Below are 57671 nucleotides of genomic sequence, written 5' to 3'. Positions count from 1 at the left end.
GACGGCGACGCCCCCGACAACGGCGACGCGTTCTGGTCGGCGATCGAGGGCCCGGACGCCCCGCGGCTGCCCGACACCCGCTTCGCCGTGCTGGCCTTCGGCGACTCGAGCTACGACGACTTCTGCGGCCACGGCCGCCGCCTCGACGCGCGCCTGGCCGAGCTCGGCGCGACCCGGATGACCGACCGGGCCGACTGCGAGCCGGGCGACTCCGCACCCGTGCAGACCTGGACCGGGAACGTCCTGTCCGGGCTCGGGAGCGACACCCCGGGGCCCGCCCGCTCCCCCGCCACCACGAGCGTCCCCGACGTCCCCCGGGCCCGCACGGCCGAGGACGGCTACGGCCGCCACAATCCGCTGCCCACCCGGCTGACGACCAACCGGACGCTGAACCGGGAGGGCTCCGGCAAGGACGTCCGCCAGTTCGCGTTCTCCCTCGACGACCCGGAGTTCCGCTACGAGGCCGGCGACGCGCTCGGCGTCTGGCCGCGCAACGGCGAGGGCGCGGTCGACGAGTGGCTGGGCGCGACCGGGCTGGACCCGGAGGCAGTCGTGACCCTCGACGGACCGGGCGAGGTGTCGCTGCGCGAGGCGGCGCGCGAGCACCTGGAGATCCTGCGGATCACCCCGGACCTGCTGCGCTTCGTCAAGGAACGGGCCGGCAGCCACGAGCTGGACACGCTGCTGCGTCCCGGGAACACGATCAACCTGCAGCGCTGGCTGTGGGGACGGCAGTCGATGGACCTGCTCACCGAGTTCGGCGTCCGGGCCGGTCTCGACGAGTGGCTCGGCGTGCTCAAGCCGCTGGCGCCGCGGCTGTACTCGATCTCCTCGAGCCCGAAGGTGACGCCGGACGAGGTGCACCTGACCGTGTCCACGGTCCGCTACGAGCACCGGGGCAAGGCCCGCACCGGCGTCTGCTCGACGTTCCTCGCCGACCGCGGCGACGACGTCGACATCCCGGTGTTCGTGCAGCGCTCGGCGCACTTCCGGCCGCCGTCCGGGTCGTCCACACCCATGATCATGATCGGCCCGGGGACCGGCATCGCCCCGTTCCGCGCGTTCTTGCAGGAACGACGAGAACTCGGCCACACCGGCGCGAACTGGCTGTTCTTCGGAGAGCGCAACGCCGCGAGCGACTTCTACTACCGCGAGGAGCTCGAGGCCATGCACGGCCACGGGCTGCTCGACCGGCTCGACACCGCGTTCTCCCGCGACCAGCGACAGAAGATCTACGTCCAGGACCTGATGCGCCGCCACGGTCACGAGCTGTGGTCCTGGCTGCAGGACGGTGCCCACCTCTACGTCTGCGGCGACAAGGACCGGATGGCCACCGACGTCGACAAGGCCCTGCACGACATCGCCCGCAGCCGCGGCAACCTCGACGACGACGGCGCCCGCGCGTACGTCAAGCGGCTGGCCGCCGACAAGCGCTACCTGCGCGACGTCTACTGATCCGTCGGGGCGGCGATACCGCGGGCGGCCCGAAGCTCGGCCGGGATCAGCTCCAGCAGCTGGTCCAGGCGGAGCCGGCCATGTACAGGCCCCAGAACAGGACCCAGCCGGCGACCTGCAACCCGCTGATGACGATTCCCGCCATGGCCGACCCATGTCCGCCATCTCGACCATCACGGGTCTCACCCGTGGCGGACAGCCCGACGATCAGGGCCGGAAGGCTGGTCAGACCGAACGTGATCAGACCGGGCAACGCGAGGACGAGCGTGATGTGACGGGGCGAGCTCCTCGGCCGCCTCGGCGACGGCGTTCTCGTCTGTGACGTCGGCGACCGACCCGAGCGCGTGGTCGGCGCCCAGCTCCTCGGTGGCGGCCTTCAGCACGGTGGTGATCGGAGACCGCGGGCGGGTCCGTGGTGCCGGACACTCGTCCGGCACGTTCCGGCCCATCGTCCCCGATCATGAAACGACCCGGCCCCGGATGGCTCCTCCTGAGCGGCTCGGACTACCGGGCCCGGATCCCGTAGCGCGAGATCCGCCGGTAGGCCGTCGCCCGGCTGATCCCGAGCGCGTCCGCGGTCTGGGTGACGCTCATCCCGCGCTCGGTGATGCAGCGGACGATCTCGTCGCGTTCCAGCGACTCGATCCGGGTGAGCGTGGCCGGCGAGTGCGACAGCACCTCGGGCGGCAGGTGCTTCACGTCGATCACGGTGCTGCGCCCCGCCGCCTCACGGACGGTGCGGAAGAGCTGCTCGGCGTTGCCGGGCCACGGGAACGCCCGCAGTGCGCGGGCCGCGGCCGGGGTGAACCGGACGTCCCGCCGATGGGTGCGCTCGGCGAAGTGCTCGGCCAGCGGCATGACGTCGGTGTTGCGGTGGCGCAGGGCGGGCACCTCGACGACGACGTCGACCAACCGGGCCAGCGGGTCCGGAACCGCGGAGGGCTCCGGGGCGGTGATGCTCAGTGCCCGGGGCGCACCGTCGCGGACGATGCCGGACAGCTCGTGGGCGGTCCAGGCGGGCAGCTCGTGCACCCGACCGGCGATGACGTGGGTGTCGGGTTTGCGCAGCTCCGGGGACCACAGCGCCAGCCACGCCTCGGTGTCGCGGGCTCCCGGCGGGCGGGCGTGCAGGACCCGGTCCCGTGGCCGGGTACGGCGCAGCGCCGCCGCGAGCAGGGCCGTCTTGCCGACCCCCGGTTCGCCGACCACCCCGACGCACGCCCCGGAGACCAGGGCTGCCTCCACCTCGGCGAGCGCTCCGCGCCAGGACGAGGACAGCCGATCCGAGGGGTCCGGGGCGTGGGCCCAGTCGTGGACGCGGAACACCTCCCCGCGCGGCGTCGGACGCGGCCGGGCACCCCGGCCGCGGGCCAGCATCAGGGCCGCGGTGTGGCCGGCGGCCGTCTGGGCCAGTGCGAGCAGCAGCCCCTCGGACTTCTCCGACCACGTGGTGAGGTTGATGCTGCCGAGCAGGTCGCTGGTGACCGGGTCGAGGATCGGGGCGGCGGCGCAGGTGTAGCCGTGCAGACCGGTGCAGTAGTGCTCGTCGCCGCGGACCAGCGACGGGATGCGGTCGGCGAGCGCGAGCCCCAGGCCGTTGGTCCCGGCCTCCCGCTCGGAGAAGGCGAACCCGGGCGCCAGGTAGCTGCTGTCCAGCGACCGCGCCAGGGGCCGCTCGTGACAGATCCGGCTCAGCACGATCCCGTCGGCGTCGGTGAGCATCAGGCTGACGGGCTCGTCGAACAACCCGGTCTGCAGACCTTCGAGCACCTCGTGCCCGCAGGTGTAGAACAACGACTCGTCGTCCACGGAGCCGGTGAACGCCGGGCTCACGGCGTCCAGGGGTGCCCCGTAGGTCTCGCTGCGATGCCAGGACGCCGACAGCCGTGGCGCGGCCACGGCGAGCCCACCGATGTCGTCCCCGATCATCCGCGTACCTCCTCGCACGCCGTTCCCCGATCGACTGTCGCACAGGTCGACGTCCGCCACGGCGGTGCTCGTCTCAGCTTGAGACGACGATCACGACCGAACACATGCGCGGATACCTACCGTTCCGCTGCGACGCGGTCGCCGCCGTCCGCGTCGGGAGGAGACACGACGATGTACTCGAAGAACGACGAGTCCTACTTCATCCTGGACGCCCACGTCGCCCTGTGGGATGCGCGCCCGGAGAACCAGCGCAACATCCACGGCAAGCAGTTCATCGACTGCTTCTACGACTACCACCGCAACCTCAGCCCGGAGTCCGAGGTCTGGCCCTACGAGGACTACCTCTACCAGGGCGGCGAGCGGCTGATGAAGGACCTGTTCACCGACGGCTACGTCGACCACGCGATCTTCCAGCCGGCGCACCTGGGCGAGTTCTACAACAACGGCTTCGGGCAGACCGAGGAGGCCTTCGCCCTGGCGCAGGCCCACCCGGACAAGCTGACCTACAACCACAACTGGGACCCCCGCAACGGCGAGCAGGGCCTCAAGCAGCTCCGCGAGGACGCCAAGCGGTTCGACCTCAAGGGCGCGAAGCTCTACACCGCGGAGTGGCACGGCGACTCCCGCGGCTGGAAGCTCGACGACCCGTGGTCCTACCGCTACCTGGAGGCCGCCCAGGAGCTCGGGATCAAGAACATCCACATCCACAAGGGCCCGACGATCCGCCCGCTCGACCGCGACGCGTTCGACGTCGCCGACGTGGACCACGTCGCCACCGACTTCACCGAGCTCAACTTCGTGATCGAGCACTGCGGCCTGCCGCGGCTCGAGGACTTCTGCTGGATCGCCACCCAGGAGCCGAACGTGCACGCCGGCCTCGCCGTCGCGATGCCGTTCATCCACACCCGGCCCAAGTACTTCGGGCAGATCGTCGGCGAGCTGCTCTACTGGATCGGCGAGGACCGCATCCAGTTCTCCAGCGACTACGCGATCTGGACGCCGCGCTGGCTGGTCGAGGCCTTCGTCGACTTCGAGATCCCGGCCGAGCTCTCGGAGTACGCGCCGCTGACCACCGCGCAGAAGAAGAAGATCCTCGGGCTCAACGCCGCCGCGATGTACGACATTCCGGTCCCCGCCGAGCTGCAGCTGCGCGACGAGCGTGCCGAGGAAGTGGCGGTCGCCTCCTGATGTCCGCCCCGACGACGCACCTCACCACCACAGGGCCCACCACCACCCTTCGCGATCAGGCCTTCCGCGCGCTCGACGCCGTGGTCGACCCCGAGCTCGACGAGCCGATCACCGACCTGGAGTTCGTGCAGTCGGTCGAGGTCGACGGCGACCGGGTCGAGGTGCACCTTCGCCTGCCCACCAGCTTCTGCGCGCCGAACTTCGCCTACCTGATGGCGTCGGACTCCAAGGACGTGCTGACGGCGCTGCCCTGGACCGGCGACGTGGTCGTCGAGCTCGACGGCCACCACGACTCGGACCTGATCAACGCCGGCCTCGCCGCCGACGCCGGCTACCGCGGCACGTTCGCCCACGAGGCGGACGACAACCTCGACGACCTGCGCCTGACGTTCCAGCGCAAGGCGCACACGGCGGCCATGGAGCGGGTGCTGACCCGCCTGCTGCGGGCGGACCCGGACCGCGCCGAGGTCGACCTGCGCGGTGTCACGCTCGGCGACCTGCCCGACGACGACACCACCGCCGCGCTGCTGCGCCGCCGGGCCGCGATCGGTCTCGGTGACGCCGCGGAGCTGCCGGTCCTGGTCGACCACACCGGACACGCCTACCCGGCCGACGAGGTTCCGCTGCGGCTCCGGATGGCCCGCTCCACCCGGATCTCGATCGAGGGCAACGCGCACTTCTGCCGCGGGCTGCTGCGCACCCGTTATCCCGACTCCACCACCCCGACCCCGCAGGAGAACCGAACGTGAAGGCAGTCCAGGTCGTCGGCTACCACCGGCCACTACAGATGACCGACGTCCCCGAGCCCACCCCCGTCGAGCCGTTCGACGTGGTCGTGCGGATCGGCGGCGCCGGGGTGTGCCGGACCGACCTGCACATCCTCGAGGGCCAGTGGGCCGAGAAGTCCCAGGTCACACTGCCGTACACGATCGGTCACGAGAACGCGGGCTGGGTGCACGCCGTCGGCGGTGCGGTCACCAACGTCGCCGAGGGCGACAAGGTGATCGTGCACCCGCTGATCACCTGCGGCCTGTGCCGCGCCTGTCGCTCCGGCGACGACGTGCACTGCGAGCAGAACGCGTTCCCCGGGATCGACTCCGCCGGGGGCTACGCCGAATACCTGCGCACCTCCGCCCGCAGCGTGGTCAAGCTCGACGACTCGCTCGAGCCGGCCGACGTGGCCGCGCTCGCCGACGCCGGCCTGACCGCCTATCACGCCGCGGCCAAGGCCTCCCGGCGTCTGGGGCCGCGTGACACCTGCGTCGTGATCGGCGCCGGGGGCCTCGGGCACATCGGGATCCAGGTGCTCAAGGCCCTGACCCCGGCGAAGATCGTCGTGCTCGACCGGAATCCGGAGGCGCTCGAGCTGGCGCTCTCGATCGGCGCGGACGAGGGCATCGTCGCCGACGGCGGACACGTCGACGAGGTGCTGTCGCTGACGAGGGGACGCGGCGCGGAGACCGTCGTCGACTTCGTCGGTGAGGGCGGCAGCACCGCCGAGGGACTGCGGATGACCCGTGAGGCGGGCGACTACCACGTCGTCGGCTACGGCGAGAACGTCGACGTCCCGACGATCGACCTCGTCTCCTCGGAGGTCACCATCGTGGGCAACCTGGTCGGCAGCTACAACGACCTGTGCGACCTGATGGAACTGGCGGCCCGCGACCTCGTCCGCCTGCACACGTCCACCTACGCGCTGGACGACTTCCAGACCGCGATCGACGATCTCGACGCCGGCCGGGTGCGCGGGCGCGCCATCCTTGTGCCCTGACCGACGGCCGACCGAGCCGGTGAACCGGCGGCTTCCTGCCGCCGGTTCACCGGTACAGGCCTCATCACTTCCGATGAACGGCCGATCGGCGGCATAACACTGCTCCGATCGCGGCGATGGACACAGCGGATGGGTCGTGTCGGGCGGCCCGGACCGAGCCGGGAGACCGCAGAGATGACCTCGAACCGCCGCCAGGGACGTTCCATCCTCCGCACCGTTCTCCGTGGCGGAGTCGCGGCCACACTGGTCGGCGCGCTCGCCACGGCCGGCGCGATGTCGTTCGCCCAGGCGTCGCCGACGGTGCAGCCCGCGATCCCGGGCGTCTCCGCGGTGGCGGCCGGGCCGACGGTCGCCGAGCTCATCCCCGCGCCGCCCCTCCCGGCCCGCGTCGTCCCGGACCTCCCCCTGCCGACCCCGGAGCCCGGACCCGCCGAGACCGCGTCCTCCGCGACCGGGTCCAGCGAGGCCCCTGCGGACCACTGCGGCGACGCCGCCTGGTGGAACGCCCGCCAGGTCGGAGACCCCGGCGACCATGTCGCCGCCTGCGGCACGTGGCCGTCCTGGATCGACCGTGGCGGAATGCCCTGCCTGCCCGGCGAGCAGGACTGCGACCCGGCGACGACCGGCGCCTTCGACACCGAGGCCTACGACGGACCGACCGAAGGTCGGGCCTGGTCGCCCGAGTACGGCTACTACGAGGGCCGGACCGACGGCCCGAAGAACAGCTCGGGCGAGCCGTGCATGCAGGGGCGGGACAACAACGACCCGAACTGCTGACCGGGGGTCCGACGACGGCGGGTCACCAGTGCCAGGCGTCCCCACCGACGTTGACGATCGTCCGCTGCAGTACCGAGATGGTGGTCGCGAACTCCTCGGTGGTGACGCCCTGCATGCGTTCCTCGTGCAGCTTCTTCTGCACGTCCGCGGCACGGGCGAACTGCTCGGCTCCGGCGTCGGTGAAGCGCAGGTGCGCACCGTCGGCGTCGATCCACCCCTTCGCGATCGCCGCGTCGATGGCCGCCTCGGCGACGGCCGGGGTGTCGTTCGGGCCGATCGTCGCGACGACCGTGCTCCGGTCGACACCGTCCTCGTAGCGGGACAGCTGGTGGAGCACCCACCACTCGGGCTGCGTCACGCCGATCTCGTCGAGAGCGCCCAGGATGCGGTCCCGGATGGCCTCTCCGGCGCGGAGGGTCCAGAACCCGATGGGCTGCTGGGCGGGCGGCTGCATGGGTGGTCGTGTCATGGATCGGACGCTAGGACCTCGACTCCGGTTCAGGTCAACACGCTCGAGTCCCCCGCGGCGTCAGCCGCCGACGCACTCCGGCGCACCGGGGTTCGCGGAGCAGAGGTTCGCGTAGTTGTCGCCGACGTCCAGGCCGGTGTCGCCGGCCCCGGGGGCGGAGAAGCTGGAGGCGCCGCCGAAGAGCGGGTTCGACTGCAGGCTGTTCCGCAGGTCCTGGACCGCCAGGTACCCGTACACCACCATCGCCAGGAAGACGAGTGAGGCGAGGCTCGTGAGGACGTAGGTCGTGATGCGGAGTGCGTGCACGGCCCTGCCGTCCCGCGGAGCCGGCGCCGCCGAGGGCTGTGGGGCCGCGGGTTGCTGTCGCGGCGCGGGCTGGCGCGGGTCCGCTGCGCGTGGATCGGGCTGTCGTGGATCAGGCTGGCGGGGGTCGGGCTGGCGGGGTTCGGGCTGGCGGGGTTCGGCGGGCGGCCCGTGACGGGGTCCGGACCGAGGTCCGTGAGGGGTGGTCACAATCGGACCAACGAGAGCGATTCGGACGAGGTTCGTCGAGCGCTCGCCAGGTCGGTCGACGTGATCACCGCGATCTCGGGTGCTGAGCTCGTACTGGGTCGACGAGATCCCCCTCGACGGCAACCAGCACGGCAGCGCCCTACGGCTGCTGTGCGTCCCGCGCGTGCTCATCAGCCGACACGAGACCGGCACCCCGCAGGAGAAGCTCGCCCGCGCCTCGGTCGTCGAGCAGGCGTTCCTGCGGGACGGGTTCGAGCACCCGGACATCAGCGACTTCGGCGTCCGAGCCATCGCCACCGGCTGCGCCTCCTGGTCCGGCGTCGTCTACCAACCGCACGCCACCGAGCAGTGCCTCGCCGAGCGCGAGCTCATCGCCTGCGAGCTCTCCGTCCAGGCGGCCTGGGCGTACACCGACTACATCCGCCAGGTCGTCGAGGCCGGCGAGGACCCGGACGTCCCGCCTGAGTACGGCTGGCGGTACCTGCGCGGGATCCGCTCCAGGCTGACGACCGAGCGTCCGCAGGAGACCTCGCAGCACCGCGCGATGCGGGAGGCCATAGTGAGCACCAGTGGCCTCGTCCGACGACTGGACCAGGCGATCGACACCCTCCGAGACTGCGACAGGCGGTAGCAGTGGCAGAGATCAACCCGGTTCTGGTCGTCGTCGACGTGCAGAACGGTTTCGTGACAGAGCACTCGGAGCACGTCGTCCCGGTGATCGAGCAGCTCGTCCGGGAGTGGCTGGACCGAGGCCGGGACGTGGTCTTCACGCGCTATCTCAACTACGACGACAGCCCGTTCGAGCAGATCATGGGCTGGTCCAAGCTGAAGAACTCGCCAGAGATCGACATCGTCGACCACCTGCAGGGCCTCAGCCGCAAGGCCGTAGCCGTCGTCGATAAGAAGGTCTACACCCTGTTCAACGACGAAGGCATCGAGCTTGCGAATGCGCGACTCTGGATTGACATGTTCGTGTGCGGCATCGACACCGAGGTCTGTGTGCTGAAGACGGCCGTCGACGCCTTTGAGCGTGGGATCCGCGCATGGCTTCTGACCGACGCATCAGCCAGTCACTCCGGTCGCGAACCGAATGACGCAGGCGTACTTGTCGCTCAGAAGATGCTGGGCCGCAAGCAGACGATTGCGACCGTCGAGGTCGAGGGCGCGATTTCGGCGTAGCCAGCTACGAGGTGTTCTGACTCAGGTGCTCGACCAGGGCCTCGTTCACGAGCCGGGGATGCTCGGCGTTCGGAAGGTGGGCTGCGTTCTCGATGATGACGTAGCGACCGTGCTGCACAGTGTTGGCGATGGTCTCGAGCATGGCCGGTGGTGTGGCCGGGTCATCGGCGCCGGCGATTGCGAGGGTGGGGACGGTGATGTCGGCGAGTTGCTGGCGCAGGTCGAAGGTCGCGATGGCTTCGCAGCATCCGGCGTAGCCGGCCGGGGTGGTCTCGGCAAGCATCTTGACCAGGCGGGTGGCTTCGCTGTTGTTGGTGTGCACGAAGTCGTGGGTGAACCAGGTCCCGGGTCTGCTGCCGATCATCGACTGGGTCCCCTGGGCGCGGACGTTCATCGCGCGCTCGGGCCAGCTGGAGGGCTCGGCGAAGCGTGCGGCGGAGGCGATGACGGTGAGGCTGTGGAGCCGGTCGGGGTGGTCGACGGCGAGTTGTTGACCGATCGCGCCGCCGAGCGAGACTCCGGCGTAGTGGAACTGGTCGATGTCGAGGCGGTCGAGGAGCGCGAGGACGTCGCGGGCCAGTCCGGTGACCGTGTAGGGCCCGGCGGGCGTCGGGCTGTTGCCGTGGCCGGGTAGGTCGTAGCGCACGATCCGGTAGGTGTCGGCGAGCGCGGCGACTTGGGCGTCGAACAGGTGCAGGTCTGTTCCCAGCGAGGGCCCGAGGACCAGGACGGGCGCCGCGTCGGGGCCGTCGACCTGGTGGTGGAGCTCGACCGGCGGGTGGTCCGGGACCGCGGCGACGTGGGCGTCGTGCGGGTAGTAGGTGTCGGCCGCGGAGTCGAGGGTGAAGCGGCCGTGGTCCCACCCCTCGGCCAGGGGCATGAAGTAGTCGAACGACACCCGCTTAGACCGGTAGCGCCAGTGGCCGTCGATGCGTTCGAGGTCGTCGGTGTAGCGGCCGGCGGCGATGTGGGCGACGCCGTCCTGCACGCAGGGCTGCCAGAGCAGCGACGTTGCCTGGGCGCGGTCGGGGACGGTGGCGTCGAGGGTGATCTCGAGGTTGGTGACGTGGTGCCAGTAGGCGGTGAGGCCGTTGCGGGCGAGACCGCCGAAGAACCGGCGCAGCGAGGTGTGGCCTATCGCGCGGCTGAGCCCAACGAACTCACCGTCGTCGGTGAACAGGTCGACGAGGTTGTCCCAATCACCATCGTCGAGAGCCCGGCAGTAGCGGGCGTCGAGGGCGCGGATGGCTTCGTGGTCCTCGAGGCGGGCGAGCCGCTGCTCCAGCGTGGTCACTGGGCCGGCTCGTGGTCGACGAGACGTCGGTGGCCGCGGTGCAGGCCGTCGAACACCCCCAGGACGACCACGCAGCGCCTGAACTCGGCGGGCACCTCCTCCACACCGCGCCAGGTCGGGACAACGGGTCGTTCGGACGGGCGGTCGATTCGAGGTGAGAGTGCGTCGGTCATGGCCGGGACTCCGATTCGGGCCGGGTGATGACGTCCTGGAGACATCTCTGGGCGTAGAGGAGGTGGATGCAGAAGGCGGGGCGTCCGGGGCGCCGACCGACGTGGTCGGCGTCCCCGGAACGGCCGCCCCGGGGGTGTCTACTCGGACTCGATGACGAAGTCGTAGTCCGAGCGGACCTCATCGCCATTGCCGGTGGGCTGCGGGTCGAGGATCAGCTCCGGCTTGGTGGCCGAGGCGACGTCGGAGTCGAGGTACCGGTCGCCGATGAAGAACAGCTGCGTGGTGATCGTCCGGTGTCCCGGTGCGGAGACCAGCAGGTGCAGGTGCCCCGGTCGCCACGGGCTCCAGCCGGCGGTCTCGGTCATCTTCCCGGTCGGCCCGTCCAGCGGGATTGTGTACGGGGCGGGCTTGCGGCTGTGGATCTCGTAGCGGCCGTCACTGTTGGCGGTGACCACGCCGCGCAGGTTCCCGGCTGGCGGCTTCGACGCGAACCCGGAGTAGTAGCCCTCGTCGTCGGTGTGCCAGATGTCGACCTTCGCCCCGGCCAGGGGCTTGCCGTCGGTGCCGCGGACCTGGCCGGCCAGGATCAACGGTGTGCCCGGCTCGTCGTCGCGCATCGGCAGGGTCGCCGGGGAGTCGAGCTGGGCCTGCCCGTCGAGCCAGAACGGGCCGAGGATCGTGCCGGTGGACCCGTCCTGGGTCTCGGCGGCGACGCGCTCGACCTCGAACTCGAGGTAGACGTCGAGGAACAGCGGCCACTCGCCGGTGTCGGAGACCTCGATGAGCCAGCGCTTGAACGCGTCGAACTCGTCGTAGGTGACCTTGTTGTCGCGGATCGCGGCGCGGATGCCCTCCAGGGCGGCGCCGATCACCTTCGCGGTCCGAGCCTGGTCGACGGCGCTGCCGCCGCCGCGCTGGTTAGAACGGCCGAGACGGGCCGACTCTGTAGCGTGCGATCCGGCGGTGGCAGCGTCGGACGCCGCCGAGCCGGACCGCGGGTCTGTGGTGGTCATGTGTGGCGCCTTTCAGTGCTCCGAATTCGGGTGGTGGCCGTCGGGTGTCCCCGGCACCAGGCGGGACGGACGTTGCGCGACCGGGTGCCCCCCGGCGCCGAGGAGCCGGTCGCGACGAGGACCTACGCGAGGCTTCGATCCGCCTGCGGACCGCTGCGGCCCGGCGCCGGGTCGGCGCCGTTAAGGCGGCCGCGGGTCCCCGGGTGTTCGCCGGTAGGGCTCGACACTCGCTTAGTGACGGGATACGCGTGACGGCGGCTCACGGCCCACCGTTTCGCGCAGTGCCCGCCCGGCCGCTCCGCGACTGCGACCGACGCTGCTGGGTCCGCGAGGTATCGGTCGGGGACGTGCCGGCTCAACTGACCTTGACGTCGGAGGCGTCGGTGAACTCCTCCTGGTGGATCAGGCGAGGCGCCATGCGGCGGCGCTTGAAGACCTTGCGTCCGGCGTCGACCATCGCCGGTGGCCCGCAGAGGTAACCGGACAAGCCCTTGAGCGTGTCGAAGTCGTTGAGGACCGCGTCGGTGACCATCCCGTTGGCGCCGTCCCAGTTCTGCTCGGAGAGCACCGGGCGGTAGTGGAACTGCTCGTAGCGGGTATCGAGATCGGTGAAGAACTCGACGTCGTACAGGTCTTGTTCGGTGCGGCCGCCGTGGTAGAGCCACAGCTCTGGAACCAGGTCCTCGGCGAGCGCGGCGTGCACGATCGACTTCATCGGCGCCAGTCCGGTACCCCCGGCGACGAGAATAGCGGCCTCCTCCTGGGGCTTACCGATCCCGAAGGTGCCATACGGTCCGCGGATCTCTACCCGATCCCCGACGGCCATGTGGGCGAAGATCCAGCCGTCGGTGGCCGCACCGGCCTCGGTTCGGCGGATGTGCAGTTCGATCGCGCCGGTCTCGGCCGGTGAGTTCGCCATCGAGTACTGACGACGGATCTCGGTGCCGGGCACCAAGAGCTCGACGTACTGGCCCGCATTGAACGGCATGAGCTCGTCCAGGTCGATCACCAGGCGGCGAGTCTCCCGGGCGATGTCCTCAAGCACCGACACGGTTCCCAGGACATCGCGCAGGGGATGGTGGACTATCCCGTCGTCGGCGATGTCGGCCAGCGGCTCGACGAGCAGGTCGGCGCACGGCGTCGCCTGGCAGGCCAGCGCGATCCCCTCCTCGCGCTCGGGCGCGGTGAGGATGAACTCCGAGGACGCGCGGTGGTCGACCGTGCCGTCGATGACCTTCAGTTTGCAGCTCCCGCACGTGCCCTGGCTGCAGCCATGCGGCAGCCAGGTGTTCGCGCGCAGGAACGCGTCGAGAACGCTCTGGTCCTCGCCGCAGATGGTCTCGGTCTCCATGGTCTTGAGCCGCACCCGATGCCCGACGGGGTCACCGATCTCGGTCCGGGTGGTTGCCGTCTGCCCGGTCATCTCAGACCTCCCAACGGGCATGGAGCTGCGTCGGTCCGCGGAAACCCCAGCCCCAGAAGTCGATCTCGTGGTCCGGGTCGCGCTCGATGTTCGGGATCGCCTCAAACAGCTCCTCGAGCCCGATCCGGCAGACCTCACTGGCGAACGACGCCCCGGCGCAGGCGTGCGCGCCGGCACCGAAGGCAAGGTGCGGCACCGGCGGCCGGTTCAGGTCGTACTCCGACGGAGCGTTGTAGTCGCTCGTGTCATGGTTGGCCGAACCGTAGGACAACATCACCACGGAACCGGCCGGTAGATCGATGCCACCGACGGTCGCGTCCACCTTGTTCGTACGCGCCACTGCCGACCAGATCGGCGAGGTCCAGCGCATGCTCTCGATGATCGCCCGGGGGATCAGCTTCGGGTCGTCGACGACGGACTCGAACTGGTCGGGCTTGGTCCACAGGCCCGCCACCGTCGACGACATGGCGTGGCCGGGCTCCTGCATCGCGCCGAGCAGAAACACGAAGATCGTCGGGTAGAGCATCTCCCGCGGCCGGGTCTCGCCCTCGGGCATGCCGTCGTGCAGCCAGTGTGAGAGCGCGCTGTCATCCGGCTCGACGATCCAGCGGTCGATCAGCGGGTCGACCACCTCGTGAACCTCGGCGCGCGCCTCGTCCCCGGGGATGAACCCGTCCGGGTTCGCCCAGTCTCCATTGGGCAGCACCGCGGCGTTGGTGAACGACACCGACAGCTTGTGGAACCACTCGCGCAACTTGTCCGAGCTGACCGACTGCAGTCCCATCAGATCACCCAACGACCGAACACTGACCGGCTCACAGAACTCGGTGACCAGGTCCGCGTGCCCCTTGGCCTCGATCGCCTCCACGTAGCGGCGAGCAATCGGCCGCACAAGGTCCTCGACATAGCGGCTTACCTCGGCCGGCTGCAGAGACGGCTCGACCATGCCGCGCAGCTCGTCGTGCTCCGGGCCGTTGGCGTTGAGCACGTTCGGGTGGCCGAACGTCCGGCCACCGGCCGGGCTGATCACGCCATCCCAGATCTCGGGGTTGGCGGCGACCTCCTGGCAGGTCTGCTTCGTCGTGGCGACGTGGAAACCCAGTGCGGGGATGAACGCGACCGGCGACTCGGCGCGCAGGCGCTCGTACACCGGGTACGGGTCGCGCTCGAGATCGGCCACGGTGACGTCGTCGAGCCAGGCAAGATCCGGCCTGGCGGCCTGAGAGCTCTGCGTCATCGTCATAACCTCTCTGTCATGTGGTGGTTGTCGAGAAGTTAGACAGCGCGCAGCGCCTACGACGACACCGATCGCGCGACGACGAGACGGATCGCGCGACCGGTTAGAGACCTCGGTCGCAGCTATATTTGAGACATGGCGGCGCCGCCTGACGAAACCTCTCCGGACTCGGGCGAAGAGCCCGAGGCCCCACGAGACGTAGACGAGCTCTCGCGCGCCGTTGCCGATGCCTACTTCCCGCACAACCTCGTCCCGCGCGACGCGCGGACGCCGGTGCCCACCCACCACACTCTGCGGACGCTCGATCTCGGGCCCGTGTTGATCGGGTACGTCGGGTGGGGCGTCGACGTGCAGATCGAGTGCGACTATCCGGGCGCCTACGAGGTCAACATCCCGCTGTCCGGGCGTCTGGAAAGCCGGGGCCGGCACGGCACGGTGACCTCCGAACAGGGCCGAGCGACGGTCTTCCGCGCGGACACCCCCACCCTGATCAGTCATTGGGACGCCGAATGCACCGTCCTCGGTGTCAAGTTCGACAGCGCCTGGCTCGACCGCGAGGCCGAACACGTCCTCGACCGTGATCTCGCCCGAGTCTCCGGCCTGCTACCCGACCAGCTCAACCTCACCACCGTTGCCGCCCGGGAGTGGCGCCGCCTCGTCGGGAGCCTGGCCTCAGATCTGTCCGAGCCAGGACTGTTCAGCAGCCTCCCGTCGGTTCAGGAACAGCTCGCCGGAGCCTTGACCACCGGATTCCTGCTGGCAAGTTGTCCTGACGATGGCCGGTCGACGCCTGCCCAACCCAAGTCAATCTCGAAGGTCATCGATGCTCTGCACGACGATCCGGCGCGGGCATGGACCGTCGCCCAACTCGCGATGCTCAGCGGAATGAGCGTCCGCAGGCTGCAAGAGACTTTCCGTCACTGGCTCGGCTGCTCACCAATGGATTACCTCGTTCAGGTCAGGCTCCAGCAAGCTCAGGCCGATCTTCAGAACAACCCGTCGGACACAGTTAGCGACATCGCAGCTCGATGGGGCTTTTCCAGCGCCAGCCGATTCGCCGCCGCCTATCGGCAGCGCTACGGCGACGCACCGTCCAATCGAAGGTAGTTGGGCTGCTCTACCGCAGTAAGGCCGATACTCGTTCGGTTCCCAACCCGACCGCGCCGTGCTGCACGGCACGGCCCTGCCAGGTCAGGCGCCTACCGTAGCGACGTGAGCACAACAACCCGACTTGTTCACGGATGCAACGAACAGCAATCAGGTGCAGTCGTTGTCTCGCTAAGTTAGGTGTCGGGTGCCGGGTATGAGTCGCTCGAGGTCGCCGAGCACGAATCGGCCGTCCACGTCAAAGCCGGGGTTTACGCTGCCTTCGACATCGTCCATTTGCAGCCGGTACTCCTGTCGACCTTCGACTGCGACGAGGTCCTGGACCGCGGCGATCGTCGCCGCCCGAGCGCTCCCCCACGCCGGCGCGACGTCGCCAGCGACCCAGTCGATGTTCTCCTCGCCGCGTCGCAGCACACCCACACGCCAACGCACCTGTTGGTCCACCAATACAGGGTGACGCGCCGCGGCCCGGCCGCCCAAGCGGCCGGGCCGAGTTGTCCACATGTCGATCGTCAGTCGGTCTCCCCGCAGGTGGCAGCGAGCAGGTCCGCCGCACCCCGCCATGCGTTCAGCAGCGAGGTGTAGGCGGCCGCGTCGGCCAGGTCCCAGGTGATGGGCCCGACCTGGATCCGCAGCATCGTCGGCAGGTTCGTTCCGGGCTGCGCGGCCAGCAACAGCGTGTCCACCGACGGGGTCCCGAACATGCGGATTATCGTGGTCAGCGACCACGGCCCGGTCGCCATCACCGGACGCCGCGGTGCCGGAAGTGCCGGGGACAGCGACCGGGCCATCGGGGCAGCCTGTCCCCATGCCAGCGCGACCGAGCGCACGGCCAGATGCGAGTTGAGGTAGATCAGCACCGTGCCCAGCGACAGGCCGAGCATCTGCTCCGGGGTTCCGGCGAAGCGCAGATCGGTACGGGTCGGGACCCGTCCGGCCACACGTACGCCGACCGTCATCACCTCGACCACCCCGACCGCCTTCTCGGCGTCCAATACTCGGTTGCTCCTGGTGGTGTCGTTGGCGCGCATCGCTGGCCCTCCCGGTCATCGTCGGGCCTGTCGGCCCGGGAACCCCTTGCGGGTGGCGGGGCGCTGTTCCCCGCTGCCCGTCAGGGCGTCGCGGCACGGCCGGGGAGGCTCGCGGTCACTGAGGGCAGCCCGGAGGGCTGTCGCCGGAGGCGACGCGAAGCGCCCTTTACCGGGAGGTCGGCCGTGCTGCTATGGAGACCAGATTGTCAATAGCGCAGGTCGAAGCGGTGCCCGTGACCGTCGACTGATCACGAGCACCGCTCCGTGGAGTCCGGAACCCCGCACTCGGCCAGAAGGTGGGAGCGTGTCGTATCGACGCGCATCATCAGTCTGATATTCGCGGGTTGATTACCGCAGGACGGCTGGTTCGGCTGGAACGATGCAACTGCTCTAAGCGCGAGCGTCACCACTACGACAGGCGTCGTCGTGGCTGCTCATAGCACGGTCGTGCATCCGTTCCCAGGCGCTGCCACCACCCCGACCACACGAGGCTCCGGACGATCCAGGGGGCTCCGCCGGCTACTCGAGCACGGCCAGCGACCAGCACCAGCCGGCGAGCTCGCGGGCGATCGCGGTGTTGGCCACCACCGCCCGCTTGCGGCGGGCGTCGAACCGCGCCCACCGCCCGTGCAGGCGCCGGTTGCCCTGCTCCGCGCGAGCCCGCGCGGCCGGCGAGGCGAGCTCCCAGCGTCGGGTCAGCTGCGCTGAGGTCCGATACGGACGACGGTGATGCCACGCAGCCTCGATCATCAACCGGCGCGCGTGTCCGTTCCCGGTGCGGGTGATTGGGCCCTTCATTCGCGACGCGCCGCTGGAGTACTCGCTGGGCACCAGCCCGAGGAACGCTCCTATCGTCCGCCCGGACAGCCGGTGCCAGTCCCCGATCTCCACCGCCAACGCGAACGCAGTGAGCGTCGAGATCCCGCGCAGGCATCCCAGCCGGTGCACCACCGGGGTCAGCTCGCAGTCCGCGGCCATCTCGGCGATCGCCTCGTCGAGCCGATCCCGGCGCTCGCGAGCGCTCACCATCGCGCCGTAGGCGGACTCGAACGCCATCTGCGAGTGCAGCATCGCCAACCGCTGACAGCGCAGCCAGTGTTCGTGGCGAGAGGTCCACGCCCGACCGTCGGAGTAGACGATCCCGTGGCGCAGCAACAACTTCTGTACCCGATGCCGGGCCGACATCAACTCCCGCCGCGCGTCCTCCCGTGAGCGGGTCAGATCCCGGGCCGCCTCGACCTGCGGCGAGGGAACGGCGACCTCGACGATCTCGCTCAGGTGCAGCAGCCGCGCCAGGTGGCGGGCGTCGCGCACGTCGGTCTTGACCCTGTCGCCCGACGGGCGCTGCAGCTTGGACGGCGCCGCGACCAGGCAGCGGATCCCCGCCTCCTGCAGCGCCCGCGCCAGCCCGAACCCGGTCGGGCCGGCCTCATACGTCGCGGCCGCCGGCCCGGGCAGGCCACGGATCCACTCGATCACCGTTGCCGGGTCGGCGACCATCCGCTGCTCGAACAGCTGCCCGGTCTGCCCGTCCAACCCGCACGCCACCACCGACCGGGCGTGCACATCCAGGCCCACACTCGTCCGTACGTCGATCACCACGGCCAACCTCCTCGGCTCGACACCCCTCGCTCTTCCAGGCAGGCGTACTCGCCGAGTGCTCCGGGTGTCTCGGTCCTGGCCCTTGCTCCGCACCAGGCCAAGAAGTCGTCGACGAGGATCAGGTCCAGGTGCAGCGCCCGCAGCGCAGCGAGGACGAACGACCTTGACCTGAGACGAGCGACGACCAGCATCACGACGCGGAGGAAGTCCCGCCCATACCGTCTAAGCCACCGGGCCGACAGGCCCCGCCGCAGGCGGTCCATCGGGGTCCTCGGCCGACGCGGCCTTGAGCGTCCGTGGCACAGGCTCCGTCCGCCGGGAGTCAGCTATCGGGCTGATGCCTCACGCGGTCGGAAACGACCTGCGCGGCACGGCGATCGCTGTTTTCGACCCACGCCGTGTACACCCGGAGTGTGGTCGCACCTCCGCCGCCATGACCGAGGCGTCCGGCGACGGTCCGCAGATCCACCCCCGCCGACAACAATTCGGTCGCCGTGTAGTGGCGGAGCGCGTGCAGGTGACTGTCGATCTCGAGTCGCGCGCACATCCGTCCGTACCGGTGCGTGACACCACTCGGGTCGCACGGTCGGTCGTTCGTCGGCGAGTACGAGAACAGGTAGGCGCTCGACGACGGCTTGACGCCGAAGTCGCGACACCGCTCCTCGTAGCGTTGGCGATGCTCCCTGAGGACCCGGACCGTCGTCTCGTCGATCGCGAGTCGCCTGGCCCGGTGCGTCTTGGTGTCCTTCTCGACGTTCCGGCCGGCTACTCGGACATGGTTGCGGCGCACGTGCAACGTCGCGCTCTCGAAGTCGACATCGGTCCACTTGAGCGCCAGCAGCTCCGCCCGTCGGAGCCCGGTCACCATCACGACCCAGACCAGAGCTCCCCACGACGGGTCCTCAGCTCGAGCAGCGGCGACCAACACCGCGGCCTCCGCCGGTGTCGGCGGGTCGGGATCCGACACAGGCAGGCGTGGGATGCGCGCGAGCTCGGCCGGATTGGAGGTGATCCACCCCCACCGCATCGCCGCCGCCAACGAGCCCCTCACCACGAAGTGGACCTTGCGGACGGTCGCCGCGCCGAGGGGCTCGCACACGTGCGGTTCGCACTCGATGACGAGGCAGCCCTTCTCGACGCAGTCGTGCGGCGGGTAGCCGGCCTTCGGCGGCCGGCCGGGAGGTCGCTTGTGACGGACCGTGCGGCACTCGTGTGGCTCGTCAATGCGGTGCTCGACGAAGGGCCGGCCGTTGCAGCGGGACGAGCAGCGGCGCAGCTCGCCGTAGAAGCGCTCCAGGATGTACGCCGTGACCTTTCCGATCGGCTGGTCGCCGAGGACCGGGTCGATGTGCTTCGCGATCAGCCACACGTAGTTCTCGCGGGTCGACGCTTCGAGCTCGTTGGTCGCCAGCCACGATTCGATCGTCGTCCGCAGCGACGCCCGGGTTCGGGCGTGCCGCTGCTTGGCCACCTCGACCAGGAACTTGCGGAGCAGTCGCTCGGCCCCACGTTCGTCGGGGCTGGTGCCGCGAAGGTAGAGCTGCTTACCGGTGACCGGATCGATGCCGGCGTAGACGATCGCCTGGAACGACTTCCCGCGGCGCCGGATCATCCCTTCGGCGCGCTGCTCCGACGACTTCTTGGCCACTCGTCGAAGCTAGTCATTGCCACTGTCATTGCCATGGACCTGGGGGAAGATCCCTTGCAGTTGCTAACCGTGCAGGTCAGCGGTGGTGGAGACGAGGGGAATCGAACCCCTAACCCCCGCCTTGCAAAGGCGGTGCTCTGCCAATTGAGCTACGTCCCCGGATCGGTCGTCCGCGACGGTACCGGACCGGCGGGCGACGCGGAGATCAGCGGGTGGTGGCCTCGTGCTACAGATCGTCGGAACCGACACCGCGGAGCTTGGACCAGACCAGGAAGGCCGCGCCGGCAGCAGCGGCGAGTGCGACGAGCTTCTTCATCGTGATCATCCTCTGCATGTCCCGAACGGGAAGGTGTGGGCCTAGGTGGATTTGAACCACCGACCTCATCGTTATCAGCGATGCGCTCTAACCAACTGAGCTATAGGCCCGTGCAGCGATGGCAACGTTACAACACCCGATCCCGGCCCCCGACACCGGCCCGAGTGGGCCGGCGCCGGAGGATCGGAGCAGGTCAGTCGCGCTCGGAGAGCGTGACCTCGATGCCGCCGACGAGGTCGGCCGCGACGTTGTAGACGAACGCCACGATCGTCAGCACCACCGCGAACAGCAGGCTGTTGATCGCGCCGACGACACCGGCGAGCAGGAACACCCGGCCGGCACTGATCAACGATCCGCTGTTCTGGGTCTGGCCGGTGACCAGGTCGGCGTAGGTGCCGTTGAGCCGGTCCCAGACGCCCATCCCGCCGAGCACGCCGTAGAGCACGCCCGCGGCGACCATCCAGACCAGGAACAGCACCACAGCCAGGGCCAGGGCCATCTTCAGCACCGACCACGGGTCCAGGCGCTTGAGCTGCAGCAGCGCCTGGCGGGGCGGGCGGTGACGCGACGAGCGCGGCGACTGGGCCTCGGCGGCAGCGGTCTCGGTGCCCTCCCGCTCCCGGGTGGCGGTGGTGGCACCGGCCGCCGCTCCGGCACCGGCCGCGGCGGGCGAGGTCAGGAACGCGGTCGGCGCCTCGCTGAGCAGCGAGTCCGCCACCGAGGGACGCTCGGCCGGCTCCTCGGGCTCGGGATCGGCGGGGTGGTCACCCGGCACCCGGCGCCACGGGGGCGGGCCGGCCACCGGCGTGGACGGCTGTTCGGCCCGGTCGACCGGGGGGATCATCTGCGTCCGGGCCGACGGGGACGCCTCGGCCTCTACGGGCTCCCTCTCCCACGCCGTGGACGCGGACGGCACCGGATCGGCCGGCGCCGGCTCGGCGGTGTCCTCCGCACGAGGTGCGGGAACGTCACGCCCGGCGCCCGGATCGTCGGAGCGCGGCGCCGGGGACGGGTGACCGTTCGGGTCCGCGCCGTTCGATCCGGCCACCGGCGGGACCGTCCCGGTCGTCTCCGCACCGCCGGCCGTCGCACCGGCCGACGACGTCTCGCCCGTACCCGGGGCACCCGGGGACGCCTGCTCGACACGGTCGGCCTCGGTCGCGACCGTCCGTCCCTCGCCCGCAGGCTGGGTGCTGTCGTTACTGCTCACGAGCTTGCGCGCTCCTCGGTCGTCGGCGCTGGGACCACGGTCAGGACCCGGCTGCGGCGGCGGCCCGGCGAGGCCGGCCGCCGCAGCGGTTCATCAACCGATCAGACCCGGGTCCTCGGCGGTCTCCTCGGCATTGCGTGCGACCGACAGCAGCGTCGAGTTCTCGCCCAGGTTCATCAGACGGACCCCCTTCGTCTGCCGGCCGGCCTTGCGCACCTCCCGAGCCGAGGTCCGGATGACCCCACCCGTCGAGGTGATCGCGTAGAGCTCGTCGTCGATCCCGACGATGAGCGCACCGACCAGCGTGCCACGTCGACGGTCGTACTGGAGGGTCAACACTCCCTTCCCGCCACGACCCTGTACCGGATAGTCCTCGATCGGGGTGCGCTTCGCGTACCCGCCGGCGGTGGCCACGAGAAGGAACGTGTCCGGGCGGATGACGCTGAGCGCGAGCAGCCGGTCACCGGTGTTGAACCGCATGCCCAGGACGCCGGACGTCGCCCGTCCCATCGGGCGCAGCGCGTCGTCGGTCGCGGTGAACCGGATCGACTGGCCCTCGGCGGAGACGAGCAGCAGGTCGTCGTCGCCGGAGCAGAGCACGGCGCCGACCAGCTCGTCGTCGTCGCGCAGGTTGATGCCGATCAGGCCGCCGGTGCGGTTGGAGTCGAAGTCGGTGAGCTTGGACTTCTTCACCAGACCGTTTCGCGTCGCGAGGACGAGATAGGGCCGCGCCGTGTAGTCCTTGATCTGCATGACCTGGGCGACGTGCTCGTCGGGCTGGAACGCGAGCAGGTTGGCCAGGTGCTGGCCGCGGGCGCTGCGGTTGGCCTCGGGCAGCTCGTAGGCCTTGAGCCGGTAGACCCGGCCCTTGTTGGTGAAGAACAGCATCCAGTCGTGCGTGGAGCAGACGAAGAAGTGGGCGACGATGTCGTCCTGCTTCAGCGCCGCGCCCTGCACGCCCTTGCCGCCGCGCTTCTGCGCCCGGTACAGGTCGGTCTTCGTGCGCTTGGCGTAGCCGGTCTCGGTGATCGTGACGACGACGTCCTCGACCGCGATCAGGTCCTCGTCGGCGACCTCGCCGTCGTCGGCGACCAGGCGGGTGCGCCGCTCGTCGCCGTGCTTCTCGATGATCTCGGTGAGCTCGTCGCGGACGATCTGACGCTGGCGCTCCGGCCGGGCCAGGATGTCCTCGAGGTCGGCGATGTAGGCCTCGATCTCGGCCAGCTCGTCGATGATCTTCTGGCGCTCCAGCGCGGCGAGGCGCCGCAGCTGCATGTCCAGGATCGCCTGGGCCTGGATCTCGTCGATCTCCAGGAGCGAGATCAGGCCGGTCCGGGCGATGTCGACCGTCTGCGAGCTCCGGATCAGGGCGATGACCTCGTCGAGGGCGTCGAGCGCCTTGACCAGACCACGCAGGATGTGGGCCCGCTCCTCGGCCTTGCGCAGCCGGAACCGGGTCCGCCGGACGATGACGTCGATCTGGTGCCGGACGTAGTTGCGGACGACCTGGTCCAGGCGCAGCGTGCGCGGTACGCCGTCGACGATCGCCAGCATGTTGACGCCGAAGCTGTACTGCAGCTGGCTGTGCTTGTAGAGGTTGTTCAGCACGACCTTGGCCACGGCGTCACGCTTGAGCGTGAACACGATCCGCATGCCGATGCGGTCCGAGGACTCGTCGTTGATCTCGGAGATCCCCGACATCTTGCCGTCGCGGACCATCCCGGCGACCGACTCGACGAGGTTGTCCGGGTTGACCTGGTAGGGCAGCTCGGTGACGACGATCGTCGTCCGGCCCTTGGCGTCCTCCTCGACCTCGACGACGGCGCGCATCCGCACCGAGCCGCGCCCGGTCCGGTAGGCGGACTCGATGCCGTCGCGGCCCACGATCAGGCCGGCGGTCGGGAAGTCCGGGCCCTTGATCCGGGCCATCAGCGCCTCGAGCAGCTCCTCGTCGGAGCACTCGTAGTTGTCCAGCGCCCAGATGATCCCCTCGCCGACCTCACGCAGGTTGTGCGGCGGGATGTTGGTCGCCATCCCGACCGCGATCCCGGAGCTGCCGTTGATCAGCAGGTTCGGCACCCGCGACGGCAGGACGTCGGGTTCCTGGGTCTTGCCGTCGTAGTTGTCGGTGAACCCGACGGTGTCTTCCTCGATGTCCTGCAGCATCGCCATCGCCAGCGGCGACAGGCGGCACTCGGTGTAGCGCATCGCGGCGGCCGGGTCGTTGCCCCGGGAGCCGAAGTTGCCCTGCCCGTCGATCAGCGGGTAGCGCATCGACCACGGCTGGGCCAGGCGCACCAGCGCGTCGTAGATCGAGCTGTCGCCGTGCGGGTGGTAGTTACCCATCACCTCGCCGACGACGCGGGCGCACTTGACGTAGGAGCGGTCGGGCCGGAACCCGTTCTCCCCCATCGAGTACAGGACGCGCCGGTGGACCGGCTTGAGCCCGTCCTCGACGAGCGGCAGCGCGCGCCCGACGATGACGCTCATCGCGTACTCGATGTAGGAGCGCTGCATCTCCTGCTGGATGTCGACCGGCTCGATCCGGTCGCCGCCGCCCGCGTCGGTGGTGGTGCCGGGCGGATCCATGGTGTCGGTCACGAGGTTCTTCTCCTGCTCGCGCGGTTCATACGTTCGTCTTGATCATCCGTGTGGATCGGGGTCGATCAGACGTCCAGGAAGCGCACGTCCTTGGCGTTACGGGTGATGAAGGAACGGCGGGACTCCACGTCCTCGCCCATCAGGACCGAGAACAGCTCGTCGGCCTGCGCGGCGTCGTCGAGGCTGACCCGGAGCAGCACCCGGTGGGCCGGGTCCATCGTGGTCTCCCACAGCTCCTTGGCGTTCATCTCGCCGAGACCCTTGTAGCGCTGCACGCCCTCTTCCTTGGGCAGCTTCTTGCCGGCCGCGCGGCCGGCCTCGATCAGCCCGTCGCGCTCGGCGTCGGAGTAGGCGAACTCCGGCTCGGAGCCGCGGCCACCCCACTTGAGCTTGTAGAGCGGCGGCTGGGCCAGGAACACGTGCCCGGCCTCGATCAGCGGGCGCATGAACCGGAACAGCAGCGTGAGCAGCAGCGTCCGGATGTGCTGGCCGTCGACGTCGGCGTCGGCCATCAGCACGATCTTGTGATAGCGCAGCTTCTCGACGTCGAACTCGTCGTGGATGCCGGTGCCCAGCGCCGTGATGATGGCCTGGACCTCGGTGTTCTTGAGGACCCGGTCGATACGGGCCTTCTCCACGTTGATGATCTTTCCGCGGATCGGGAGGATCGCCTGGAACATCGAGTCCCGGCCGGACTTGGCCGAGCCGCCCGCGGAGTCGCCCTCCACGATGTAGACCTCGGACTTGATCGGGTCGGTGGAACGGCAGTCGGCGAGCTTGCCGGGCAGGCCGCCGATGTCGCCGGCGCTCTTGCGCCGGACCAGTTCACGGGCGCGCCGCGCGGCGAGACGGGCCTGGGCCGAGGAAACGGCCTTGGTGACGATCGTCTTCGCCTCGTTGGGGTTGCGCTCGAACCAGTCCGCCAGCCACTCGTTGCTGATCCGCTGGACGAACGACTTGACCTCGGTGTTGCCCAGCTTGGTCTTGGTCTGGCCCTCGAACTGCGGCTCGGCGACCTTGACCGAGACGATCGCGGCCAGGCCCTCGCGGATGTCGTCGCCGGAGAGGGCGGCGTCCTTCTCCTTGATCAGCTTCTTGTCACGCGCGTACTTGTTGACCGTCGCGGTCAGCGCGTGCCGGAAGCCCTCCTCGTGCGTGCCGCCCTCGTGCGTGTTGATCGTGTTGGCGAAGGTGTAGACGGACTCGGAGTAGCCCGAGTTCCATTGCATCGCCACCTCGATCTGGTGGCCGGGGCCCTCGCCGGTGTAGGACACGATCTTCTTGTGGATCGGGTCCTTGCTCCGGTTCAGGTGCGCGACGAAGTCCTCCAGACCGCCCGGGTAGTGGAAGACGTGCTCGGTGATCTTGGCGACGTAGCCCTCGGCGTCCGGCTCGTCGTCGGCCACGATCGCCGGGCCCTCGTCGTCACCGTCGCGCACGGCGCCGCCGTCGCGGGTGGTGCGCTCGTCGCGCAGCACGATGGTGAGCCCCTTGTTCAGGAACGCCATCTCCTGCAGGCGGCGCCGGATCGTCTCCAGCGTGTAGGTCGTGGTCTCGAAGATCGAGCCGTCGGCCCAGAACGTGACCGTGGTGCCGGTCTTCTTCGTCGGCCCGGCGTCCACGAGCTCGCCGGGCACGGCCAGCTCGTAGCGCTGCTTCCAGATCCGGCCGTCGACGTGCACCTCGGCCTCGAGCGCGGTGGACAGCGCGTTCACCACGGAGACGCCGACGCCGTGCAGACCGCCGGAGACCGCGTAGGACTTGTCGTCGAACTTGCCGCCGGCGTGCAGGCTGGTGAGGACGACCTCGAGGGTCGGCTTCTTCTCCACCGGGTGCATCCCGACCGGGATGCCGCGGCCGTCGTCGACGACCCGGACCCCGCCGTCGGCCAGCAGGGTGACCTCGATCCGGGTGGCGTACCCGGCCATCGCCTCGTCGACCGAGTTGTCCACCACCTCCTGGATCAGGTGGTGCAGACCGCGTTCACCGGTCGAACCGATGTACATGCCGGGGCGCTTGCGGACCGCTTCCAGCCCCTTGAGCACGGTGATCGACGACGCGCCGTACGTGTTCTTCTGCGTTGCCTTGTCCTGGGCTGCCACGAGTCCTGGGATCTCCTCGCCTAGAGAGCCGGCACGGCCCGCCGCGTTCTGCGGGGCCGCGCACGCCGGCACATCGACCCGGCCGGCCGAGAGACCACCCGGGAACACTGAGACCAGTCTACTTGTCGACCCTGACAGAACCGCGGCTAGGACCCGCCCAGAATCGCCACAGACGGGCGAACGGGAGCCCAACCGGGTCGCGACGCCGGTGAGCGGATCGTCTCGCAGCTCCGGCGGCGTCATCTCGCCCTGATCTGGATTCTACGGAGCCGTCACGCGTCGCCGGTCACCGACAGCGGCGGATGTGCCCGATCCGCACGGACGGACCGTCAGCCGTACGTGTCACGAGGGCCGCGGCCGCGCACGTGCCGTGGCCCGTGCCGCCAGCTCGGGCCGCTCGGGGCCACCACCCGGATCCGGCGCACCACGTCCGGGCCGACCGCGGCCGCGAGGCGGGTGAGCAGCTGTCGCTGCAGGGTACGGAGCTGGGTGGCCCACGCCGTCGACTCCGCCTGCAGCGTCAGCTCGCCGTCGCGCAGCGAGATCGGCGTGCAGTGATCGGAGATGTCAGGGCCGACGAGCTGCGGCCAGCGCCCGATCACCGTGGCGTCGGTCAGGCGTGGGGACCAGCCGCGGTCCATCGACACCCGGGACACGATCCGCCCGAACGGCTGCGGGTCGCGGTCGTCGGGACCGGAGCCCGACCAGCGACGCCGGCGTCCCTTCCCGGAGACGACCTTCAGCTTCGGCAGTCCCTCGGCCTTGCGCTCCGCGGCCTTCTTCGCCGACTGCTCGCGCGCCGCCTTGAGGGCGTCCCGCGCCAGATCGGAGCCTCTCCGGCCGCCCGCCGCGTCGCCGGTGCCCTCGCGACGGGCGCCGCCCGCCGTGTCCCCGCCGTTATCTCCGGAGCCGGATCCGCCGTCCCCAGGCCTGGGGACAGGATCGGTCTGTCCACCGCCGTGGGGCTGCCGTTCACGGCCCGTTCGCGGCGCGGGCCCCCGACGATCACCAGGCGAGGCGGAGTTATCCACAATATCCACAGACTTGTCCCCAGGTCGGTGTTACTCGGTCGTGACCACCGGGCCACGCCCAGCGGTCGGTTCCGGCCCGCCACCGGGCCGGCGGTACCCGTGTCCGCGACGGGCTCACGAGGACGGGCGGGCGGCGTCGCGGTCCACCCGGCCCTCCCCCACGACGAACCGGGTGCCGTCCAGCTCCGGCGGGACGTCCTCGGGCACCGCCGCGGTGACCAGCACCTGCTCGGCCTGGGCGACCATCGTCGCCAGCGCCCGCCGGCGCGCGGAGTCCAGCTCGGCGAACACGTCGTCGAGCACGAGGACCGGCTCGACGTCGTCGGCACGCAGCAGCCGGTAGGACGCCAGCCGCAGGGCCAGCGCGAACGCCCAGGACTCGCCGTGGCTGGCGTAGCCCTTGGCCGGCCCCTCGCCGAGCGCGAGCTCCAGCTCGTCGCGGTGCGGGCCGACCAGGCACACCCCGCGCTCGACCTCCTGCTTGCGGACGGTCGCGAGCTGTTCGAGCAGCCGGGCCTCGATCTCGTCCACACCCGCCGGCATCTCGGCGACCGTCGCGGTGCCGATGCTGCTGCGGTAGTCCAGGGAGATCGGGTCCGACGACGGCGCGATCTCGGCGAAGGACTCGGCGGCGTAGGGCCCGAGCGCGACGACGAGCTCGCGACGCCCGGCCAGCAGCGCCGCGCCGTTGCGGGCGAGGTGGCCGTCCCAGACCTCCAGGGTCGCGAGGTCGTCCGGGGCGTCCGGGTCCGAGGAGCGGGAGCGCGATCCGCCGCGCAGACCTCCGCGGGCGGACTTGAGCAGGGCGGAGCGCTGCTTGAGCACCCGGTCGTAGTCCGAGCGGACCCCCGCGTAACGCGGGAAGCGCGCGACGAGCAGCTCGTCGAGGAACCGCCTGCGCTCCCCCGGGTCGCCGCGCACCAGCGCGAGGTCCTCGGGTGCGAACAGCACGGTGCGCAGGATGCCGAGGACGTCACGCGGGCGGGCGACCGGCGACCGGTTCACCCGGGCCCGGTTCGGACGACCGTTGTTGATCTCGAGCTCGACGCCGAGCTTGCGGCCCTGGTGGTGCACCTCGCCGCGCACCAGCGCCTGCTCCGCGCCCCGTCGGATCAGCGGGGCGTCGGAGGCGACGCGGTGCGAGCCGAGCGAGGCCAGGTAGCCCATCCCCTCGACGAGGTTGGTCTTGCCGACCCCGTTCGGGCCGACCAGGACCGTCACGCCGGTGTCGAGCTCGAGCTCGGCCTCGGGCCAGGACCGGAAGTCGGTGACCGAGAAACGCCGCAGGTACACGCGTGCGGTCAGCCCCCGGCGGAGCCGGTGCCCGACGACGGGCCGGCCGCATCACCGGTCGAACCGGTGCCCGAGGACGGACCGGCCTTGTCACCGGGGGCACCGGTCGGGCCCGACGCCTTCACCGCGTGCCCGCCGAACTGGTGGCGCAGCGCCGCGACCGCCTTCATCGCGGGCGACTCGTCCTGGCGCGAGGAGAACCGCGCGAACAGCGCCGCGGAGATCACCGGCAGCGGCACGGCGTGGCGGATCGCCTCCTCCAGCGTCCACCGGCCCTCCCCGGAGTCGTCGACGTACCCCTCCAGCTCGGAGAGGTCGGCGTCCTGGCGCAACGCGTTGACCAGCAGGTCCAGCAGCCAGGAACGGACGACGGTGCCGCGCGACCACGCCTGCACGACGGCCGGGACGTCGGTGATCAGCTCGGTGGCCTGCATCAGCTCGAAGCCCTCGGCGTAGGCCTGCATCAGGCCGTACTCGATGCCGTTGTGGACCATCTTCGAGAAGTGCCCGGCGCCGACCGGACCGGCGTGCGCGAAGCCCTCCTCGCGCGGACCCTCCGGCCGGAGCGCGTCGAAGATCGGCATGGCCTGGGCGATGTGCTCGTCGGAGCCGCCGGCCATCAGGCCGTAGCCGTTGTCCTTGCCCCAGATGCCGCCGGAGACTCCGCAGTCGACGTAGCCGATGCCCTTCGCGTCGAGCAGCTCGGCGTTCGGGCCGTCGTCGGTGTAGCGGGAGTTGCCGCCGTCGATCACCAGGTCACCGGCCGACAGGGTCTGCGACAGCGTCGTCACGGTGCTGCGGGTGGGGTCGCCCGAGGGGACCATCACCCAGACCACGCGCGGCGAGGTCAGTGCCGCGGCCAGCTCGTCGAGGGAACCGACGTCGCTGACCTCGGGCCGCGGGTCGTACCCGACGACCTCGTGTCCCGCCGCGCGCAACCGGTCCCGCATGTTGCCGCCCATGCGGCCGAGACCGATCAGTCCGATCTGCACGAGTTCCCCTCTCCCCACGCTCGTCCGGCCCGACGGAAATCGACGGGCCGCGGTCCGGGCACAGTCTCGTCCCGGCCGGACGGGCCCGCTCAGCCGGGGAGGCGGACCGGCATCAGCAGGTGCAGGTAACCGGACTTTTCCGGCGGCGTGGCCTCGGCGTCGTCGGCGGCCGGCGGCGGGACCGGGCGGACCAGGGCCGGCCGGTTCGGCGTGGTGAACGTCAGCTGCGCGCGGTCGGTGTGCAGCTGGCCGAGCGCGTCGAGCAGGTAGCCCGGGTTGAACGCGATGGTCAGCGGGTTGCCGTCCAGCGTGCAGGGGAGTTCCTCCTCGGCGCTGCCGACGTCGTCCCCGCCGGCGGCCAGGCGCAGCCCGTCCTCGCCGAACTCCAGCCGGATCTGGGCGACCCGGTCGGCCACCAGCGACACGCGCTTGATCGCCTCGACCAGCGCGGACACCTCGAGCTCCGCGGCGGTGGTGTGCTCGGCCGGGATCAGCTGGCGGAACCGCGGGAACTCCGCGTCGAGCAGCCGGCTCGTCGAGCGGCGCCCGCCACCGGTGAGCCCGAGCATCCCGTCGCCGGCCGACAGCGCGATCTCCACGGTGCCGGACCCCGCGAGCGTCTTGGCCACCTCGGCCAGCGTCTTCGCCGGGATCAGCACGGCGGTGGAGATCGAGGCGTCCTCGGGTACCCACTCCAGCTCGCGCACGGCGAGCCGGAACCGGTCGGTGGCGGCCAGGGTCAGCTGCGTGCCCTCGATCTCGAGGCGGATGCCGGTGAGCATCGGCAGCGTGTCGTCCCGGCCGGCCGCGACGGCGACCTGGGCCACGGCGGCGGCCAGCTGGCCGGCGTCGACGGACCCGGCGCGCTGGGGCATGGACGGCAGCTGCGGGTAGTCCTCGACCGGCATCGTCGGGAGGCTGAACCGGCTGTTGCCGCAGTTGATCGTGGCGCGGGACCCGTCGACGACGAGGTCGACCGGCTTCGACGGCAGCGCGCGGGTGATGTCGGCCAGGAGCCGTCCGGAGACCAGCATCCGGCCGGGCTCGCCGACCGTGGCGTCGAGCTCGACACGGGCCGAGGTCTCGTAGTCGAAGCCGGAGACGGTCAGACGCTCGTCGGACTCGCCCTCGCCGGACTGGATGAGCACGCCACCGAGCACCGGCACCGGTGGACGGGCCGGGAGGCTGCGGGCCACCCAGGCGGCCGCGTCCGCAAGGACGTCGCGTTCGACCCGGAACTTCATGGCAGCGGGAACCCTTCCCCGGTGGAGCGTCGAGAGCCGGCCAGGAGACCGGTCTGCGACGGGTGGACAGGTGGTGCGGGTGCCGATGACGGCACCGACGAACGGGACGAGGACGAGCCGACCGGATCCCGATGTCGGGACCCCAGGTTCGCCGAGGGCCAACCGTAGAGGCTCCGGCCGACACTTTCCACGCCGCCCTGACCGTGGTCACGGCTGACCCTGTGTGCCCGATCGGGGCGGTGCTTCCTCACCTGTCCACGTGCTTGTTCTTCTCTTAGAAACTTCTGGAGAGAGAAACCGTAGTAGTAATAAGTCCTGTGCACAGTGTGGATGGAGGACGTCTGCGCTGGTCAGCAGGCCGCGTCGGCTGTGCACCCACCCCTGGGACGGATCGTGGGCAGCTTCGCGCGGCGGTGGACCGAGCCGGTTGTGCCCGACCTGTCCCGGATCTGTCCCCGGGGTGGACCGGAGTTGTCCCCAGATTCACGGCCGTCCGTCCACCGGTCCCGGCGCAACAATCCACAGAGTTGTCCCCAGATGTGGGTGGAAGCGTGTCGGATCTTCCACCGAGGGTGATGGGGACGCGGTGTCGATCGGGAGGTCACCGCGCTGCCGGAACTCACAATTGCCACACCTGTCACAGCAATGTCGACGGAGAGTGACCGTGTGCTGGGCGAAGTCGATCAGCCCGATCACGGCCCGTGCGCCGAACGCCCTCTACCGGACGTCGAGCGGAACGTGTCGGAGCGACACGCCGTGGGAATCCGTTCATCCCCGATGGGGATCGAGATCACGGCCCGGCAACGGCCGTCGCGGCCGGGCGGTCGCGTTCCGGGACCGGCTCAGAGCCCCGCTGAGGCCCTGGCGCGGTGATGTCCGTGTGGGTGGCACGGGAGAGGCGGAGGTCGCGGCTCGTGACCGGCCGGAACCGGACGAACAGGCGCTCTGACCTGTGGATGTAGCGGTGGAGCCGGTGGACAACTCGGTCCCGGAGGGCGCTGTGAGGCCGTAGGGGCTCCGGCCGGGAGCCTGCCGGAGAGTTCACCCGGGGACGGGACGGGTGGGACGTGGGGGACGGAGGAGCCGGCCCGACGACGGGTCGGCCGCGGTTCGGCCGGGAGTCAGTGCCGGGCGCGCAGCTTGATCCGCGCGGTGAGCTCCTGGACCTGTTCGAAGGTCTTGCGGCGGAGCGAGATCTCGTTGCGGATCTTCTTGTCGGCGTGCATGACGGTCGTGTGGTCGCGGCCGCCGAACGTCTGCCCGATCCTCGGCAGCGACAGGTCGGTCAGCTCGCGGCACAGATACATGGCGATCTGACGCGCCTGCGCGAGCGCCTTCGTCTTGCCCGGGCCGGACAGGTCGTCGAGCGTCACGCCGAAGAACTCGGCTGTGACCGCCATGATCGTCGGCGCGGTGATCTCGGAGGCGGCCGAGTCCGGGATGAGGTCGCGCAGCACGATCTCGGCGAGCTGGGTGTCGACCGGCTGGCGGTTCAGCGACGCGAACGCGGTGACCCGGATCAGCGCACCCTCGAGCTCGCGGATGTTGCGCTCGATCCGCTCGGCGATGAACTCCAGGACGTCGCCGGGGACGGCCAGGCGGTCCTGCGCGGCCTTCTTCCGCAGGATCGCGATCCGGGTCTCCAGCTCGGGAGGCTGGATGTCGGTGATCAGGCCCCACTCGAAGCGGGTGCGCATCCGGTCCTCGAGGGTCTCCAACCGCTTGGGCGGACGGTCCGAGGAGACGACGATCTGCTTGTTCGCGTTGTGCAGCGTGTTGAAGGTGTGGAAGAACTCCTCCTGGGTCCCTTCCTTGCCCTCCAGGAACTGGATGTCGTCGACCAGCAGGACGTCGACGTCGCGGTAGCGCCGCTGGAACGCGACCTTGCGGTCGTCGCGCAGCGAGTTGATGAAGTCGTTGGTGAACTCCTCGGTACTGACGTACCGGACCCGCATCCCGGGGAACAGCCGCTGGGCGTAGTGCCCCACGGCGTGCAGCAGGTGGGTCTTGCCCAGCCCGGACTCGCCCCAGATGAACAACGGGTTGTAGGCACGGGCCGGCGCCTCGGCCACCGCGACCGCGGCGGCGTGGCTGAACCGGTTCGACGCGCCGATGACGAACGTGTCGAAGGTGTAGCGCTCGTTGAGCCGGGTCTGCGACCTCGGTGCGACGGGGTCACCGGCCTGCGGCGCGGTGTAGGCCGGCCAGGCGGTGCCCTGCTCGGCGCGGGCGGACTCGCCGCGGCCGTCCGGCGACCAGCCGCCACCACCGTTGGTCGGGACCGGCTCGGTGCTGAGCTGCTCCCCGTCGTGCCCGCCTCCATGGGCGCCCCGGTGGCCGTCGGCGGTCTCGTGACGGGCGCCGCCGTACTCGGCCGGTCCGCTCTCCCGCAGTTCGACGCTGCCGTACCCGGTGTCGCCCGCGCCGTCGCGGCCGTGGGAGTCGCGCCGGTCGTACCCGTCGCGGGAACCGCGGTCGTCGGAGGCCTCGGACGAGCCGGTCGGGATCGGGGACAGCAGTCCGGTGCCGGGTTGCGGGCGTCCGAAGCCCGGGGGGTCGGGCACCTCGGTCCCGCCGGACGCGGCGGACGCGTCGACGACGACCGCGAGGTTGACCGCGACCCCGAGGTGCCGGCCGAGCGCGTCGCTGATCGGGCGCCGGAGGATGCGCTCGATGGCGTCCTTGGCGAACTCGCTCGGAGCGGCCAGGAGTGCGGTGCCGTCGAGGAGGCCCAGGGGGCGCGTCAGGCGGAGGAACGCGCGTTGCTGGGGGGACAGGGTGGGGGCGCCGGACTCGGCCGATGCTCCGGAGAGGTCGGCGATGACGCGGTTCCACACCCGTCCGAGATCGCCCGGCTGGTCGGTCATCCGCGGTTCCCCCTCCCGCTCGACTCGTTCGCGCGTGCGGATCGTGCACCCGTACCGGGGCACGACGCAGCGCCATCCCCAGGGTTATCCACACTTGTGCGTAAGAAGGTACGCAGGCGTCCACGCCCGGCACGCAGCGGGGCGGCGGGGTCGATGTCGGACCGGTGCGGGGATCGCACGGATGAGGCCGGAACGCTAGCAGCCGTCGCGGACGTCCCCCGACGGGTGGGTCCGTGCGGACGTCGTCGCAGCTCGGAGGGGGTGCGACGATCGGGCCGGGGCTGGTTTGACCCTCTTCGAGACGGCTGCGTACCCTTGTCAGGAGAAAGCTGGACAGTGGTCGGCCTGTGTCGACCCGTCGCGGGACGCCTCGGTGTCCGTGACGACGGCCCTGCGCACTGACCGGCGACGACCATGAGTACATCCAGCTGAGCAACCGGCGGTCGGGCTCGCGCCCGTCCAACCCGCCGTCCAGGAGAGTCGACCGTGACCAAGGGCAAGCGCACCTTCCAGCCGAACAACCGCCGTCGGGCGCGTGTGCACGGTTTCCGCCTGCGCATGCGCACCCGTGCCGGCCGCGCGATCCTCGCGACGCGTCGTCGCAAGGGGCGCGAGAAGCTCTCGGCCTGACGGCCGGTCACGCAGACCCGGGTAGCCCTGTGTTGCCGGCCCGAGCCCGGCTCACGCGCCGGCCAGACTTCGCCTCGACGATCCGTCGCGGTCGTCGGGCAGGGCGTACCCGGCTCGTCGTCCATCTCGACCAGACCCGCCCCACCGACGTGCTCGAGCACGACGGGCCGAGGGCGGGTTTCGTCGTGAGCAAGGCCGTCGGCAACGCGGTCGTCCGGCACCGGGTGTCGCGGCGGCTGCGCCACCTCGTCGCCGACCGGATCGACGGCCTGCCCGCCGGCGCGATGCTGGTCGTGCGCGCGCTCCCGCCGGCGGCGGACGCGTCCTCGGCCCAGCTCGGCGTCGATCTCGACTCCGCGCTGCGCGCCGCGCAGCGGCCCCGGACACCACGAACCGCGGCGCCGCCGGCACCGAACCAGAACGTGTCGTCGTGAACACCGGCGCCGGACGGAGCTGGTCGCAGTGAACCTCGAAGCAGTACCCGCCGGGACAGAGGCGGGGCCCCGCCGTCCGTCCGCGGGGGCGCGGGCCGCGGCGACGGTGTTGCGGGGATACCAGCGGTGGATCTCCCCCGCACTTCCCCCGACGTGCCGCTTCTACCCCACCTGCAGCGCATACGGGATCGAGGCGTTGCAGGTGCACGGCCTGGTGAGAGGCATCTGGCTCACCGCTCGCCGGTTGCTGCGCTGCGCCCCGTGGCACCCTGGCGGGGTAGACCCGGTTCCGCCGCGTCGTGAGACGACTTCTTCCCGATCAAGAGGCCCCTCGGCCGAGGACCGCACCACGGGCCACGCCCGAGACCGCGAGGAGCAAGCGCCGTGCTGAACTTCATCTACTACCCGATCAGCTTCATCATGTGGCTGTGGCACGAGGTGTTCAGCTTCGTGTTCGGGGACACGAGCGGCCTGGCCTGGGCGCTGTCGGTGGTGTTCCTCGTCGTCACGCTGCGCGCCATCCTCTACAAGCCGTTCGTCGGCCAGGTCCGGTCGATGCGCAAGATGCAGCAGATGGCCCCGGAGATGCAGAAGCTCCGGAAGAAGTACGCCAACGACAAGCAGAAGCTCGCCACGGAGATGCAGAAGCTCCAGGCCGAGAACGGCGCGAACCCGCTCGGCGGCTGCCTGCCGGTGCTGGTGCAGGTGCCGGTGTTCATCGGTCTGTTCCACGTGCTGCGCGAGTTCAAGCCGGGCAAGACGGAGAACTACTACTTCGGCGCCGACGAGGTCCGCTCGTTCGTCGACTCGAACCTGCTCGGCGCCAAGCTCGGCGGGGCGATCTTCCCGATCCAGGGCGTGCCCAGCGTGACCGAGCTCGGCGGCAACCTGCTCAACCAGTGGATCGTGATGGTCCCGCTGATGATCGCGGCCGGCATCTTCACCCACATCACCGCGCGCCACTCGGTCGCCCGCCAGGCCGAGGCCCAGGCCGGCAACCCGCAGGCCGCGATCATGAACAAGCTGATGCTGTACGTGTTCCCGATCGGCGTCGTGGTCGGTGCGCCGTTCCTGCCGCTCGCGGTGCTCTTCTACTGGGTCACGAACAACCTCTGGACGCTCGGCCAGCAGTACGTCGTCTACAAGCGGATCGACTCCGAGGAGTCGCAGAAGCGCGAGAAGACGGCCGAGGCCGCGAAGTCGCTGGCCCCGAAGCCCGGGCAGAAGCCGGTCCGTCCGCAGGACCGCAAGGCCTCCGACGTGACGGCCACGAACGAGCCGGAGACGGTCGAGAGCGACGAGATCGACGTGCCGGAGACCGCGACATCGAACGGATCGTCCCCCCACGGCAACGGCGCCAACGGCAACGGCGCGAGCGCGAACGGGTCGTCGGCGAACGGCAACGGCGCCCGTCCGTCCGGTGGGCAGAAGAAGCCCGGAGCGAAGCCGGTGAAGACCCCCGGCGGGGCCTCCGGGAAGCGCCCGTCGCAGGGCGGCAAGTCCGGCGGATCCCGCCCGGGAGCCGGCAAGCGCAAGCGCCGCTGACCCCCGACCCGCGCAGCTCGGCCCCGGCGGGCCGGGACACACCGCACACCCGCCGCGTGGGCCGGCTGCGCCCCATGCGTTCACGTGGAGAGGAGACACACCGTGCCGAAGACCGCACAGGACGGTGACGTACAGACCCCCGAGCCGGCCAAGCCGAGCGGCGAGGACGTCCTGATCCAGGAGGGGGACATCGCCGGGGACTACCTGGAGAAGTTGCTCGACGTCTTGGATTTCGACGGGGACATCGACCTCGACGTCGAGGGCGGGCGCGCGATCGTCAGCATCGACGGGGGCGACGACCTGAACAAGCTGGTCGGCGACAAGGGCTCGGTGCTCGAGAGCCTGCAGGAGCTGACCCGGCTGGCCGTGCAGCAGGCCTCGGGCAACCGCAGTCGGCTGATGCTCGACATCGCCGGCTGGCGCCAGGGCCGCCGTGACGAGCTGACCGAGCTCGGCAAGCAGACCGCGAACGACGTCAAGTCCTCCGGCGAGGCGGTACGCCTGCGCCCGATGACGCCGTTCGAGCGCAAGGTGGTGCACGACGCCGTCGCGACGGTCAAGGGCGTCGTCAGCGAGAGCGAGGGCGAGGAGCCGCGCCGCCAGGTGGTCGTCCTCCCGGACAACTAGTCGTGGCCGACAGCGAACCCGACCCGGTCGCCGTGACGCCTCCCCCGCCCCCACCGGCGGCCGGGGAGGTGTTCGGCGACCGGCTCGCGTCGGCGGTCCGGTACGTCGAGCACCTCGCCACGTCCGGCGTCGAGCGGGGCCTGATCGGGCCCCGGGAGAACGACCGTCTCTGGGACCGGCACGTCCTCAACTCCGCCGTTCTGGGCGAACTCGTCCCCGAGGGGGCGAAGGTCGTCGACGTGGGTTCGGGCGCGGGCCTTCCCGGGATACCGTTGGCACTGGCCCGGCCGGATCTGCGGATCGTTCTCGTGGAGCCGCTCGCGCGGCGGGTGGACTGGCTGGACGAGGTCATCGAGGATCTGGGCCTGTCGATCGCCGTCGAACGGGGCCGGGCCGAGGAGTCCGCCGTTCTGCGACGATGGGAGGGAGCCGACGTGGTGACCGCACGCGCCGTCGGGCCGCTGGCCCGGCTCACCGGTCTCTGCCTGCCCCTGGTCCGGCACGGCGGCAGCATGCTCGCCCTCAAGGGGGCGTCGGTGGCCGAGGAGATCGAGCGGGACCGTGCGGCGGTTCGCACGCTCGGCGGCGGCGAACCGAGGATCCTGGAGTGCGGCGCCGGAGTGGTCGACCCGCCGACGACGGTGGTGGCGATCGAACGGATGTCGGACCGGCGTGGTGGTTCCCAGCGGGGTGGGGCACGACGCGGTGGGCCCCCGGGCCCGAACCGGAGGAAGGAGCAGCGACGATGAGCAGGACACGGCTGTTCCACGTGAAACATTGCAGAGAGGGCCTCGCGTGAGTCTCGGATGGACCCCGATCGCGGAAGAGGCGGAGAGGGCCGCCCGGGTGCTGCATCCGGACAAGCACGGAATGCCGCGGCCGTCGTGGCGCCGCATCCTCACCGTCGCGAACCAGAAGGGCGGCGTCGGTAAGACGACCAGCACCGTCAACCTGGCGGCGGCACTGGCCATGCACGGGATCCGCGTGCTGGTGGTCGATCTCGACCCGCAGGGCAACGCCAGCACCGCCCTCGGCGTCGAGCACCGGACCGGGACCCCGTCGGTCTACGAGGTCATGCTCGGCGAGATCGACCTGCGGGAGGCCGCGGCCCAGAGCTCCGCGTCGCCGAACCTGCTCTGCGTGCCGGCCACGATCGACCTCGCCGGTGCGGAGATCGAGCTCGTCAGCATGGTGGCCCGCGAGGCCCGGCTTGCCCAGGCCCTGACCGACGACGCGCTGGCCGAGCTCGACGTGGACTACGTCCTGATCGACTGCCCGCCCTCGCTCGGGCTGCTGACCGTCAACGCGCTCGTCGCGGCGGCGGAGGTGCTGATCCCGATCCAGTGCGAGTACTACGCGCTGGAGGGGCTCGGGCAGCTGCTGAGCAACATCGACCTCGTGCGCTCGCACCTGAACACGTCGCTGCACGTCTCGACGATCCTGCTGACGATGTACGACGGCCGCACCAAGCTGGCCGACCAGGTGACCTCCGAGGTCCGCCAGCACTTCGGCCCGACCGCCCTGCGCACCGTCATCCCGCGCAGCGTCAAGGTCTCCGAGGCCCCCGGCTACAGCCAGACCGTGCTCGCCTACGACCCCGGCTCGCGCGGGGCGATGAGCTACGTCGACGCCGCACGCGAGATCGCCGAGTACGGCGCGAACCTTCGGGCCGACCCCGGCCGCACGAACGGACGGTAGAACCGATGGCCGAACGCAGAGGGGGTCTCGGCCGCGGGCTGGCGGCCCTGATCCCGACCGGTCCGGTCGCCGAGCCCGGTGCGCCGTCCCGGCCCGGTGCGGGCTCCGCACCGCTGAACCGTCCCGGCCCGCCGGAGCCCGCTCCCCCGGCCGGCGGGACGGCCGCCGTGGACGCGCCGGCCGTCGTCGACGGCGGGGCGGAGTACCGGGAGATCCCGCTCGCGCGGATCGTGCCCAACCCGAAGCAGCCGCGGATCCAGTTCGACGACGAGCACCTCGCCGAGCTCGAGCACTCGATCCGCGAGTTCGGCCTGCTGCAGCCGATCGTGGTCCGGTCCAGTGGCCGCGACTACGAGCTCATCATGGGCGAGCGCCGGTGGCGTGCCGCCCAGCGCGCCGGGCTGGAGGTGCTGCCCGCGATCGTCCGGCACACCGCCGACGACGCGATGCTGCGCGACGCCCTGCTGGAGAACATCCACCGCGTCCAGCTCAACCCGCTGGAGGAGGCCGCCGCCTACGAGCAGCTGCTCGAGGAGTTCGGCGTGACCCACCACGAGCTCGCGGACCGGATCGGGCGCAGCCGCCCGGTCGTCACGAACATGATCCGTCTGCTGCGTCTCCCGGTGTCGGTGCAGCGCCGTGTCGCCGCCGGAGTGCTCAGCGCCGGGCACGCCCGCGCGCTGCTGGGCCTGGAGGACGCCGGCAAGCAGGAGGAGCTCGCGACCCGGATCGTCGCGGAGGGGATGTCGGTCCGCGCGACCGAGGAAGCCGTCGTCCTGGCCCGCCAGGAGGGCCCGGCCAAGGAGCGTCCGGCCCGCCGGGTCACCGAGACCCCGGCCGAGATCACCGAGGTGGCCAACCGGATGTCGGACGCGTTCGACACCCAGGTGCGGGTCGAGGTCGGCAAGCGCAAGGGACGCATCGTCGTCGAGTTCGGCTCCGTCGAAGACCTCGAGCGGATCGCGTCGATCATGGGTGTGCAGGGCCGCGACTGACCGCTCCCCTCCCCCGGCCCGTGGTTTCACGTGAAACCACGGGCCGTCGTCGTTCGAGGGAGTCGAGCACCATGTCGTCGACGTACTCACGACGGATCATCAACCCGTGCACCTGGCAGGACGATCTGGGCTTCGTCCAGCGCGTCGAGGTGACGGGTGGGCGGACCCTCTACCTGGCCGGAGCCGTCGCCTCCGACGGGGACGGGAACGTCCTGCACGCCGGTGACATCCGCGGGCAGGTCGTCGCCGCCCTCGACAACGCCGAGACGATCCTTGCCGCGGCCGACATGCGGTGGGAGCACGTCGTGCGGTTACTGGTACGTCGTGAGCTCGGTCCTGGACGAATTCTGGGAGAAGGGCCATCCGGAGCTCACGGCGCGCTTCGACCGCGTCGGGTGCGGGGCGCCGGGCACCCTGGTGGGGGTCGACCGTCTTGCCGAGCCGAAGCTGCTCTGCGAGTTCGAAGGCACCGCCGTGGCGCCCGTCGACGCCTGATGGTCGCGACCGCACCGACGTCCGTGGCCGCCGGACCGACACCGTCCCGGCGGCGGGCTCGGCGTCGTCACGTGTCCTGGGGACGGGCGAACGGGCCCGCCGAGGCCGCGGGGTGGGCCGGAAGGGGCCGCACTCGGGGTCGTCGGGGCCGGGAGGTGGCCGGTCGGTGCCGTGGATCGGACGAGCCGGCCGGTGACCGAGGCGCTCAGAGGCTCGCTGTGCGAGATCGGCGTCGACCCCACCCGGGCGTGGTTTTCGCTCGTTTCGGCTCAGCGGCGATCTGAGGGCGCGCTGTACGGGCCATCCGCGGGCGATCGGGTGTGACCTGGACAGGTGGGGCGGGTGTGGTGGAAGTACCCGTCATCGGCCCTGAACGGTCCGTGGGCGGGTCGGAAATCGCTGATCCGGTCCGATGTGGGCCGTCCGGGCCGAGACGGGCCGGTGTCCGGCCGAGTGCCGTCGAACCATCTCGTCGGGCCGTGGCGACGTGAGAATCGGGCTCGCGATGGTCGTCGGAGTCCGGAACCGGTCGCCGGGGCGTGCTGGAGCGGTCGACGCTCCTCGATGTGGAGGTGTCGGTTCCGTGTTTCACGTGAAACCGCGTCGCTCCTCGCCCGTCTCGGCGAGGCGGGCGGTCGGGTTTCACGTGAAACATCGGTGTACGTCCACACGGGCCGCCCCGCGTGTTTCACGTGAAACCGCGTCAGGCGCGGTCGGACGCCCGCTCGATCAGCGACCGGTAGACGCCGGCCAGGTCCTCGCCCGCAGCCGTCACGGCGGTCGGGAGCAGGGAGGTGTCGGTCAGTCCCGGGGACACGTTCATCTCCAGGATCTGCACCTGCCCGTCCTCGGTGACGATCGCGTCCAAGCGCGAGACGTCGCGCAGGCCGAGGAGCTCGTGGGCCCGCAGCGCGGTCTCCTGCAGGGTCGCCAGCGTCGCCTCCGGGAGCCGGGCCGGGCAGTGGAAGGACGCGGCGCCGGGCGTGTAGCGGGACGTGTAGTCGTAGAACCCGGACGGCACCTCGACCTCGACCGGCGGCAGCGCGCGGGGTTCGTCGCCGTCGTGCACGACCGAGACGGCGACCTCGGTCCCCCGCACGTGGCGCTCGGCCAGGACGGTGTCGGCGTAGGCCAGGCAGCTCACCATCGCCGCCGGCAGGTCGGCCGCCTCCTGCACCATCTGGACGCCCAGCGCGGACCCGCCCTGGTCCGGCTTGAGAACCAGGGGCAGCCCGAGCCGGTCCACGATCGCGTCCAGGACGCCCTTCGCACCGAGCTCGCGGAACGTCGAGTGCGGCAGTGCGACCCACTCCGGGGTGCTCAGGCCGGCGCGGACGAGCTCGGCCTTCACCCCCGGCTTGTCCCAGGACCGGCGGCAGGCGCGTGACGGCGTCCCGACGAACGGGATCCCGAGAAGCTCCAGCACGGCCTGCACCGCGCCGTTCTCGCCCTCCCCGCCGTGCAGGGCGATCGCCACGGCGTCCGGACGTTCGTCACGCAGCCGCGTCAGCAGCGAGGCGTCGACGTCCCACTCGCGGACCTCCATGCCGACGGCGCGCAACGCACCACTGAGGCGTCGCCCGGAACGCAGCGACACCTCTCGCTCGTGGGACAGGCCTCCGGCCAGGACGGCAACGTTTCGATCGGTCACCGGGGCATTGTCCTATCGTCACCGGTCCCGCGTCCGGGCGGGACCGGTGACGACAGGAGAGTGTGGATCAGGTGGTGTCGGGCGACGGGCTCTGCGGCCCGCGGGTCAGCTCCGTGCGTGCCGACGTCCCGAACGTACGCACGACGTCCAGCTCCGCCTCCAGGACCGCGGCCAGGCGCCGGACGCCCTCGGTGATCCGCTCCGGGGTCGGGTAGCAGAACGACAGGCGCAGCTGCCGGCTCCCGAAGCCGTCGGCGTAGAAGCCGGTGCCGGACGCGTACGCGACGCGTGCCGTCACCGCCCGCGGCAGCATCGCCTTGGTGTCCACGCCCTCCGGCACGGTCAGCCACACGAAGAAGCCGCCGTCCGGGACGTTCCAGCTGCAGCCCTCGGGGAGGTGGGTCTCCAGGGCGGCGAGCATCGCGTCCCGGCGCTCGCGGTAGTTCTCGGTGAACGTCTTCACCTGGCTGCGCCAGTCGTGGTGGGCCAGGTACCGGGAGACGAGCATCTGCGTGAAGCTCGGCGGGCACAGCGTCGCCGACTCCGCCGCCAGCACCAGCCGGTCGCGGACGAGCGGCGGGACCAGCGCCCAGCCGACGCGGAGCCCGGAGGCGAACGTCTTGGAGAACGACCCGAGGTAGATGACGTCCGCGTCGATCGAGCGCAGCGCCGGGTAGACCTCGCCGGTGAAGCCGAGCAGCCCGTACGGGTTGTCCTCGATGACCATCACGCCGAAGTCGCGGCAGATGTCGAGGATCCTCGGGCGGCGCTCGACGGCCAGCGTCACGCCGGCCGGGTTGTGGAAGTTCGGGATCGTGTAGAGGAACTTCGGCGTGATCCCCTGCGCGGCCAGCGACCGCAGCGCCTCGGTGAGGCGTTCCGGGACGAGGCCGTGCTCGTCCATCGCGACGTGCACGACGCGGGCCTGGTAGGCCGCGAAGCTGCCCAGGGCGCCGACGTAGGACGGCCCCTCGGCCAGCACGACGTCGCCCGGGTCGATGAAGATCCGGGTGAGCAGGTCGAGCGCCATCTGCGAGCCGACGGTGACGACGACGTCGTTCGGGTCGCCCTCGATCCCCTCCTCGCGCATGACGTCGCAGATCTGCTCGCGCAGCACCGGCACGCCCTGGGCGGAGCCGTACTGCAGCGCCATCAGGCCGTCCTGCGTGACCAGGTCGGCCACCTCGGACGACAACGACTGCAGCGGGAGCGCCGCCAGGTTCGGCATGCCGCCGGCCAGCGAGACGACCTCGGGCCGGCTGGCGACGGCGAACAGGGCCCGGATCTCCGACGCCGTCATGCCCGCGGTCCGGGTCGCGAAGCGCTCGGTCGGTGACACGGCGAGCTCGGTCCGGGGCTGGTGGGGAGCTGCCGCCGCTGCCGCCGCGGTCACCGTGAGGTCGGTGGACTGCTGCGGGCGATCGGGCGACGACATGCGCGCTCCCAGGTGACGGGGGTGGATCGGACCGCCCGAGTGTAACCGGGTCAGGTGATCATCCTGCCCTTCGTCGTGGGTCACACACCTCTGGCAGCACACGGGGTGTTTTCGGGAGCTGTATCGAATTAGGCTGCGGACGGATCGAGGAGGGGCCGAGCACCCGCTCCCGCGATCAGAGCATCAGATACGCAGCGGGGGGTCCCCCAGCGCGACCCGACGGCCGGAGGTTCCCGTGTCCTGGCATGTGGCTCCGCTCAATCTGGACAATCTGGGCGATCTGCCCAAGCGTTGCCGGAGCTGCGTCTACTGGGAGCTGTCCTCGCGCGGCGCCGAGCAGGCGGACGAGTACGGCACGACCGACCTCGAGAAGGAGGCCTGGCTCTCCGAGGTGCTCCTGGAGTGGGGGTCGTGCGGCCGGATCGTGCACATGGGCGGGGTCCCGGCCGGCTACGTGATCTACGCGCCGCCGTCGGCCGTGCCGCGGGCGACCGAGATGCCGACCGGCCCGGTGAGCGCCGACGCGGTCCTGCTGACCACGATGCAGATCCTGCCGGAGTTCTCCGGGGAGGGGCTGGGCCGGATGCTCGCCCAGGCCGTCGTGAAGGACCTCACCCGTCGCGGCGTCAAGGCCGTCGAGGTCTTCGGCGACGCGCGCCCGGGCACCGAGGCCGACTGCGTCGTCCCGGCCGAGTTCCTGCGCGCCGTCGGGTTCAAGACCGTCCGCCCGCACCACCGCTGGCCGCGGTTGCGGATGGAGCTCCGCTCCGGTCTGGAGTGGAAGGAGGGCGTCGAGGCGGCGCTCGAACAATTGTTCAACACCGTGACGATCCCGGTGCAGACCCCGGCCCCGGTCGAGCGCCGGACCCCGGTCCGGGTAGGACAGTGCTCAGCGACGATCTGAGGGCGCCCTCAGATCGTCCGTGATCGACTCGCGCGGCCGTCCCGGACTCCGGGGCGGGACGGCCGGCGAACAGGCCTAGATGGCCCTGATCTGGTCCCTGCCGAACTCGCGGGCCAACACGTCGGAGAACGTGAAGGTGCCGGTCGGCTGGTCGTCCTGGCCCAGCAGGTACAGCCGCTTGACGGCCACCAGCACGCCCTCGGCGACGATGTCGCGGAACTCCGGGTCGAGCAGCCGGCGCCGGTCGCCCAGGTGCGTCAGGTAGCCGACCTCGATCCGGACGGCCGGCATCCGGGTACGGCGTACGAGCTCCCAGGTGCACGGCTGGCTGCGGCAGTCGAGCATCGGGGTACGGGTGAGCAGCTCGCGCTGGATCAGCCCGGCGAGTGCCTCGCCGACCGTCGACGTCGTGCCGGAGCCGTTGCCGAAGTGGTAGGTCGCCAGGCCCTCCGCGTGCATGCTGCGGTTGGCGTCGGTGTGCAGCGAGACGACGAGGTCCGCGCCGACGTCGTTGGCGAACTGGGCGCGCTCGACGTCGGTCGGGCAGGTGGTCTCCTGCCGGGACAGCATCGCCTCCATGCCGGTGGCCGACATCCGTCCGGCGATCCGGCGGGCCAGGTCCCACATGAGGTCGGCCTCGTTCACGCCGGCGATCTCGACGCCGCGGTCCGGGCCGCCGTGGCCGGGATCGATGACGATCCGCTTGCCGCGCATCCGCGGTCCGGCGCGGCGCAGCAGCTCCTGCTCGCGCAGCAGGCCGGGACGGCCACCGGTGACCTTGCGTCCGAGCCGGCGGAACGCCCGCAGCGTCTCCGGGCCGCACACGCCGTCCGGGGTCAGCCCGTAGTCGCGCTGGAAGCGGCACAGCGCCTGCTCGGTCTGCTGGTCGAACGTCCCGTTCGGGCGGCCGACGTTGTAGCCGAGCTCCAGCAACCGCTCCTGGAGCGTGGCGACGTCGTCACCGCTTGTCGGGGTGGACAGCGTGAACGAGAGCATCCGGTCCCCGAGGGTCCACCCGGCCTCGCGCAACGCTCGGTAGGTGTCCGGGCCGACGATCCCGTCGGTGATCAGTCCACGACCCTGCTGGAAGACGCGGACGGCGTGGTCCACGTCGGCGTCGAAGTAGCCACGGGACTGCGGCGTGTCGACCAGCAGGCCGAGCTGCCCCAGCTTCTCCCGGATCTCTTCCACGGCAGGACCGGAGTCCCCGCGCCGGAGCAGCTGCATGCACCCCTCGCTCGATGTCGGTGGCGCCGGGTCGGCGCGTGGTTCCTACGGTGGCGCCGGGTCGGTCCCGCCCGTCGGCCGGGGCCCATTGTGCCCTGCCGTCGCCCGAACGAGGCACAGCGGGGCGAACACGCGCGTGTCCCGGCCGTGATCAGCCGGGACACGCAGCGTGACATTCGCCCACACGCATGCGCGTGCGGTGAACGGTGGATCAGATGTGGTCGGCGAGGTCCTGCAGCAGGGCCGCCTTCGGCTTCGCGCCCACGATCTGCTTCACCGGCTTGCCGCCGGAGAACAGGATCATGGTCGGCACCGACATCACCTGGTAGTCGCGGGCGACCTCCGGGTTGGCGTCGATGTCGAGCTTTGCCACGGTGAGCTTCTCGGAGTTCTCCCCCGCGATCTCGTCGAGCACCGGGGCGACCATCTTGCAGGGGCCGCACCAGGTGGCCCAGAAGTCCACCAGGACCGCCTTGTCGCTGTTCAGGACGTCGTCGCTGAACGAGCTCGTGGTGACGTCGATCGTGTTTCCGGCCATGGCCTTCTCCTTCGGTGTGGGGTCTGTGGGGTCGTGGGAGATCAGTGGGCGGGTTCGTGCACCTTCTCGGCCTCGGTCGCCCCGTAGCCGCCGCCGACCATCTCGGCGTCGACCGAGCCGGCGGCGAGCCAGCGCTCGGCGTCGATCGCCGCGGCGCAGCCGGAGCCGGCCGCGGTGATGGCCTGCCGGTAGGTGTGGTCGACCAGGTCGCCGCAGGCGAACACGCCGTCGACGTTCGTGCGGGTGCCGGGCGCGTCGACGCTCACGTAGCCCTCGTCGTCGGTCGCGACCTGGCCGGTGACCAGCGCGCTGCGCGGGTCGTGACCGATCGCGACGAACATGCCGGTGACCTCGAGCGAGTCGGTCTCACCGGTCACGGTGTCCTTGAGCTCGAGCGACTTCACCGAGCCCTCCCCGGTGACGGCGGTGACCTCGGCGTTGGGGCGCCAGCGCATCTTCGGGTCGTTCTTCGCGCGCTCGAGCATGATCTTCGAGGCCCGGAACTCGTCGCGCCGGTGGATGATCGTGACGGTCTCGGCGAACTTGGTGAGGAACGTCGCCTCCTCCATCGCCGAGTCCCCGCCGCCGATGACGGCGATGTGCTGGTCGCGGAAGAAGAAGCCGTCGCAGGTCGCGCACGAGCTGACGCCACGGCCGAGCAGCTCCTGCTCACCGGGGACGTAGAGGTAGCGCGGGGCGGCGCCCATCGCCAGGATCACGGCGCGGGCATGGAACGTCTCCTTGCCGACCACGACCTCCTTGACGTCGCCGTCGAGCTTCACGGAGTCGACGTCCTGGGGTCGCAGGTCGGCGCCGAAGCGCTTCGCCTGGCCCCGCATCTGCTCCATCAGGTCCGGGCCCACGATGCCGTCGGTGAACCCCGGGTAGTTCTCCACCTCGGTCGTCGTCATCAGGGCGCCGCCGAACTGGCTGCCCTCGAACACGATCGGCTCGAGCTGGGCGCGCGCGGCGTAGACCGCTGCGGTGTACCCGGCCGGACCCGACCCGATGATGATCAGGTTGTGCACCGTGTCGGTGGTCACGGGGTCTTCCCTCCCTGCGGACGTCCGGCGCTCGGCGCCGGGCTGTCGGTCGTCGCGGCCGTCTCACCGGGTCGTTCCCCGGTTCCGGCCGCTGAACCCTTCAACACGATCCTAGGCAAGGGCATTCCGGCCGGTCGCGGTGTGCGGGGTCAGCGACCGGCCGTCGTCGAGGCCAGGAGCCGTCCGCGGCCGGCGTCGCAGTCGACGACGAGGAGCCGGAACCGGCCGCGCACCCCGGTGCCCAGGACCAGCAGCGTGCCCGGCTCCCCGCGTACCGCGTAGGGACGGCCGCCGAGCAGCGCCGCGCCCGGGTCCGGGACGCCGGCGGAGGTGAGACAGGCCCGCCGCCGTGCCGGATCGGCCAGCGGGCCGGCCCCCTGCTCCCCCACCGCGCCGGCGCCGGCGGCCCGCAGGTCGCTCTCCTCGCTCACGACGTGCGGGGACGACGGGGCACCGACGGTGACCGCGACCGCGGCGACGCCGGCGACGGCGGCCGCCACCAGCCCGGCGAGCACGGCGGACCGGGGACGGCCCGGCGCCCGGCGCCCCGCTGTCCCCTCCGGCGAGGGGAGGTGTCGCTGCGGGGCCCCGGTGCCGTCGTGCGGAGGACGGACGAGCCGCAGGCGGGTTCCGGACGGGCGCGGGCCCTCCGGTGCGGTGGTGTCGCCCGTGGGCCGGTCGTCGGAGGACCCCACCGGTGGGGTCCCGGCGGCACGGGCCCCGCTCCGCATCTCCTCGGCCAGCGCGGCCCCGATCCGGGCCGAGACGTCGGCGGGCATCGGGGGCGCTCCGAGTGCGGCCAGGGCGGCGCGCACGTCGCCGACATCGGGCCCGTGCTCGTCCGGTCGCGGGGTCATCGTCGTCCCTCCCGGGCGTCCGTGAGCAGCTCGACCAGCCGCGCGCGACCGCGCGCGGACCGGCTCTTCACCGTGCCGGACGGGATCTCCAGGATCGCCGCGGCCTCGGCGACCGGGTAGCCCAGGGCGTCCACCAGCACCACGGCCGCGCGCTGCTCGGGCGCCAGCAGGGCGAGAGCGCCGTCGAGGGCCACCCGGCTGGTCACGGCCGTCGACAGGTCCGGTCCCCGTCCCGGCCCGTCGAGGGGCTCGTCGCCGGCGACCGGGTGGCGGCGGGCCCGGTGCACCCGATTCATGCACTTGTTGACGAGAATGCGGTGGAGCCACGTCCCGACCTCGGCGTCACCGCGGTAGCTCCGCGTCCGCAGCGCGGCGAGGAAAGCCTCCTGGACCGCGTCCTCGGCGTCCGCGCGGTCACCCAGGATGCGGAACGCGACGGCCCAGAGACGGTCCCGGTACCGCCGGAACAGCTCGTCGAACGCGCCGGTGACCCCGGCCAAGTGGTCGGCGAGCAGCTCCCGGTCGGAGCCGATCGAGGTGGTCACGCGCGCACGGTAGGCAGCGGGGCGGACCGCCCGTGGGCGAACGCGACCGGACGGTCACGGGAGTGAACGCGGGCGGAACCGGGTTACTGCACGGCCCGGGAGAACGTGACGTCGTCGATCTGGCTGACGTTCTGCCCGTCCTGGGTGCCCAGCGTCGTGATCCACAGCAGCAGGTGCTGGGTGGGCTGGCTGTCCGCGAGCGGGACCGTGGTCTCGCCCTGCTGGAGGGTGACGCTGGTGACCGGGACCGTCTCGGCGAGCGTGGCGTCCGCGGACGGGGCGGACCGGATCTCGACGACGGTGCCCGCACTGGGCGAGTCGATCGTCAGCTGCGAGAGCTGCTCCGCGGAGACGAACGAGGCCATGATGCCGACGCCCGGCTTGAGCGAGGGGAACGGCTGCCGGTACTGCTGGGTCTTCCAGCTGGTCGCGGCGTCGCCGTCGGTGACGTTGGAGACGTCGTCGGCGTTGTCGCCGTCGCCGGTCGGGTCGAACACGTCGACGGAGACGGTGCCGACCGTCGCGGTCTGTGCGGCCGGAACCGCGTTCTGACCCGCCCCGGCGGGCGCCTGACCGGCGACCGGGGGCGCGCCGACCACGATCGGCGCCGGACCGCCACCCGCGCCGAACAGCGCGCCGAGCTGCACGCCCACGTAACCGAGCACGATCAGCACGCACACGGCCAGCACGGACAGGCCGATCATCAGGTTGCGCCGGCGCACCGGGTCGCGGCGCGTGTCGGCGACGCGGTCCTCGTCCTGCCAGACGTCGTCCGGCTCGGCGGGGGCGCCGTCGTTGAGCGGCGGGAAGAGTGCGACCTCGTCGTCGTCGGCGAGGACCTCGGTGAGCAGCCGGTGCACGGCCGCGGCGGTGTGCACGCGTCCGAGCCCCTCGCTCTGGCCCAGCGCGCCGGTGCACAGCGTGTCGAGCTCGAGCGGCACCCCCGGCCGCAGGGCGGACGCGGGCCGCAGGGCGCCGGACGGCGTGCGGTCGGCCGAGACGAGCTCGGCGCGCGCGGCGTCGGCGACCGACAGCGGCCAGCGGCGGGTCAGCAGCGTGTAGAGCACCGCACCCAGGCCGCGGACGTCGTCCGCGGCGGTGACCGAGGGCCGGGGCAGCAGGAACGCGAGCTGGGCCCGTCCGTCCGGGGTGATCCGCACGCGCTGCGGGTGGTCGCACCCCAGGACCAGGCCCTGCTGGTGCGCCTCCATGGCGGCCGCGGCGAGCGGCTCCAGGATCCGGGCGGCGCGCAGCGCGCGCACCGGGCCCTCCGCGACGACCTCGGACAGGCTCCTGCCCGGCACCCACTCGGCGACGGCCGCGCCGAGCACGTCCTCGGGCAGGCCGTGGCTGCCGGGGGCGAGCACGTCGAGCAGGCGGGCGCTGCCGACGTGCTCGAAGCACCCGGAACGCAGGGCCCGCACGACCATCTCGCCGGCGCGGGCGGCGCCCTCGGGGTCGGCCGAGCGGTCGTCGGCGGGGAGCCGGCGCAGCACGGTGATCGCGACGGGGCGGCGCAGGACGGTGTCCTCGGCGCGCCAGAACTCCGCACCCGCGCCTAGGTCGGAGCCGACCCGCTGCAGCAGCCGGTAGCGGTCGGTCAGCGTGGAGCCCGACGTGGTGCCGACGACGTCGCGGGCGGCCGGGATCCGTTCGGTCGGCCGGGCCTGCTCGGGGACCCGGGGGGTCGGCCGGGGCCGTCCGGTCTCCGCGGATCCGGCCTCGGGCACGTCTGCGGCGTCGACCGTGCGGGCCGGGGTGTCGGTGACCTGGTCACCGGTCTCCACCTGCTCGTCGGCGGTGGCGTCGGGCACGACCGCGGACGGATCCGACTCCTTCGGCCGGTCGAGCCGCGTGAGTGGGGCAGGGCGCTGTTCCGTCTGCCCGCTCAACGGCCTCGCCCTCCCACGTCGTCCGGGGTCCCGCCAACCGTTCAAGACTACGTCACCCCAGCCGTTCCGGACGAGCCGGAAGTGACGTCCGGCGCGCCGCCGGGTTCCGTGGCGTCCACCACGTAGGACTGATCGCCACGTCAGCGGCACATGCGCCGGGCAGGCGCCGTCCGGGGACGGGCGGCGGTGCTGCTGCGGTGAGCGGTCTCACGGGCGTGTCCGGGAGCTGTCCGGTCCCGGACGGCCGGTGGGTGGCGCCATCGGACGCCGGGGCGGCTGCGGGCCGGGAGGCCGCGGCGCCGGTGCCGGGCCCGGCGGGCCCCGGCGGATCGGGGTCGTCCGGGCGCTCGGGTCGGCGCCGTCGGGCGGGGGCGGGGGCGCGGTCGGGGGGCCCTGGTCCGGTCCGCGGGGGGCGCCCCCGGCCCGGCCCGGCCCGTCCGGTGGCCGGCCCCGCCCGCCGGGGGCGTCGCCCGGAGGTCCGCCACCGGGCCGGATCCGGCGCAGCACCCGTCGCACCACGAGGACGACCAGGACGGCGCCGGCGATCGCGGTCAGCCAGACCGTGACCGTCCCGTAGACGGTGGACCGCACGCGCAGGCGGGTGTCCGGGCCGAGCGTCGCGCCGTCGGGGGTGCGCAGCCCGGCGTCCACGCTGAACTGCCCGGCGCGGGTGACCTTCGCGCTGACCCGGACCTGGACCCGGCCCAGCGGCGGGACGGCCTGCACCGGGATCGGCGCCACGCGCAGCCCGGACGTGCTGGACAGGACGATCCGCACGTTCATCGTCACCGGCAGGCCGTTGGCCACGGTCAGCAGGAGCGGGGCGTCGCTGGTCCCGAGGGAGTACGGGCTCGGTGGTTCGAGCACCCGGATCGACGAGCGGAGACCCTCGATCCGGGAGGCGACGAGCTCGGCGTCGCGGTCGGCCAGGTCGGGCCGTCCGCGCCAGGCCGTGGAGACCGCGCGCAGCATGCCCAGGCGCAGCGGGTCGAACACCTCGGCCGGGCTGGCGCCGACACCGGTCCGGCCCTCGGCCGCGGCGCGCAGCTCGGCGATCGACCGGTCCTGCTCGGCGACCGCGGTCACCGCGCTCGCCGGGATCTCCTGGCCGCCGGCCTGGACCGGGTAGTAGAGCCGGGCGGTGCTCCCGTCGGTCACCGGCCCGGTGGTCGTCACCGCGGCGAGCCCGGTCGGGGCGAGTCGTCCCTCCCCGATCAGCGACGCGGCCGCGGAGAGCAGCGCCGCCCCGGCCGCGCCGTCGGCGTTCCAGCGGTGCGGCGGAGCGACCACGAAGGGCCCGGGACCCGGGCCGGCCTCGGACCGGAAGGCCATCGCACCGATGAGGTCCTGGCTGCTCATCGCCCCGGTGCCGCCGGCGGGGATCTCCGGGTTCTGCCCGCGTGTGCCGTCGCGGCCGACCGGGCCGGTCGCGGCCTCGGTCAGCAGTGGATCGGTGATCACGGCGCGGGTGCCGCCCGCGGCGCCGGCGATCGGCACCACCCCCGCGGTCCGGGCGGCGTCGGTCTCGCCGAGGCCCTCGGCCGAGAGGAGGACCGACGACGGCCCGTCCAGCGCCGCGAGGGTGGGCTCGTCGAGCACGCCTCCGGCCGGCCACACCGCGCCGTCGAGGACGGCGGTGCCCAGGTCCCGGGCGAGGTTCGCACGGCCCTGCTCGACGGCGGCGCGGGCCAGGTCGGCCTCGCCGCCGCGGACGAGTGCGACGAGGTCGGCGTCCGAGCTCGGCAGCGCCAGCACGCAGCTGCCGCGGGCGGTGGCGGAGAGGTCGTCGAGCCACTGCCCGGCGGCCTCGGCGCCGCGGCCGGGGACGGTGGCGCCGTCCGCACCGGTCGCCACGTCGTAGCCGTTGCGGATCGCGGCGGCCGTCGCCACCAGCTCGGGGTCGATCGCCAGGCACGTCGCGGCCCGCACCGGGGAGCCGGTGGGTGCCTGCGCGGCCAGCGCGTCGACGAGCCCGCGCAGCCGTCCGCCGGGGCCGAACGACGCGGCCAGGTCGTCGTCGGTGAGCACCGGGACCTGCCCCGGGACCGGTGGGATCCGGTGCGGCGTGTCGGTGATCGGGTAGAGCATCGAGAACGGCGACGCCGCCGGCGGGTCGGCCGCCGGTGCGCCGGGCAGTCCGGACACCGGCAGCAGCATCCGGGCGGTGGCGAGGCGGGAGCGCTCGCCGCCGGTAGACCCGTTCACGTTCACCAGCAGCGGGTAGGTGCCCGGTCCGGGCAGGGCCAGCGTCCGGGCCGGGTCTCCGGTCAGCGGGACCGCGTAGCGGAACGGCGTCGACACGCCCGGGGCCAGCGCGCCGAGGTCGGCGAAGGCCGGGGTGACGTCGTCGGCCCCGCCCTCGCCGTCGAGCGCGCCGCGCAGCGTCGCCTCGCCGAGGACCGCCGGGCCGCGCTGCACCCGGACGCCGAGCGACTCGATCGGCGTCGGCCCGGTGTTGGTGACGGTGCCGGTGACGACGAGCTCGCCGGGCCCGGCGCCCGTCACCACGCGGGGGGTCATGGTGGCCAGGTCCAGCCGGACGGGCCCGGGCTGCGCCTGCTGGGACGGCTGCGTCACCACCGGGGTCGCCGTCCGGGGCACCGCGGGAGACGCGGCACGGGGCGCCGGCTGCCCGGCGAGGGCGGGTCCCGCGGTGCCGAACAGGCCCACCAGGACGATCGCGACCAGGGCCGCGACCCTCCTCACGCGGACTTCTCCAACAGTTCCGTGGCGTGCCGGATCAGCCTCCGCTCGTCCGCGTAGGCCAGGCGGCTCTCCAGCTCGTCGAGCGGGACCCAGGCCACCTCGGAGACCTCGACGTCGGCGTCGCTGAGCTCGCCGCCGAGTGCGCGCATCAGGAAGTGGTGCACGGTCTTGTGCACCCGTCGGTCCTCGGCGACGAACCAGAAGTCGATGGTGCCCAGGGGAGCCATCACCCGGCCGATGATGCCGGTCTCCTCCTCGACCTCGCGCACCGCGGCCTGCTCGGCGGTCTCACCGGCCTCGATGTGCCCCTTCGGCAATGACCAGAGCAGCCGTCCGCGCCGGTCGAGACGACCGATGATCGCGGCCGTCCCGCGGCTGCGGTCGACGACGAGGCCGCCGGCGGAGGTCTCGTCCACCGTGCGCAGACGGCGGCGCCGGTCCGCGGACCTCCCCGCGCGGCGCCCCCCGGAGCGGCCGCGGGACGTGGACATGTGGCGATGGTAACGAGAGCGGGGTCGGTGCACGGGACGGCGACGCGGCCGGAGCGGCGATCTCCGTCCGACGATCACCCGTGTGCGCGCGGGCCGGGTCGTGGTGAACCCATCCGGACGCGGGCCCCGCGGCCCGGCGCCTACACTGGCCCGTCGTGTCATCGCCGCTCGTGATCCCTTCCTCCGCCGGTACCCGGACGGCCTCGGTGCGTCCTGCCCCCTCCGACCGGGACGCAGGCCCCGGATCCCACGACGAGGCGGCCGAGCTGCACCGTGCCCAGGAGAACGCCGTGGTCGAGCTGCTGGACGTCCCCGAGGTGGCCGACGAGCTGGCCACCCGCTTCCGTGAGCGCGGGCACCGGCTCTACCTCGTCGGCGGCAGCGTCCGCGACGCCCTGCTGCACCGTGCCTCCGGCGACCTGGACTTCACCACCGACGCCCGTCCCGAGGCGATCCTGGAGATCGTGCACGGCTGGGCCGACGCGGTCTGGGACACCGGGATCGCGTTCGGCACCGTCGGGGCCCGTCGCCGCGACGACCCGATCGAGATCACCACGTTCCGCGCCGACAGCTACGACGGCGCGTCGCGCAACCCCGAGGTGCGCTTCGGCGACGACATCACCGGCGACCTGGTGCGCCGTGACTTCTCGGTCAACGCGATGGCCGTCGACCTGACCGACGGACCGGAGCACCGCCGGTTCGTCGACCCGCACGGCGGCCTCGCCGCGCTGGCCCAGGGCGTGCTGGACACCCCGGCCGCGCCCGAGCAGTCCTTCTCCGACGACCCGCTGAGGATGCTGCGCGCGGCCCGGTTCGTCTCCCAGCTCGGGTTCACCCCGGCCGACCGGGTCCTGTCCGCGCTGCGCGAGATGGCCCCCCAGCTGAGCCGGATCACCGCCGAGCGGGTGCAGGCCGAGTTCTCGAAGCTGATCCTCGGCGAGTACCCGCGGCGCGCGCTGGAGCTGATGGTCGACACCGGGCTGGCCGAGCTCGTCGTGCCCGAGGTGCCGGCGATGCAGCTCGAGACCGACGAGCACATGCAGCACAAGGACGTCTACACGCACTCGCTGGTGGTGATGGAGCAGGCGATCGGCAAGGAGACCGACGGGCCGGACCTCGTCCTGCGCCTGGCCGCGCTGCTGCACGACATCGGCAAGCCGGCGACCCGGCGCAAGGAGCCGGACGGGCGGGTCAGCTTCCACCACCACGAGGTGGTCGGCGCCAAGATGACGCGCAAGCGGCTCAAGGAGCTGCGCTACCCCAAGGCCGTCATCGACGACGTGTGCCAGCTCGTCTACCTGCACCTGCGCTTCCACGGCTACGGCAAGGGCGAGTGGACGGACTCCGCGGTGCGCCGCTACGTCACCGACGCAGGCCCGCTGCTGGAGCGGCTGCACCGGCTCGTCCGCTCGGACTGCACGACCCGCAACCGCCGCCGGGCCAACGCGCTCCAGCGCAGCTACGACTCGCTCGAGGATCGGATCGCCGAGCTGCGCGAGCAGGAGGAGCTCGACGCGATCCGCCCCGACCTGGACGGCAACCGGATCATGGAGCTGCTCGGCGTCGGTCCGGGGCCGGCCGTCGGCAAGGCCTACAAGCACCTGCTCGCGCTGCGGATGGAGCAGGGCCCGCTCGGCGCCGAACGGGCCGAGTCCGAGCTGCGGGCCTGGGCCGCGGAGAACCTGCCCGGCTGATGTTCATACGTCTGTATGACACAGACGTATGAATCAGACGGGCTCGCGATCGAGGGACCGCCGGCCGCGCAGATAGACGACGTGCGCGGCGAGGCCGGCCAGGTAGATCCCGCCGGCCACGGCCAGCAGGGCCGGTGACCGCCCGTCGGCCGGGCCGACGAGCGCGGTGAACGTGATGGCCAGGACGTAGCAGACGTTGAACACGGCGTCGAAGAGCGCGAACACGCGTCCGCGGACGTCGTCGGAGGCGCCGCCCTGCACGCCCGCGTCGGCGCAGAGCTTCACGACCTGGCCGCAGACGCCGAGCAGGAACGCGGTCACCAGCACGACCGGCAGCGTCAGGAACGCGGCCACCAGCAGCTGCGACGTCGCGGCCCCGGCGAGACCGACGCGCACCGCCACGACCGCGCCCACACGCCGGACGAGCCAGGGCGTCAGCAGCGCCGCCGCCCCGAGCCCGGCCGCGGTGAGCAGGACGATCTGACCGACGCCGAGGAGCCCGCCCGCGCCGGAGGTCTGCTCCGCGGTGAACGTGTAGCGGAACAGCATGAGCATCAGCAGCGTGTTGATGCCGAACGCCAGCCGGTGCGCGACGAGACCGAGGAACGGTGCCGCGACGGCCGGCGTCGTCGTGGTGGCCCGGGCCCCGGCCACCAGGCCGCCCGCGATGGTCCGCCAGAGCCCGGCCTCCCGTGCGCGGATATCGCTGTCAGAGCGACGATGTCCGCTCACAAACTCGGGATCCGCCGGATCCGGGCCCAGCGCCGCACGGGTGAAGCCGATCGCCAGCGCCGCGGCCAGCAGGGACCCGCCGGCGGCCGTCAGTGTGGTCAGCGCCGACCCGGCGTCGTCGGCGCCGAACACGGCCCGGAAGCCGATGGCGCTCGCCGCGCCGAGCGCGGACATGCTCGCCCCGACCGTCACCGACAGCGTGTTCGCCGGGACCAGCCGCGATCTCTCGTCGACGACGTGCGGCAGCGCCGCGGACAGGCCGGAGAGCACGAACCGGTTCACCCCGGTCACGGCCAGGGCCAGCACGAACAGCGCGGGACCGGCGAGGCCCAGGGCCAGGGCGCCCGCCACGCACGCGACCAGCAGCGCCCGCAGCACACTCGCCCCGGCCAGCACCCGGCGCCGGTCCCAGCGGTCCAGCAGGGCGCCGGCGAACGGTCCGAGCAGCGAGTACGGCAGCAGCATCACGGCCAGCCCGGACGCGATCAGCAGCGGATCCGCCTCGCGCTCGGGGTTGAACAGCACGGCCCCGCCGAGCGCGGCCTGGAACAGCCCGTCGGCCCACTGCGCGGAGAGCCGGACGGCCAGGAGCCGGGCGAACGCCGGCGTCCGCAGCAGGTGCGCGAACCCCGACCACCGCCGGCCGCGGGCGCCGACCTGGGACGTCGTCACGACGTCCGGATCTGTGGGGGTACTGCGCACGGGTGGTGAGCCTACGTCGCCGGGGCGGGTGCAACGATGGGCTCGTGCGGCCTCATCGCGCCGGTCCCGGCGCCCATCCTCCGGTGATGCCGGGCTCCCTGCTCGTGGCCGCGCCGAGCCTCACCGATCCGAACTTCGCACGGACGATCGTCTACATGATCGAGCACCGTCCGCAGGGCAGCCTCGGCGTCGTGCTGAACCGGCCGGGCCCGGGCGAGGTCCGCGAGGTGCTGCCGGCGTGGGGGCCACTGGCGTCCGAGCCGGGTTCGCTGTTCCTCGGCGGCCCGGTCGAGAACGGGACGGCACTGTGCCTGGCGGCGTTGCGCACCGGGCAGACCACCCGCGACATCCGCGGGCTCACCTCGGTGCGCGAGCCGGTCCAGCTCGTCGACCTCGACTCCGACCCGGCTCCGCTGGCGCCGCGGCTGCGCGGCCTGCGGGTGTTCGCCGGCTACTCCGGCTGGGACGCGGGGCAGCTGGCCGGGGAGATCGCGCGCGGCGACTGGTTCGTCGTCCCGGGCCTGCCCGACGACGTCCTCGGCCCGGCGCACGACGGTCACTGGGAACGCGTGCTGCGACGGCAGGGCCTCCCGCTCGCGCTGCTGGCCACGTTCCCGCTGGACCCGGCGCGCAACTGAGGGGCCGGCCCGTCGGGGCGCGGGTAGCGTCGGTCGCACCGCAGTCAACGGAGGTCACGCCCATGTTCGATCGACGTCCGACCCCCGAGACACCCGGCCCCGGCCAGGAGTCGGTCTGGGACTACCCGCGCCCGCCCCGGGCCGAGCGGATGAAGCGTCACGCGGTGCTGCGCCACGCCGGCGCCGTCGTCGCGGAGTCCGACGACCTGGTGCGCGTCCTGGAGACGAGCCACCCGCCGACCTACTACCTCCCGCGCACGGCGTTCTCCGACGGCATGCTCGCCGCCGTCGAGCGCCGGACGTTCTGCGAGTGGAAGGGCATCGCGCACTACGTCGACATCTCGGTGCCCGGTGCGGAGCCGCTGCGCTCGGTCGGCTGGTGGTACCCGGAGCCGGACGCGCGCTACCCGGAGCTGACCGACCTGGTCGCGGTCTACGTGGCGCCGTTCGACGAGATCCGCCTGGACGACGAGTTGGTGCGCCCGCAGCCCGGTGGCTTCTACGGCGGGTGGGTGACCGACGAGGTCGTCGGACCGTTCAAGGGCGGGCCCGGCTCACAGGGCTGGTGACCCCACCCGGCCACGGAACGAGCGGCACGGTCGTCGGGAAGGTTCCGACGAGCGTGCCGGTCGCTGATCGAGGTGGGCGGGCGCGGCGCCGAGGATCAGGGGGTGCCGGACTCCTGCTCGGCCCGGGCGGTGTCGGCCCCGGCGGTGTCGGCCCGGG

General features: G+C 71.7%; 53 protein-coding genes, 2 tRNA genes and 1 pseudogene (1 of these 56 running past the window's edge). 22 read left to right on the top strand and 34 right to left on the bottom strand.

The features are described from left to right. Window positions 1-1455, top strand: partial view of a bifunctional nitrate reductase/sulfite reductase flavoprotein subunit alpha gene (locus EV383_RS00280; RefSeq protein ID WP_130288036.1) — the 3' portion only. Its footprint begins 2613 nt before the window's first position; the window shows 1455 of its 4068 coding nt (coding positions 2614-4068); the start codon falls outside the window, past its left edge; its stop codon occupies window positions 1453-1455. 46 nt (window positions 1456-1501) lie between these two features. On the opposite strand, the gene EV383_RS32545 is transcribed toward EV383_RS00280, so the two are convergent. Together EV383_RS32545 and EV383_RS00270 are read right to left on the bottom strand one after the other, a co-directional pair. Then, window positions 1502-1708, bottom strand: a complete 207-nt coding sequence (locus tag EV383_RS32545; protein ID WP_165438181.1) for a DUF4190 domain-containing protein — start codon at window positions 1706-1708, stop codon at window positions 1502-1504. 251 nt (window positions 1709-1959) lie between these two features. Next, on the bottom strand, window positions 1960-3384 hold the full coding sequence (locus EV383_RS00270) for an AAA-type ATPase lid domain-containing protein (protein ID WP_130288034.1): 1425 nt from the start codon (window positions 3382-3384) through the stop codon (window positions 1960-1962). Between the two features lie 171 nt (window positions 3385-3555). Between EV383_RS00270 and EV383_RS00265 the strand changes: the two genes are divergently transcribed. From EV383_RS00265 to EV383_RS00250, 4 genes are all read left to right on the top strand, one after another. After that, entirely contained in the window at window positions 3556-4572 is a 1017-nt protein-coding gene (locus EV383_RS00265; protein WP_130288033.1) for an amidohydrolase family protein, read from the top strand. After that, window positions 4572-5321 carry an iron-sulfur cluster assembly protein gene (locus EV383_RS00260; RefSeq protein WP_130288032.1) on the top strand — a complete coding sequence of 250 codons (750 nt, stop codon included), beginning with the start codon at window positions 4572-4574 and terminating at the stop codon, window positions 5319-5321. Before EV383_RS00265 ends, EV383_RS00260 begins: the two co-directional genes overlap by 1 nt. Beyond that, window positions 5318-6343, top strand: coding sequence for an NAD(P)-dependent alcohol dehydrogenase (locus tag EV383_RS00255; RefSeq protein ID WP_130288031.1), 1026 nt, complete (start codon window positions 5318-5320; stop codon window positions 6341-6343). Before EV383_RS00260 ends, EV383_RS00255 begins: the two co-directional genes overlap by 4 nt. A gap of 174 nt (window positions 6344-6517) precedes the next feature. Further along, window positions 6518-7120: a hypothetical protein gene (locus EV383_RS00250; protein ID WP_130288030.1), complete on the top strand. Its 603-nt coding sequence runs from the start codon at window positions 6518-6520 to the stop codon at window positions 7118-7120. A 22-nt stretch (window positions 7121-7142) separates the two neighbouring features. Here EV383_RS00250 and EV383_RS00245 read toward each other — a convergent pair whose 3' ends face one another. Continuing rightward, the gene (locus EV383_RS00245) at window positions 7143-7589 is read right to left on the bottom strand and encodes a MarR family winged helix-turn-helix transcriptional regulator (RefSeq protein ID WP_130288029.1); all 447 of its coding nucleotides are present in this window, start codon (window positions 7587-7589) and stop codon (window positions 7143-7145) included. 60 nt (window positions 7590-7649) lie between these two features. Beyond that, window positions 7650-7895, bottom strand: a complete 246-nt coding sequence (locus EV383_RS00240; protein WP_130288028.1) for a hypothetical protein — start codon at window positions 7893-7895, stop codon at window positions 7650-7652. 286 nt (window positions 7896-8181) lie between these two features. On the opposite strand from EV383_RS00240, the gene EV383_RS00235 reads away from it, so the two are divergent. Continuing rightward, the gene (locus EV383_RS00235) at window positions 8182-8733 is read left to right on the top strand and encodes a hypothetical protein (protein ID WP_207223384.1); all 552 of its coding nucleotides are present in this window, start codon (window positions 8182-8184) and stop codon (window positions 8731-8733) included. A gap of 2 nt (window positions 8734-8735) precedes the next feature. Next, window positions 8736-9281: a cysteine hydrolase family protein gene (locus EV383_RS00230; protein WP_130288027.1), complete on the top strand. Its 546-nt coding sequence runs from the start codon at window positions 8736-8738 to the stop codon at window positions 9279-9281. A 4-nt stretch (window positions 9282-9285) separates the two neighbouring features. Here EV383_RS00230 and pcaD read toward each other — a convergent pair whose 3' ends face one another. From pcaD to EV383_RS00205, 5 genes are all read right to left on the bottom strand, one after another. Further along, window positions 9286-10575, bottom strand: a complete 1290-nt coding sequence (gene pcaD / locus EV383_RS00225; RefSeq protein ID WP_242622822.1) for a 3-oxoadipate enol-lactonase — start codon at window positions 10573-10575, stop codon at window positions 9286-9288. Beyond that, a complete protein-coding gene (locus tag EV383_RS31890) occupies window positions 10572-10670 on the bottom strand; it encodes a hypothetical protein (RefSeq protein ID WP_242622821.1) in 99 nt (32 codons plus the stop codon). The genes pcaD and EV383_RS31890 overlap by 4 nt, the downstream gene beginning before the upstream one ends. A gap of 216 nt (window positions 10671-10886) precedes the next feature. After that, window positions 10887-11762 (bottom strand): dioxygenase family protein, encoded by an 876-nt coding sequence (locus EV383_RS00215; protein ID WP_130288025.1) that lies wholly within the window; start codon window positions 11760-11762, stop codon window positions 10887-10889. A gap of 355 nt (window positions 11763-12117) precedes the next feature. Further along, window positions 12118-13185 carry a 2Fe-2S iron-sulfur cluster-binding protein gene (locus EV383_RS00210; RefSeq protein WP_242622820.1) on the bottom strand — a complete coding sequence of 356 codons (1068 nt, stop codon included), beginning with the start codon at window positions 13183-13185 and terminating at the stop codon, window positions 12118-12120. 1 nt (window position 13186) lies between these two features. Then, window positions 13187-14422, bottom strand: a complete 1236-nt coding sequence (locus EV383_RS00205) for a cytochrome P450 (RefSeq protein WP_242622819.1) — start codon at window positions 14420-14422, stop codon at window positions 13187-13189. Between the two features lie 135 nt (window positions 14423-14557). Between EV383_RS00205 and EV383_RS00200 the strand changes: the two genes are divergently transcribed. Then, a complete protein-coding gene (locus EV383_RS00200) occupies window positions 14558-15529 on the top strand; it encodes an AraC family transcriptional regulator (protein ID WP_130288023.1) in 972 nt (323 codons plus the stop codon). 171 nt (window positions 15530-15700) lie between these two features. On the opposite strand, the gene EV383_RS00195 is transcribed toward EV383_RS00200, so the two are convergent. The 14 genes from EV383_RS00195 to dnaA form a co-directional block, all read right to left on the bottom strand. Then, window positions 15701-15949 (bottom strand): hypothetical protein, encoded by a 249-nt coding sequence (locus tag EV383_RS00195; RefSeq protein ID WP_130288022.1) that lies wholly within the window; start codon window positions 15947-15949, stop codon window positions 15701-15703. Between the two features lie 92 nt (window positions 15950-16041). Beyond that, a complete protein-coding gene (locus tag EV383_RS00190; protein ID WP_130288021.1) occupies window positions 16042-16560 on the bottom strand; it encodes a hypothetical protein in 519 nt (172 codons plus the stop codon). A 519-nt stretch (window positions 16561-17079) separates the two neighbouring features. Next, window positions 17080-18162 carry an IS110 family RNA-guided transposase gene (locus EV383_RS00185; RefSeq protein WP_207223383.1) on the bottom strand — a complete coding sequence of 361 codons (1083 nt, stop codon included), beginning with the start codon at window positions 18160-18162 and terminating at the stop codon, window positions 17080-17082. 322 nt (window positions 18163-18484) lie between these two features. Continuing rightward, on the bottom strand, window positions 18485-19810 hold the full coding sequence (locus tag EV383_RS00175) for a site-specific integrase (protein ID WP_130288019.1): 1326 nt from the start codon (window positions 19808-19810) through the stop codon (window positions 18485-18487). A gap of 83 nt (window positions 19811-19893) precedes the next feature. Further along, window positions 19894-19969, bottom strand: a tRNA-Ala gene (locus tag EV383_RS00170). Window positions 19970-20162: 193 nt separating this feature from the next. Further along, a tRNA-Ile gene (locus EV383_RS00165) sits at window positions 20163-20236 on the bottom strand. Between the two features lie 83 nt (window positions 20237-20319). Then, complete coding sequence (locus EV383_RS32835) at window positions 20320-21336, bottom strand: DUF3566 domain-containing protein (RefSeq protein WP_341273698.1); 1017 nt, start codon at window positions 21334-21336, stop codon at window positions 20320-20322. A 93-nt stretch (window positions 21337-21429) separates the two neighbouring features. Then, on the bottom strand, window positions 21430-23925 hold the full coding sequence (gene gyrA / locus EV383_RS00155; protein WP_130293636.1) for a DNA gyrase subunit A: 2496 nt from the start codon (window positions 23923-23925) through the stop codon (window positions 21430-21432). A gap of 77 nt (window positions 23926-24002) precedes the next feature. Beyond that, window positions 24003-26039: a DNA topoisomerase (ATP-hydrolyzing) subunit B gene (gene gyrB, locus EV383_RS00150; RefSeq protein WP_165438180.1), complete on the bottom strand. Its 2037-nt coding sequence runs from the start codon at window positions 26037-26039 to the stop codon at window positions 24003-24005. A 329-nt stretch (window positions 26040-26368) separates the two neighbouring features. Then, complete coding sequence (locus EV383_RS31880) at window positions 26369-26695, bottom strand: DciA family protein (RefSeq protein WP_278044804.1); 327 nt, start codon at window positions 26693-26695, stop codon at window positions 26369-26371. Window positions 26696-27184: 489 nt separating this feature from the next. Continuing rightward, on the bottom strand, window positions 27185-28363 hold the full coding sequence (gene recF / locus EV383_RS00140; RefSeq protein WP_130288018.1) for a DNA replication/repair protein RecF: 1179 nt from the start codon (window positions 28361-28363) through the stop codon (window positions 27185-27187). Between the two features lie 8 nt (window positions 28364-28371). Continuing rightward, window positions 28372-29355, bottom strand: coding sequence for a phosphogluconate dehydrogenase (NAD(+)-dependent, decarboxylating) (gnd, locus tag EV383_RS00135; protein ID WP_130288017.1), 984 nt, complete (start codon window positions 29353-29355; stop codon window positions 28372-28374). 89 nt (window positions 29356-29444) lie between these two features. After that, a complete protein-coding gene (gene dnaN / locus EV383_RS00130) occupies window positions 29445-30599 on the bottom strand; it encodes a DNA polymerase III subunit beta (protein ID WP_130288016.1) in 1155 nt (384 codons plus the stop codon). Window positions 30600-31720: 1121 nt separating this feature from the next. Further along, window positions 31721-33466, bottom strand: coding sequence for a chromosomal replication initiator protein DnaA (gene dnaA, locus EV383_RS00125; protein WP_130288015.1), 1746 nt, complete (start codon window positions 33464-33466; stop codon window positions 31721-31723). 486 nt (window positions 33467-33952) lie between these two features. Between dnaA and rpmH the strand changes: the two genes are divergently transcribed. The 10 genes and pseudogenes from rpmH to EV383_RS31870 all read left to right on the top strand — a co-directional run bounded on the left by rpmH (window position 33953) and on the right by EV383_RS31870 (window position 39890). Continuing rightward, entirely contained in the window at window positions 33953-34096 is a 144-nt protein-coding gene (rpmH, locus tag EV383_RS00120) for a 50S ribosomal protein L34 (RefSeq protein WP_130288014.1), read from the top strand. A gap of 29 nt (window positions 34097-34125) precedes the next feature. Further along, complete coding sequence (gene rnpA / locus EV383_RS00115) at window positions 34126-34530, top strand: ribonuclease P protein component (RefSeq protein ID WP_130288013.1); 405 nt, start codon at window positions 34126-34128, stop codon at window positions 34528-34530. 28 nt (window positions 34531-34558) lie between these two features. Continuing rightward, complete coding sequence (gene yidD / locus EV383_RS00110) at window positions 34559-34921, top strand: membrane protein insertion efficiency factor YidD (RefSeq protein ID WP_130288012.1); 363 nt, start codon at window positions 34559-34561, stop codon at window positions 34919-34921. Next, the gene (gene yidC, locus EV383_RS00105) at window positions 34915-36075 is read left to right on the top strand and encodes a membrane protein insertase YidC (protein ID WP_130288011.1); all 1161 of its coding nucleotides are present in this window, start codon (window positions 34915-34917) and stop codon (window positions 36073-36075) included. Before yidD ends, yidC begins: the two co-directional genes overlap by 7 nt. Before the next feature lie 102 nt (window positions 36076-36177). Beyond that, on the top strand, window positions 36178-36702 hold the full coding sequence (locus EV383_RS00100; protein WP_130288010.1) for a Jag family protein: 525 nt from the start codon (window positions 36178-36180) through the stop codon (window positions 36700-36702). 2 nt (window positions 36703-36704) lie between these two features. Further along, the gene (rsmG, locus tag EV383_RS00095; protein WP_423213622.1) at window positions 36705-37451 is read left to right on the top strand and encodes a 16S rRNA (guanine(527)-N(7))-methyltransferase RsmG; all 747 of its coding nucleotides are present in this window, start codon (window positions 36705-36707) and stop codon (window positions 37449-37451) included. 46 nt (window positions 37452-37497) lie between these two features. Continuing rightward, window positions 37498-38400: a ParA family protein gene (locus EV383_RS00090; protein ID WP_242622818.1), complete on the top strand. Its 903-nt coding sequence runs from the start codon at window positions 37498-37500 to the stop codon at window positions 38398-38400. Window positions 38401-38405: 5 nt separating this feature from the next. Further along, complete coding sequence (locus tag EV383_RS00085) at window positions 38406-39395, top strand: ParB/RepB/Spo0J family partition protein (protein ID WP_130288008.1); 990 nt, start codon at window positions 38406-38408, stop codon at window positions 39393-39395. A gap of 71 nt (window positions 39396-39466) precedes the next feature. Continuing rightward, window positions 39467-39649: pseudogene (locus tag EV383_RS33000) on the top strand (RidA family protein); the annotation flags it as partial. A 70-nt stretch (window positions 39650-39719) separates the two neighbouring features. Beyond that, a complete protein-coding gene (locus EV383_RS31870; RefSeq protein ID WP_242622816.1) occupies window positions 39720-39890 on the top strand; it encodes a hypothetical protein in 171 nt (56 codons plus the stop codon). A gap of 703 nt (window positions 39891-40593) precedes the next feature. Here EV383_RS31870 and EV383_RS00075 read toward each other — a convergent pair. Further along, a complete protein-coding gene (locus tag EV383_RS00075; RefSeq protein WP_130288006.1) occupies window positions 40594-41541 on the bottom strand; it encodes a D-alanine--D-alanine ligase family protein in 948 nt (315 codons plus the stop codon). A gap of 67 nt (window positions 41542-41608) precedes the next feature. Next, window positions 41609-42976, bottom strand: a complete 1368-nt coding sequence (locus EV383_RS00070) for an aminotransferase-like domain-containing protein (protein WP_207223382.1) — start codon at window positions 42974-42976, stop codon at window positions 41609-41611. 235 nt (window positions 42977-43211) lie between these two features. Here EV383_RS00070 and EV383_RS00065 point away from each other — a divergent pair, with 235 nt between their 5' ends. Next, window positions 43212-43880 carry a GNAT family N-acetyltransferase gene (locus EV383_RS00065; protein ID WP_165438179.1) on the top strand — a complete coding sequence of 223 codons (669 nt, stop codon included), beginning with the start codon at window positions 43212-43214 and terminating at the stop codon, window positions 43878-43880. Window positions 43881-43955: 75 nt separating this feature from the next. Here EV383_RS00065 and EV383_RS00060 read toward each other — a convergent pair whose 3' ends face one another. The 8 genes from EV383_RS00060 to EV383_RS00025 all read right to left on the bottom strand — a co-directional run bounded on the left by EV383_RS00060 (window position 43956) and on the right by EV383_RS00025 (window position 53179). Next, window positions 43956-45107, bottom strand: a complete 1152-nt coding sequence (locus EV383_RS00060) for an N-acetylmuramoyl-L-alanine amidase (RefSeq protein ID WP_130288005.1) — start codon at window positions 45105-45107, stop codon at window positions 43956-43958. Window positions 45108-45318: 211 nt separating this feature from the next. Beyond that, window positions 45319-45645: a thioredoxin gene (gene trxA / locus EV383_RS00055; RefSeq protein WP_130288004.1), complete on the bottom strand. Its 327-nt coding sequence runs from the start codon at window positions 45643-45645 to the stop codon at window positions 45319-45321. A 41-nt stretch (window positions 45646-45686) separates the two neighbouring features. Continuing rightward, a complete protein-coding gene (gene trxB, locus EV383_RS00050) occupies window positions 45687-46688 on the bottom strand; it encodes a thioredoxin-disulfide reductase (protein WP_130288003.1) in 1002 nt (333 codons plus the stop codon). Between the two features lie 149 nt (window positions 46689-46837). Then, window positions 46838-47545 (bottom strand): hypothetical protein, encoded by a 708-nt coding sequence (locus EV383_RS00045; RefSeq protein ID WP_130288002.1) that lies wholly within the window; start codon window positions 47543-47545, stop codon window positions 46838-46840. Further along, window positions 47542-48090, bottom strand: a complete 549-nt coding sequence (gene sigM / locus EV383_RS00040; RefSeq protein ID WP_165438178.1) for an RNA polymerase sigma factor SigM — start codon at window positions 48088-48090, stop codon at window positions 47542-47544. The genes EV383_RS00045 and sigM overlap by 4 nt, the downstream gene beginning before the upstream one ends. An 83-nt stretch (window positions 48091-48173) precedes the next feature. Further along, window positions 48174-49904 (bottom strand): protein kinase family protein, encoded by a 1731-nt coding sequence (locus EV383_RS00035; protein ID WP_242622815.1) that lies wholly within the window; start codon window positions 49902-49904, stop codon window positions 48174-48176. 285 nt (window positions 49905-50189) lie between these two features. Then, window positions 50190-52688, bottom strand: a complete 2499-nt coding sequence (locus EV383_RS00030; RefSeq protein WP_130288001.1) for a DUF6049 family protein — start codon at window positions 52686-52688, stop codon at window positions 50190-50192. Further along, entirely contained in the window at window positions 52685-53179 is a 495-nt protein-coding gene (locus EV383_RS00025) for an NUDIX hydrolase (protein WP_130288000.1), read from the bottom strand. The genes EV383_RS00030 and EV383_RS00025 overlap by 4 nt, the downstream gene beginning before the upstream one ends. A gap of 206 nt (window positions 53180-53385) precedes the next feature. On the opposite strand from EV383_RS00025, the gene EV383_RS00020 reads away from it, so the two are divergent. Next, the gene (locus EV383_RS00020) at window positions 53386-54873 is read left to right on the top strand and encodes a CCA tRNA nucleotidyltransferase (RefSeq protein ID WP_423213677.1); all 1488 of its coding nucleotides are present in this window, start codon (window positions 53386-53388) and stop codon (window positions 54871-54873) included. Window positions 54874-54906: 33 nt separating this feature from the next. Here EV383_RS00020 and EV383_RS00015 read toward each other — a convergent pair whose 3' ends face one another. Then, window positions 54907-56307 carry an MFS transporter gene (locus tag EV383_RS00015; protein WP_242622814.1) on the bottom strand — a complete coding sequence of 467 codons (1401 nt, stop codon included), beginning with the start codon at window positions 56305-56307 and terminating at the stop codon, window positions 54907-54909. A gap of 86 nt (window positions 56308-56393) precedes the next feature. Here EV383_RS00015 and EV383_RS00010 point away from each other — a divergent pair, with 86 nt between their 5' ends. Together EV383_RS00010 and EV383_RS00005 are read left to right on the top strand one after the other, a co-directional pair. Beyond that, a complete protein-coding gene (locus tag EV383_RS00010; RefSeq protein WP_130287999.1) occupies window positions 56394-56945 on the top strand; it encodes a YqgE/AlgH family protein in 552 nt (183 codons plus the stop codon). A 62-nt stretch (window positions 56946-57007) separates the two neighbouring features. Then, window positions 57008-57514, top strand: coding sequence for a DUF427 domain-containing protein (locus tag EV383_RS00005; protein ID WP_130287998.1), 507 nt, complete (start codon window positions 57008-57010; stop codon window positions 57512-57514). The last annotated feature ends 157 nt before the right edge of the window (window positions 57515-57671 follow it).

Origin of the sequence: Pseudonocardia sediminis (genome assembly GCF_004217185.1) — a bacterium.
In the GTDB taxonomy this organism is placed as follows: Bacteria; Actinomycetota; Actinomycetes; order Mycobacteriales; family Pseudonocardiaceae; genus Pseudonocardia; species Pseudonocardia sediminis.
Note: the sequence above shows the minus strand (reverse complement) of the source record. Positions and strands in the feature narration are given on the sequence as shown.

What these genes read in the sequence shown, in the direction of transcription:
- gyrA (WP_130293636.1), bottom strand. Translation starts at nt 23,925, where the DNA reads ATGGATCCGCCCGGCACCACCACCGACGCGGGCGGCGGCGACCGGATC.
- EV383_RS00265 (WP_130288033.1), top strand. Translation starts at nt 3,556, where the DNA reads ATGTACTCGAAGAACGACGAGTCCTACTTCATCCTGGACGCCCACGTC.
- EV383_RS00010 (WP_130287999.1), top strand. Translation starts at nt 56,394, where the DNA reads ATGCCGGGCTCCCTGCTCGTGGCCGCGCCGAGCCTCACCGATCCGAAC.
- EV383_RS00250 (WP_130288030.1), top strand. Translation starts at nt 6,518, where the DNA reads ATGACCTCGAACCGCCGCCAGGGACGTTCCATCCTCCGCACCGTTCTC.
- EV383_RS00200 (WP_130288023.1), top strand. Translation starts at nt 14,558, where the DNA reads ATGGCGGCGCCGCCTGACGAAACCTCTCCGGACTCGGGCGAAGAGCCC.
- EV383_RS00085 (WP_130288008.1), top strand. Translation starts at nt 38,406, where the DNA reads ATGGCCGAACGCAGAGGGGGTCTCGGCCGCGGGCTGGCGGCCCTGATC.
- EV383_RS00045 (WP_130288002.1), bottom strand. Translation starts at nt 47,545, where the DNA reads ATGACCCCGCGACCGGACGAGCACGGGCCCGATGTCGGCGACGTGCGC.
- EV383_RS00190 (WP_130288021.1), bottom strand. Translation starts at nt 16,560, where the DNA reads ATGCGCGCCAACGACACCACCAGGAGCAACCGAGTATTGGACGCCGAG.
- EV383_RS00260 (WP_130288032.1), top strand. Translation starts at nt 4,572, where the DNA reads ATGTCCGCCCCGACGACGCACCTCACCACCACAGGGCCCACCACCACC.
- EV383_RS00215 (WP_130288025.1), bottom strand. Translation starts at nt 11,762, where the DNA reads ATGACCACCACAGACCCGCGGTCCGGCTCGGCGGCGTCCGACGCTGCC.
- EV383_RS00205 (WP_242622819.1), bottom strand. Translation starts at nt 14,422, where the DNA reads ATGACGCAGAGCTCTCAGGCCGCCAGGCCGGATCTTGCCTGGCTCGAC.
- EV383_RS00210 (WP_242622820.1), bottom strand. Translation starts at nt 13,185, where the DNA reads ATGACCGGGCAGACGGCAACCACCCGGACCGAGATCGGTGACCCCGTC.
- EV383_RS00245 (WP_130288029.1), bottom strand. Translation starts at nt 7,589, where the DNA reads ATGACACGACCACCCATGCAGCCGCCCGCCCAGCAGCCCATCGGGTTC.
- EV383_RS00270 (WP_130288034.1), bottom strand. Translation starts at nt 3,384, where the DNA reads ATGATCGGGGACGACATCGGTGGGCTCGCCGTGGCCGCGCCACGGCTG.
- EV383_RS00060 (WP_130288005.1), bottom strand. Translation starts at nt 45,107, where the DNA reads ATGCAGCTGCTCCGGCGCGGGGACTCCGGTCCTGCCGTGGAAGAGATC.
- trxA (WP_130288004.1), bottom strand. Translation starts at nt 45,645, where the DNA reads ATGGCCGGAAACACGATCGACGTCACCACGAGCTCGTTCAGCGACGAC.
- EV383_RS00005 (WP_130287998.1), top strand. Translation starts at nt 57,008, where the DNA reads ATGTTCGATCGACGTCCGACCCCCGAGACACCCGGCCCCGGCCAGGAG.
- EV383_RS00070 (WP_207223382.1), bottom strand. Translation starts at nt 42,976, where the DNA reads ATGTCGTCGCCCGATCGCCCGCAGCAGTCCACCGACCTCACGGTGACC.
- EV383_RS00025 (WP_130288000.1), bottom strand. Translation starts at nt 53,179, where the DNA reads ATGTCCACGTCCCGCGGCCGCTCCGGGGGGCGCCGCGCGGGGAGGTCC.
- dnaN (WP_130288016.1), bottom strand. Translation starts at nt 30,599, where the DNA reads ATGAAGTTCCGGGTCGAACGCGACGTCCTTGCGGACGCGGCCGCCTGG.
- dnaA (WP_130288015.1), bottom strand. Translation starts at nt 33,466, where the DNA reads ATGACCGACCAGCCGGGCGATCTCGGACGGGTGTGGAACCGCGTCATC.